Origin of the sequence: Serratia sp. CY47280, from assembly GCF_052168655.1 — a bacterium.
In the GTDB taxonomy this organism is placed as follows: domain Bacteria; phylum Pseudomonadota; class Gammaproteobacteria; order Enterobacterales; family Enterobacteriaceae; genus Serratia; species Serratia bockelmannii.
This window is the reverse complement of record NZ_JBJNMG010000004.1, coordinates 114,840-172,510: the sequence shown is the minus strand read 5'-3', so window position 1 is coordinate 172,510 and position 57,671 is coordinate 114,840. Positions and strand designations below refer to the sequence as shown.

Here is a 57,671-nt window from a genome sequence, read left to right as displayed (position 1 = left end):
GTCGTGCCGATGCCGAACGCCCCCACCGCCAGGGCTAATAAGGGAAAGTTAATTTTCATTCAACAACTCCGGTTAACCGCTGCCGAAGCGCGGGAAAGTTAAGATGCCAAAAGTATGACATTGATCACACCAAAGATAAGCAGGCAGGAGGCTAAAAGACTTTTGCGATTTTGTTAAAAATCGTGGGGAAAAACAGCCGCCGACTCTATCTCAGCAACGCACCGACAAGCAATAACCGCCGTCGCCCGAGCGCACATCGGGTTCATTCGCACCACCTGCGCAAGCCGCCATACCGGCCCATCGGCGGCTACCGCAACTATTGAGCACAGAGCAAAAGTGTTTTGTTATTGTGCGCGTTTTTAGAATTAAACGACGAAATATAATGGCCTCAGTAAAACATCAATGCCCTACGACCTAATTCACATAGAGGGAAGCGCCATGCTTTTTGACTCGTATTCTTTAAACGGTTTATCGCTGAACAATCGCATCGTCATGCCGCCAATGACCCGCTCTCGGGCCGGCGCCGGCGACGTCGCCACCGACATGATGGCTGAATATTATGCCCAGCGCGCCAGCGCCGGGCTGATCGTCAGCGAAGGCACGCAGATCAGCCAGCAGGGCCAGGGTTATGCCTGGACACCCGGCATTTACTCCCCGGAACACATCGCCGGTTGGAAAAAAGTGACCGACGCCGTACATCAGGCCGGCGGCAAGATCTTCGCGCAGCTTTGGCACGTCGGCCGCGTGTCGCATACCATTTTACAGCCTGGCCACGCCGCGCCGGTCTCCTCCTCCGCCATCCAGGCCGACGGGGTCAAGGTGTTCGTGGATGTCGAAGGTCGCGGGCCGGAACATGGCGTGGGTGAAATGGTGCAGCACTCCGCACCGCGCGCCTTAACGCGGGAAGAAATTCCGGCGATCGTTAACGACTACGCTCAGGCGGCACGCAACGCCATCGCCGCCGGTTTCGACGGCGTAGAGCTGCACGGTGCGAATGGTTATCTGATCAATCAGTTTATCGACTCGCGGGAAAACCAGCGCGACGACGAATACGGCGGTTCACTGCAAAATCGCCTGCGTTTCCTGCGGGAAGTCGCGCAGGCGGTAGCGGATGCCATCGGCAAAGAGAAACTGGGCGTGCGCCTGGCGCCGCTGACCACCCTGATGGGCTCGCAGGACGATACCCCGGAAGCCACCTATCTGGCAGCGGCCAGCGTGCTGAACGATATCGGCGCCGCTTACATTCACATCGCCGAAGCGGACTGGGATGATGCCCCGGTGATGCCGGCAGCGTTCAAAGAATCGCTGCGCCTGATTTTCCGCGGCACGCTGATTTACTCCGGCAAATACACGCGTGAACGCGCTGAAGAAGCGCTGGCCAAAGGCTGGGCGGATCTGATCGGCTTCGGTCGCCCGTTCATCGCCAACCCGGATCTGCCCCACCGCCTGCAACACGGGCTGGCGCTGAATGCGCCAATCAAAGAGAAATTCTTCGGCGGCAGCCGGGAAGGCTACACCGATTACCCGACGATCGGATAACGACTGCCGACAACGCCGGCTCAAGCCGGCGTTATTTTTTCTGTGCTTCGATCCAGTCGAGAAATCGCATCATTCTGTCGCTAAAATCCGCGTCATTCGCCTCTCCCACCGCGTGCGCTAACCAATAGTCCATTTCATCTCGCTGCTCTGCATAAAGCGCCAACAGCTGTTCGGCATAGTCGGTTAACGTTATCGGCCAGAACGGGCTTCCCTCGGCGCGCAGCATATTGGTGGCTCGGATCAGTTTTCTGGCCGCTTCGCGCTTTAAGCGCCTCTCATCCGATACCGTCCTGGCCTGCAGCAGTTGCTCCCGATAACGCGCCAATACGCGGGGCAAATCGGCATTGACCGCCAACGCGATGCGCCGATCGGGCTGAAACAGCGGAAAAGCGGCGGACAGGTCTTCGCCCCACAGGCAGCGGCAGTGATGCTTCAGCCAAATTCCCCAGGAATCGTGATGCTCCGGCGCCAACGCCTCATCAACGCTGCCGATATCAAAGTCGACCTTGCTCACGATCCGCTGCTCCAGCTGAAAGGCTTGCCGCCACGCCTCAAGGCGCTGTAACGCCTCACTATCGGCTGGCTTGTTGAGCAACAGCGTGATGTCCAGATCGGACACGCCGGGAAGGGCTTCGCCACGCGCGACGCTGCCGTAGAGGTAAATGCTGTGGATGAGTGCCGGGAATTGGCGTGGCAGCCCCGCCGTCAGCGCTTCCAGCAGCGGGATAAAAGCCCGCTGCAGCGGAAATGCCGCCACCGTGGGAATCAGCGCCACCTCATGCCCTCCCGTTGCGCACTTTGCCCGAGCGCATTTCGATGTTCCGCTGCAGTTCGCGCAGCCCGCCGGCCAGGAAGCAAGCTTCCGCCAGCACGAACAGCGGGCCGATGATCAGGCCCGTCACGTCGTCCATAAACGCCGGTTTTCGTCCCTCCCAGAAATGCCCGACAAACTGAAACAGCCAGCCGATGACGAAGCCGCCGATGCCGACGCTCAGCCACGCCGCCGTCGACAGCGACGCCACCCAGGCGCCGACCCCGAGGCACAGCAGCAGCAACGCCAACATCATGACGCCAAGGCGCAGGCTCAGCCGCAGGTAATAGAGAGCCGAAACGATAACCACCGCGCAGGCCGGCGAGAACGGCAGCCACCCCGCACCCCATGCCGGCCGGGAGAGCAGCGTCAGCAGGCTGACGACGATCAGGGGGATGCCGATAAAGTGCGTGACGATATTGCGCGCATCACGATGATAGGCGGCGTAAGCGGCAAGTTGATCTTCCAGACTTCGCATGTTGACCTCCGGTATGTACGGCCTTCGTCGCCGAACGCGCGCAGCCGCATGCGGCTGCCCTTACCCATAGCTTAGCGCGGGATCACCAATACCGGTTGGCCAATCTCATCCAGCAGGCCGCGCCTATCTGCCAGAATTATAGAAAGCAATAGAGGTAGATGGATAATATAAAATATAAAATAAAACATCCAAAAACACTAACAAGAAAAAATATCCTCCAAGATAAAACACACCGCCCGCCTTGTTTTATCTTAAAAAAAATATTATTTATAATAATAATAAAATTAAAATGAAAAACATATCAAACATACCGATTAATATAAAATAAAATATAAATAAAAAAACTTAAATTAGTATTTACAATAAAAAACAGGATTGTATTATAAGAAGTCACAGTCAAGGAAGGTGTCATGATGATCGTTTATTACCGGGAAAGAATGGCTATTTTAATACCAGAAAACAATCAGCAGATTATTTTAAGAAATAAAGAATTGAAGCTATGGCATTTTCTTATTGAACAAAGCCCTAATGTATCATCAAGAAAAGATCTCGGTATACATATATGGGAAGGGCGTTATGTGACAGATTTCGCCATCAACCAAACGATAAATTCATTGAGAAGAAAGATTGGTGATGCATCACGTGAAATTATCATTACCGTTCCTAAAAAAGGGTATACGATTAATGCAGAGAAGGTCATCATTAAAGTTGATGATGAAACCGAGTTAATACCCAATACGAGCACTGGCACAGCGGAACTGGGGAGCAATTCGGATAATGATTCAAAACATAAAGAAGAGATATCTCCTCACCGATTTAAGAAGACTCGTGAGGTTCACGAAACTGCATCAGAAAAAGCGACATCCAAACGTGATAAAGTGAAAAGAAGCATGCTGATGATAGCCGTATTGATATGCAGCTATATTATAGGCGTTTGGTTTTCCGTAAAAATAAATGAAGATAAAAATGAAGAAACCTTATACCTTGATGGATACAGGATTCACTCTACTGGCGATCGCATAGAATACGTTCACGGTGAAAAAAAAACCGTTTGTTATCGAATGAAGAGCAATATAAATGACAATAAAAAAAGAGACTACCTTACAGAAATCACGACTTGTAAAAATGAAGGTTAAGGGATTATTTTTAATTGCTTGCATATTACTTTTCATCTGTGGAACTCTAAGTTATAAACAATATATTTTAGAATCAATGAGCAATAGTTACCATGGGTTATTATTTCTGGACGGCGAAGAAAAAATAAAGCTAAACCTATACTTAAACAAAGATAGAGAAACCGCCTACATCAGATTGATTCAAAGTGATGGCAATCACTTACGTTATATCACTGCCGAAATGGAACTCAATGCATTGTTAACGCATTCAATAGCCACAGCAAAAGTGGATTTGCATGAGCGAAATATGACAGAGAGCGCATTCAGCTCCGACAGTCGCAATCGTCTGGTATCGGTTTTGTTGCACAAGAACAGCAAACAATATTTTTTGGTTATAAACAAGGATGACTTCTATATTCCAACAGGTAACAATGATATTAATGAACTGATTTTCCTCATTTTTCCTGATAAATGATGCAATTTTATATTTCATTATTAAATATGATATGACGTTTTTTTTATCACTGAGTAGGATACCCCCGGCCTAAACAACACGCTTCAATTAAAAGCGAGTTTTTAGCGTCATAACCATCCTACTAATATATTTAAAGGAATAAAAAATGTTGAAAAATGTAGCTCTGAAAGCGTATGTCTCTATGGCTTGCCGCAACGTCAAAAACGCAGAACAAAACGAGCGTGGCATCACCGCTATCGAATACGCCATCATCGGTGTAGCGATGGCCTCTGCCCTGTTCTTCATCTTTGACAAAGGCGGATTCATTGAATCCCTGAGCGCGGCATGGAACACCATGGCCACGAAGATCACTGCTTCAGGCAACATCCTGAAGTAATAGTAAACTTTCGTCATATAGCCTTCGACTCTTCGAGGGCTATATTTAAAACCTATATGTTCATAGCGATAATAATCATATCTTTATACATATCACTTAAAGATATCACAGAAAGAAGAATACCTAACGTAGCGCATTTTATGATACTTACGGTGGCATACTGCTATATTTTTTCCCACCCAGGCATTATTGGTGCGGGCCAGGTGCTGATATGGCCGTTTGCCATGCTCTTGGTTGGTATCATTCTTTCGTCTTGCAACATACTGGGGTTTGGCGATACCAAACTGCTGTTCATCACCATGCTGGTGGTGCCGCCGGAACAATACGTTAACGTTATTTACCTGACTGTTTTTATGGGTGGCGTATGGGCAATCTTATGGACATATGCCCTGTCAAAAATTTCGCTGATCAAGCGCTATGATAAAGTAAGGAGCGGCGTACCCTACGCCATCCCTATTTTAATCAGTTTATGTACCTATACGTTTATCGGTGCAGTTTGATAAGGAGCATCTGTGCGCTTTAAATTTATTGCAATAGTCGCACTGCTAACCATGTTAGCCGGCGTAGTAGGTATATACAGCGATAAAGGCAACGAGGACGAGGAAAAGACTAAGAACCTCATAGTGAATAAAAGCCTTATCTATTATACCGCAAAGCATAATATTGATGTGGGTGCCATCGTCACCACGGATGACTTCGCCGAGAAAGAGATAAAATATCCACCAGGCTCGCCCCCCGCCTGGCTAGACACGATTTTTGGCGAAAAGGACTTTCGCGGACTAATGGCGTCCGGCGGCGTGGCATATCAAAATATTGCCTCCGGCGAACGGGCCTCGAAAGATAACCTTGGCAACCTGTTGCAGAAAATCGATTCGAGCTATTCGATATTGCCTATTTCTGTCACCACCGCCAGCCTGAAGAACCCTAACATCGCGGACTTTGGTTTTATCGATCTGTTCCTGGTCTCCAATGATAACAAAGCCTACCGGGACGATCTTTATCAAAAATCGCGCAGCGATAACGGTACCACGGGGAAAGACTACAAGGACACGCGGGTCAAACAGTTCGCCAGCAAGGTGTGGTTCTTTATGGGCAACGGCAACCTCAATAAGCTGCAAAAGTTCGATCAGTCGGGGCTGGTTTCCAGCCTGATGAAAACAACCAGCGGGGAGAATTCGCTGGCGAATGAGGTGCACAGCAACCGGGCCGTCAGCGATGACAAGTCCTCAACGACCATCGTCTATGCCTACTTCAAGCCCGAGGACGTGGATAAAGTCATTCAGGCGCAAATTATGGGGATGTTCTTCATCACGCCCACCAAGGTTCACAATATCAATGAGGGCATCGCCAAAATAAATAACAGCACAAGAGAGATTACCCCGTCAGACATTGTCTCTGGGGCGCCCATTTCGGAAAGGCAAAGCCGCGTGGTTGAAATCAGGGGAGCGCAAAGTGAAATTCGTAAATATTAACAGGCTGGCGGTTTTTCTTATTGTGATGTTAACCGCCAGCTTTAACGCTGCGGCGCTCGACGTGGACATCAATAAAACGACCGATCTTGAGATTGACTTCAGCGTGAAGTCAATCGTCGTTGGCTCACCGGAAATTGCCGACTTCCGGGTGGTCGATGAGAACCACATCTATGTCTTCGGTAAAAAAAGCGGGCAAACCAATCTCTCCGTTAATGGTACCAACGGTGAGAGTCAAACGCTGCTGATCACCGTGAACGATCTGCAAAAGAAATCCGTCATGTTGAATACCTTGCTGATCAGCGAGGGGTTTAAAGACGTCAAGGTCATCGACATGAGCGACTCGCTGCTGGTCAGCGGCCCGGTATTTTCCACTGAAGATGGCGCACGGATCAAGTCGCTGATCGAAGAGTACGTGGATAGCGATCAGGTCAGGTACTCCTTAGTAACCCAAAAAAATCAGCAAATTAAGATCAGGGTTACGGTCGCGGAAGTCTCGAAGGACGTGACGGAAACCCTGGGCATTGACTGGGGGCGGGGCAAGATCAGCACCGGCGTGAGTAACGATCTGACTATCAACAACGGCATCTACAGCAGCCTAGTTAAGGGGTTTAACTTCGACTCTCTGGGCGTAGCCATCAACGCCCTGGCGAAAAACAGCCTGGCTAACGTGCTGACCACGCCAAGTATCACGGTCACCAACGGGAAGACCGCATCATTTCACGGCGGCGGGCAGATACCTATTTTTCAGCGCAGTGAAAATGGCTCAACGGTTGAATGGAAAAACTATGGCGTCATGCTGAACTTTGCACCGGTGATCAATTCGGACTCCTCGATTAGCATGGACGTGAGCGTCGAATCATCTCAGATCGGCGGGTACTATAAATATGAGAACACCGAGCTGCCGACGATTAACGTGCGTAACGTGAAGACCTCAGTACGAATGCGGGATGGAGAGAGCTTCGTCCTCGGCGGACTGATCGACAACAGCCAAACGCAATATGTTAATAAAGTTCCAGGATTTGCCGACATTCCAGTGCTGGGCGCCTTGTTCAAGTCAACCGGGTTCACATCTGGGCGCAGTGAATTAGTCATCTTCGCCACCGTTGAGTATGTCAAACCCGTAGAGAGAAACTACATCAAGCTCCCCTACGCCAAATTCTCCAGCCCGTGGGAGGTCTTTTTCGATCTCGGGCACAGTGATAACAGCATTACCGATGTCTTTGTCAAAGGAGCCGACTATGTCATTAACTAATTCGCTGCTCCTTATTTTTATCTGCCTGGGCTTAAACGGCTGCGCGTTCGAAAGGCAGCCCGACGAAAGAAAGGCGTATTACGTTAAGTTTGTCGGCAACCCCGACCGCACCAAGATGGCAAAGCTTGAAAACTTTGTTTTAAGCAAGAAAATCGGCTCCATCAGCAGCTTGGCGATTATTTATAGCGATAACCACTATGACCGTGCGATCAGGCTGCAAGAAGAAATACAGAAACAGTATGGCATTAATGCTGTATTACAAGAGAGCGTGAACCAGCTTGACGCAAACTATATTGCCATCGGTAACCGGCATAAAACCGAGCGAGGTTGCTATCGGTTCCGGCTCTCTGATTTTAACTGGTACAGCTCCGACGAGCAGGCTCTGGATAACTATTCGGAGCGAGAAGTTTGCTCGACCAATGGTAATGATTTCGCTGAGAGAGCACGTTAATGTTCATAGAAAAACTAAAGAGAAAAAACGAGGCCAAAAAGAAAAAGGCCAGCGTGATTGTTTTAACCAAAACTGAGACTGATTTTTTATCACTCTCAGAACCACTCTCATTGTACGACGTCGATACGATGATCAAGCACATCCCCGCTGGCGACCTGCTGGAGTTTATTAATAACGCCCTGACGGGGAAAAATTATTTTGTGCTGGATGCCCAGAGCTACAGCGAGACTGAAATCGCGGACATCGCCATGATGCTGCGTGGTCGCTATCCCTCCATGCTGATCGGCAACGAGGATTCGATCCAGGCAACGTGGCAGGCTCGCGAGCTGGGGTTCAGCAGCTATTTTACCCGCACCAGTGAGATCCGCCTGCTGCTGCTGGGGATTGTGGAACACTTCGGCTATGTGCGCTCCAGAACTTCTCTGGTGATTGGGTTGTGCAATACCTCGCCTGATATCGACATTAATTATCGCGTTTTTCACGATCTCTGTAACAGCGAAATGATGAAAGGCTATTCAATGCTGTTTGTTAACTGCGACATCGCAAACATTTTCTTTGATGCCGCATTGGGGGTAAAGGCCAATAAAAACACCGTTGAGCACGTGCTGGGCTATGAGAATGAACTGGATACCACCTCGTCCCTGAAACTGGTGATGAAAATAAAAGATCACTTCGACTACGTTTCCTTCAACATTGCCAACGACGAGGCGCACGTTGACAACGTTGACGCCTTCCTCAACGGCGTTGAGAAATTCATCGAATCGCTGGCAAACTCCTATGGATTTATTTTTATTAATATCCCCTACTATTTTCTCACGCTGCACGGCGGAATTAATTTGCTCAATGAGAGCGACATCCGTGTGCTGATGACCAATGGGCAGATCGAGTCTATCTATAACCTTAACTATCTCAAGAACCGAATTGGCTTTAAGCAGGATAAAGGGGAGAAAAGAAGGGACAAGCTGATCTCCATCCGAAAACAGGCCGGTAAGCTGGCAACTGAAATCACGGATAAAGAAATCCACACCAAGCTGGGCATCAAGGTGGACTTCAACAATAACGCCAACCTGCTGGGGGGGTTGTTAACCGCTTTCAACCGTAAGAAAGAAAGCAAAAACATTATAGACAGCATATTTAGGTGATGACATGGATATAAAAACCTATGAAAAAATCAGAAACGCGCTGTTAGAGCAAATAAAAATAGAAAACTATGACAGCTCTGCCACTCATGAAGCGCTGATGAAAATTGAAGAACTGCTCATACCGGCGCTCGATCTGGAAAATATTATATTAACCAGAAGAAAGTTTGATGAGCTGATCAAAAGCTATTATGACGACATCTTCGGGCTGGGGCCCATCGAAGATCTGCTGGCCGATCCCAGCGTTAACGACATCATGGTTAACGGGTGTAAATCCATCTACATCGAACGGGCGGGCAAACTCATCAAGCAAGATTCTCAGTTTAAATCTAATGAGCAGATCCTGCGTATCGCGCAGCGTATTGTTGCGCCGATTGGGCGTCGGGTAGATGAAAGCTCGCCGATGGTCGATGCCCGCCTGGCCGACGGTAGCCGCGTCAACATCATCATTCCGCCCGTGGCCCTAGATGGCTGCACCATCTCCATCCGAAAGTTTAAAGAGGATAAATTAGACCTGATCGACCTGATCAACTTTGGCTCGATGAGTGAGGCGATGGGGCACTACCTGAGCCTGATGGTCAGGGCCAAGGCGAACATCATCATCTCGGGGGGGACGGGTTCAGGGAAAACCACCCTGCTCAATGCAATTTCGAACGAAATCGATGATGGCGACCGCATCGTCACAATCGAAGATGCCGCCGAGCTGCAGCTGCAAAAAGATCACGTCGTGCGCCTGGAGTCGCGCCCTAAGGGTGTTGACGGCGGCGGTGAAGTCTCGATTCGTGACCTGGTGATCAACGCGTTGCGTATGCGCCCAGACCGGATCATCGTGGGCGAGTGTCGTGGCGATGAAACCTTTGAAATGCTTCAGGCCATGAACACCGGCCACGAAGGTTCGCTCTCAACCATTCACGCCAATACGCCAAAAGACGCGCTGGTGCGCCTGGAAAGCATGCTCTCCATGGCGAACTCCAATATCTCGGCCAAAACCATTCGCGGCCAAATATCGCAGGCCGTTGATATTATTATTCAATGCGCAAGGTTGCCCTGCGGCTCGAGGAAGATTACCAACATTACGGAAATCGGCACGCTGGAGGGTGAGGTCATTCAAAGCCAGGACGTATTCCTGCTCGAAAGGCGAAAAGAGTCGGATACGGTCACGAAGTATGCGCATAAGCAGAATATCGCCTACTCCATTCTGGAATCAAAGGCCGCGTTCGCCGGGCTGCTCCCAGAGCTCAAAGGCATCCTGCATGACTAACCTGACGGGCTTCCTCATCACCCTGCTGCTTCTGCTGCTGATGTTCTCATACGTCAGGCAAAAGGCCGCGAAGAAGAAAAAGTGGGAGAACTTTTTCGGTAAAGCGAAGCCGGCTGAGAAAGAGAAAACCAAGGAAATAAAAAAGCTCATCGGCAAGTCTTACCTACCCGACTTCGTGTTTATTTTTGGCACCAAAAGCCTGGTGATGTCTCTGGTGGTCAGCGGCGGCTACATCCTGTTTTGGTGGTTCTGCTGCCTGACCTTCAGCGCCTCGTCGTTTGCCTATGTATTTGGCACCGTGATCCTGGTAGCTATTTCGTTTGCCGCGTTGTACGGCATCTACCAGAGCCGTTTCAGCGACTATTTCGAAGCACAGTTCCCCTATGCGCTGCGGCTTATCAGCCGCAACCTGGCCGTGGGCCAGACGATATACGCGGCCATTGATGCAGCGGCGGAGAACCTGAGCGATATCATGAAGCGAGAATTTACCCGCATCTCATTCCAACTGAAAAACGGCGTGTCCTTTGATGACATACTCAGCCGGGGTGAGAAAATCTACCCCTATAAAGGCTACTTTGTTTTTAGTTCGTATATTCGTATCTCCATACAAAAAGGCAGCAGTCTGAAAGATACCCTGCTGTCCCTGGCCAATGACCTGGTCGCCGCTCAAGTCATTAAGAAAAAAACCAAGGCGTTAACCTCAGAGGCACGCGGGGCGGCAAAGATCCTGGCGCTTTTACCGCTGCTGATGCTGGTCGTACTCTATAAGTTCGCCTTTTGGAACTTCGTTTACCTCTTCGATGAGCTTTATGGCCGCTACGTGGTGATTTACGTGGTCATTAGCGTCAGCATCGGGTTTTTCATTATTTCACGCATGATTAAGGGAGTTGAACTGTGATTTTCTTTATCTCAACCTCGCTCTTTATCGTCGGCGTTATTGTGTTTATCTGGGGATTAAAGAGCCACAAGAAAGAAGAAGAGTATTATGATAAATTTTACTTTATCGTTTCCTCACACGAGAACCTCGATGACTACCTCAGCCTGAAAAACAGGATTAAAGACCTGTTCTCTTTATTAATGAGAAAGCTATCATTCTACGTTGAAAACAACCTGTCCCATACGGAATACCATGCTCTCATTAATAAGGCAGGATATTACTCGCTGCAAGAAAGCACCCTATTTTATATTTATATCTCTAGCATATTTCTCTTTTCAACTCTGTCCCTAACGCTGTTAGCCTACCTGGGTAATCTGTCATTCTATGTCATTCCTGTTTTCATGATCGTGTACTACATTGGCTCAAAGATTTATCTCGAGAGAAAACATAAGAACGAGATCAAAAAGTTCAGGATCAACTTCGTCTACTTTCTCGATCTGTGCGCCACCTGTATCAAAACTGGCATGACGCTGACGGCCGCTTTAGAAACCGTTTCCCCGGTGCTCTATCGCTTCTCCGGTCTGTTAGGCAACAGCATGCAGAACTTTTCACGCACGCTGAAATACAGCGATATAAACATCGCCTGCGAAAAGCTCTATGAAGAGGTTCCCCTAAGCGAGGTCAAGGAGTTTATCGCAACCGTGCGTAACTCCGCCCAGTTCGGCGCTGGCATGCAGTCCGGTCTGCAAGAGTTATCTAAAGAGATCCGCCAGTTTCACTTTATAGAAACCGAAGAAAAAATTGGCTCCGTCAACGCCAAGATGGGGATACCGCTCATTCTCTTTATCATGTTCCCGGTTATTGTTGAAATCATTGCTCCTGGCCTGCTACGCGCCATGGGCAGCCTGTCATTGGAGATGATCTCGTAATGAAAAAGTTAGTCCTCACTTCGATAGTCTTTCTTGCTGCCTGCGTCAACGGCACGCCCGATATGTTGAGAAACGATCGGGAAACGGCTCAGCTGGCGGTCCGCGTCGGCGCCTTTGAAAAGGCCAGGGAGATCGCGGTAGATAGTCTGCAAGCGCAACCGGACAATATCGAGACACGCTTCTACCTGGCCGATATCTATTCCAAGATGAATAAATATGATATGGAGGGCCAGGAACTGGAGATTATTCAGGGAAAAATTAGCCGCGCAGATGAGAATTACCCAAGGGTGATTATCGAACTAATGAAGAACAGTCTGATGCGACATCAATATCAGGAAACTATCTCTCTGTATAAACAGAATTTTGCCGAAGGGAAAATGGCGCTTGCCCAAAGCGCTACTATGCGCGGCAAATCGCTGATGTATGCCGCCATTGCCTACTGTAAGCAGAATAAGTATGAAACCTGCATCGCCGAACTGAAGCGCGCCAGAACCTACCTGCCGGGAGACCCGGCGCTGGCCGACAACCTGAAGATTGCACAATACATGGCCAAGGCCAGCACAGGGGATATAGACCCTTCTCTGCTGTATGCCGGCTATAGCAATACGGAATCTAAAGAGATGTATGCCAACCTGATCATGGCGCTGATTCGCGGTGACCAAGAGACCCGCGCCTTTGAGCTGCTCAGCATGCGCTATTCCCGCGAGGATTCCATGACGATCATCAACGATCTTAACGGTATGAAAATCGCAAAATGATAAGTCTATTCACTAGAGTAGGGAGTGAGGAGCGAGGTATCTCAACCATCGAGGCCAGCGTGCTGCTGCCGATCCTCTTTATCATATTGATGATGATTTATGAGGTGCTGAGGTTTCAGAACGATATCTCAATCATTTATTTCAACGAAGAGTTTGCGTCACAGCGCGTCGATCTCTCGTTTTTAGACAACGATGTCGAAAAGATAAATGAAAACTTCCTGGCCGATTTAAACAAGAGCGGCAGTGAGTTTTATTTCAGCGCGCTGCTCTATTCGGAGCCAAAGATAACCTGCTATGAGGATATCAATATCAAAGTCAGCAAAAAGTGCGGAAAGAAAACCAAGCTGATTAACATCGCCTATCAGATCCAACGTGATTACAGCAGCGATTGGATAAGCGACCTACTGTCTTTCCCACAACAATTTGATCGCGAGGTATTTATCGTCAATGATTACTTCCATTAACAGGCTTGTTGATAATGAGGATGGTAGCGTCGCCGTTGAAGGCACCTTTGTTACCCTATTCTTGTCCGTGCTGCTGATTTATACCATGCAGCAGGCTTTGGTCATGTCAGTACAGTTTAGTATTAATAAACTGGCCGATCAAATGGTGAATATTATTTCCCATCGTGACAGCCTGTTTGGCAATGCCAATTTAAGCCAAGGCGACGTCGTTAACGTCGCTAAAATGTTTAGCCAGTTCAAGAACGGCGGAGAAGCGCCGTTTTTCGACGTTTTCGTTGAGGAAATCGCCTACGCAACGGGGCAATACAGCATGTATAAGCTACCCGGGAGCAAAGAAGGCTGCCAGCTCACCAAGCGGCTGACTGACTATGGCATCGATATCAAAACCTCATTCGGCAAATCTAACTCGGTGTATCGGGTTTCCATCTGTAAAAAAACAGAACCGGGATTATTCTCTAAAAATAAAACGCTGCTGGCAGAAAGTGCCATCCAAATTGGCCATCATCATTAGAAGATAATAATCATGAAGAATAAATTCGAGCGTTTTTTAGGTGATGAACAGGGTGGATTAATGCCGCTGTGGGCGATTGGCGGCATGATGGTGGTGATCTCTATTTTTTGGGTCGAAAACTACTCCTCCACCATCATGGAAAAAACGCGAGAAATGCGGCTGACCTCCGTCGTGACCCGTACCTCGATGGTAGAAAGAGGAACGGTGACCGCCAATGCCGGGCGGCTAGCCGAAGCGACAGGCGCCAATATGAATCAGGCAACCCATGCCTTCTCGGCGGAGCTGCAAGAAACTACGCTGGAAAAGCTTCAGGAGCTAAAAGAAAATAAGCGGATCAGCGAACTGCTCGCGACCACTTCCAACGTCAGTCAAAACACTAACGTTCCCTTCGATGAAATAAACAAAACCATTGGCCTCGACCCAGAGGTCAGGATCTCCACGGCGGATAACGCCGTCAAAGTTTTCAGACCGTTACACGTGATTATCGCCGTCGAGGCCAGCAGTCTTAACCGTGCAAACGTGATGCAGGCGCGGGCGGCGCTAATGAGCTCACTATCCCGCCTGTATGCCGAAGCGCCGGCTACCCGAACGACGGTGATCCCATACTCTTTTCGCGTCAACTCCGGGGGCAAATGCTATACCGGGATCGCCCGGAGCGATGCCTTTTCATTTGTCTGGTGGGAAAGCTTCTTTGCGCAAGAAGATTACCTGGCTGAACTTGAAAATACATTAAGAATGGCCGAGGAATATCTCGGAAGATTAAACGCAGAGATTGATTACAGTAATCAGATGATAATATATTTGAATAATGAGCTTAGTCAACATGATCCCGGCACTCAGGAATATAAAGAGCTGACAGAACAAATAAGTTATTATCAACAAGAGATAAGACTTGCTGAGGCGATGCTGCCAATGGCTAATGAAAACATAAAGATTGCCAAAGAAAATGTCGATGCACAGAAAGAAGTTATAGACAACCTTAAGCAACAACAACAGTATATTGATTACTTTCCTCTGGCCAAGCATTACGCAAAAAGGTACGATAACTATTATCTTCTGGATGATTATACCGATAATTTTGCTAACTCTGGAATATTTTCAATTACGCAGAGTGATTTTGAACGCGCCGCAAAGACGACTTACCAAAGTGCGGAATATCTATCCTCCCTCGCGGTCAAACGCGGCGTTTATTTTGGCGATGCCGGCACCTGCCCCGCCAGCACCGTAAAGTATGGCCTGACCTCATCCCAAAATGTGAATAGCGCGCTTTCCGGCATCGACTTTAGCACCAATAAGATTAAAACGCTGGAAGGGCTACTGTGGGCGGGGCGCACCGCGTTTTCTGCCTCTCGCGGCATGGCACGCAACGTCATTATTCTGTTTGCGTCGGACACAAAAGAAGTTATCGATCCCGACGAGGTCACCGGCATCCGACAGAGCTGCGCAGCCATTAAGACCGGCTTTATCAATAATAAGTCGGCCAAGCTGATCGTCGTTACCCAGAATCAGGATGGCCGAGATAAGTTCGAAGAGCTGAGCTGCGCTACCCAGTGGTTCACCGATCCGGGCTATATCAACCTTGAAGATATAAACAACGAATCCACGCCAACGCTGGAAGAGCAATTCAACTTTATCTTCTCGCAAGAATCCACCACCAGGAACATTAACGCACATGAATAAAGTTATAACGATCGCGCTGATGCTGCTCTGCGCCTCTTTTTCCTATGCTAAAAGCAGCGACGAGCTCAATCAGTCCAGCTGCCAAACCGGCCCGATATATGAACGCTTCGGCGACGCAAAACGCCAGGCCGGTCTGCTCCGGTTCGACGGCCGCACCAACGCACGGCTGAGCCGTAGCCAGCTGGTGCAGTATCGATTCGTCACCGTGTTGCACGAATACTTGGGCACACTGTGCCACCAGGAAAACGCTTACGACGCCAACAGCCTCGGCGCCTTGCTACTGACCAAGGAAAACATCGTCATGAGCCATGTCGGTACGGTGCATTTCGCAAGCGGTAGCGCCCTGGTTGATGAGGCGACGCTGGCGCGTTGCTGCTCGCACATCAGCCAGACGTCTGACTACGACGGCATATTTATTGTCAGCCGCACGGACTCAATAGGCAACGCGAGCCACAACCGAGCACTGTCATATCAACGCGGCTACCGTATCGCCGAGCGCTTACCTCAGGCCAGCCCCATTCACCTGATTGCGCTCGGCGCCAGGCCAGCGCGCAGCGGCCAGAGGCCGATCGCCAACCCCAACGATCGGCGCGCCGACATTTATCTCTATCAGCGCCAGTGAGATCCCCCTCCGGCTTAGCGCGGGATCACCAATACCGGTTGGCCAATCTCATCCAGCAGGCCGCGCGTGACGGAGGCGTTCAGCCAGCGCCCCAACGAAGACAGGTGGCGGTGCGAGATGATCAGCAAATCGCAGTTGAACAGCGCCATCTGTTCCGGGATCACCTCGATGGGCGTCCCCGCTGCCAGCAAGCCCTGGGCGTTGAAACCCTGCTGCTTCAGCGCCCGCGTCACCTGACCGACCTGCTTTTCCGCCAGCGCCTCTTCCCGTTGAGCGGCGGGGTACTCCTCGCGCTCATCGCTGTCGAAACGCAGGCCGCTGCGGCTGAGCGTAAAGGCATTGTCTACCACCGTCAGCACGATCACGTCGCCGATGCTGCCTTGCAGGCGCACCATAAAATCCAGGGCATTGCCGCTGTGTTCAAAGCAGTCCACCGCCAATAATACTCTCTCAATCATAACCATCCTCACTCGCCTGAGTTAAATCGCGCCCTTGAAGTTGGCTTCGCCCTTTTTCCAATACCCCTTGGCAAACAGCGCAGCGCGGGAGATACCCATTTCGTTGATAAAGCGCGCCTTCAGGTACGCGGCAATCTGGTGTTCGCAGGCCAGCCATACCTGCCCTTCGCCGGACGGCAGTTCGCAATGGCTGACGGCCTGCACCAGCGGGCTGTTCATCACGCTGTCAAAATGTCGGGTGCGAATTTGCCAGCTGTTCACCTGCAAAAAGGAATAATCGACATCCTGAATCTCCTGCGCATCGCCCACTTCGGCGAACCACAGCACCGGCAACGGGTCGGACAGCGAGGCGAGAATGGTGCGCATGGCGGGCAACGCGGTCTCATCGCCCAGCAACAGCAGCCAGCGAGTTTGCGGCAACAACCGGAAGCCGCCGGAGCAAGGGCCGGCGAACCCCAGCTTGTCGCCCGGCATCGCGTCGCGCGCCCAGTTCGACGCCGGGCCTTCGCCGTGCAGTACCATATCGATATCGAAGGTGCGGGCGAGTTTGTCGATGCCGCTCAGGGTGTAAGCCCGCCCGGCCAGCGTGTCGCGCCACGGGAAGAACACTTTGACCCAACTGGCCGGCTCCTGCGCGCGCGGATCGGCGATAAACTTATCCACATCATCGCCGCTCAACGTGATGCGGCGGATCCGGGCGGTGACTTGCCGCACGGCGCTCACCCGGGCCTCCCGTTTGCGGCGGGTGTCTCTTTCCAGCATCTCGTCGACAATCTTATTCAGCGTGTTGTGCATCAGCCTTCTCCTGTGGCGCCGCCGACGGGTAGGTGTGTTCCCAGCCGCCGCCCAGCGCTCGATAGATATTCACCACGGCGATCGCCGTCTCCTCCTCTGAAACAATTTGCGCGGACTGCAGATCCAGCAGCGCACGCTGCGTGCTCAGAACGTGGATAAAATCGCTCGCACCGTTCAGATAGCTGTCGCGCGCCAGCGCAAACGCGTGTCGGTTGGCGGCCAGCGCCTCGGTCAGGTGCGTCTGGCGGCGCTGCTGGGCGCGATAGCCGGAAAGCGCGTCGTCGATCTCGTGCCAGGCGCGCAACACCGTTTGCTGGTAGGCGATGGCCATTTCCTGCTGCCGGTATTCGCTCAGGCGCACCCGTTGGGTGATTTTCCCCCCGTCGAACAGCGGCAAATACAGGGCGGGGCCGATGGCGAAGGTATGCGTGGACCAACTGCCCATATCCGCCAGTGCCAGTGCCTGATAGCCCGCATTGCCGGTCAGCGTGATGCGCGGATAGTAGTCGGCGGTGGCGATGCCGATCTCGGCGGTTGCCTGATGCAAACGCTCCGCCGCTTCGCGAATATCCGGCCTGCGCAGCGCCAGATCCGACGGCACGCCCATCGGCACCGCGCGCGCCAGCGTCGGCAGGGGCTTCGTCGGCGCCAACATCGCTTTCAGCGCGCCCGGCCGCTCGCCCAACAGCAGGCTGATGGCGTTGATCAAGCGTTCCTGCCTATCGAACAGCGCCGGCAGCAGGGCATCCACCTGCGCCAACTGCACCTGCGCCTGATCGACATCCAGTTCGTTGCCCGCGCCGCTCTGATAACGACTTTGCGTCAGCTGCAGCGTGCGCAGCGCCGTGGCGCGGTTTTCCTGCGCCACCGCCAGCTGTTGCTGCGTGGCGCGCAGGCGTAGATAGTCGCTCGCCACCTCCGCCGTCACCGACGTCAGCAGTGCGCGCCGGTTCTCCTGCGAAGCGGCAAAGCCGGCGCGCGCACTTTCCGACGCGCGACGCAGCTTGCCCCACATGTCCAGCTCCCAGGTGGCGCTGGATCCGCCGCGCCAGAGGTTATAATCCGCCTCTCCGCCGTTGCCGGACGGATCCATGCTGCCCACCGAGGTGGCGCGCTGGCGCTGATAGGCGCCGTCCAGGCTCAGATCCGGCATCAGCGCCGCCTCTGTCACGCCCAGCAAGGCGCGGCTTTGCTGCATGCGCGCCGTGGCGAGCTGCAGATCCAGGTTGCCGGCCGCCGCCGGCCTGCTCACCCCAGCTCTCGGGCAGCGCGTTCTGCGGCCGAGCGTAGTCCGGCCCCACCGCCCGGCAGCCGCTCAGCGCAATCAACAGCAGCGGGATCACGGCTCTGTTCATTGCAGGCCCCCGTCCAGCGTATTGATGCTGACGTCCGCAGACATGCCGACGCGCAGGGCGCTCAACAAAGCGGCGTGCTCTTTGTTGATATCAAATACAATTTTCACCGGGATGCGCTGAACGATCTTGGTGAAGTTGCCGGTGGCGTTCTCCGGCGCCACGGCCGCGAAACTGACGCCGGAAGCCGGCGCGATGCTGTCCACCTGCCCTTTCAGCGTTTGGCCGGGAAAGGTATCGATATGGATGTCTACCGACTGCCCGTGCGCAATGTTTTCCAGCTGGGTTTCCTGGTAGTTGGCGATGATGTACAGCTTGTCCTGCGGCACGATGGCCAGCAGCGCATCGCCCGGTTTGACGAACTCCCCGACCCGCAGGCTGTTCTTGCCGATCACGCCGCCGATCGGCGCGGTGATGCGGGTGTAAGACAGGTTCAGCTCGGCCATCGCTTTCTTCGCCTGCGCCAGCATCAGCTCGGCATCGCTGTCCGCCAGCTTGGCTTGCAGCACCTGCTCCATGTTTCGCGCCGCTTTAAGCGTCGCCTCCGCCTGCGCCACATTGGCGGAAAGCGTGTGCACTCGCGTTGTCGCCTGCTGCGCCGCCTGCTGTGAACCCGCGCCGCTGCTGGCCATTCTCTGGTAGCGGTTCTGCTCCTGGCGCGCAAACGCCAGCTCCGCCTGCGCCGCCTGCCGCTCCGCCTGCGCGGCGGCGATCAGCGCGCTCTGTCGGGTCAGGTTGGCCCTGGCGTCGTCCTGGCGGGCGCGGGCGGATTGCTCCTGCGCCGTCGCCTGCGCCAATGCGACGTTGAATTCACGTGGATCGATCACCGCCAGCAATTCCCCCTGTTTGACCCACTGGTTGTCCCTGACCAACACCTGCGCAATTTCACCGGCAATCTGCGGAGAAATACGCGAGATATCGGCGCGAATATAGGCGTCGTTGGTATTCTGCTGTGTCTCTTTAATAAAGAACTTATTGATTAATAACCCCAGCGTAATGACGGCAACCGCCAATACGGCGACGGCGACTTTCTTGTTAGCCATAAAAGTGACTCCAATTAATATTTATTTCTGATGATAAAATGTCAGGCAGCGACCGAACGCGGCGGATAAATACGGGTCGGCATAACTAAAATCAGCGCGGTCAGTAATAACGCCAGGCCGGCAACCAACAGATAAAGATCGGCGCTGGCCAGCACGTGGCCCTGCCGGGCGGCAAGCTGCGCCAGCTGCTCCGCCGACCCCGATGCGCGGCTGTAGGCCGAGCCGAAGCCGTCGGCGATCGTACCGGCGTGATAATCCCCGCGCTGCCGGCTGAGCAGCGCGATGGCGCCGCCGGCAGCGGTGGCGGCGAAACCTTTCACCGCGTTGAACCAGGCCGCCGCAAACGGCCCGTCGGTCGGCAACAGCCCGCCGGTCGCCTGCATCAGCAACGGGATGATCGCCATCGGTTGAGCGACCGCCTGCAACAGCGCGATGACGCGGAACGTGTCGCCGTTCCATTCCGGCGTCAGCTGAGCCGCCAGCACGCAGGCGGTGGCCATCAACAGCAGGCTGATCGCCAGCACCCAGCGGCAATCCACCCGCGGCGTATTGCAAATTATGGCGACGATCGGCAGCGTAATTAATTGCGGCAATGCGACCCACAGCATTAAGTCGGAGGTTTGTTCCTGACGATAACCCTGAATCGCGGCTAAATATCCCGACGTGATATTAACCAGCGACACCATAATTAACAGCACGCCACCCAGCGTAATTAAGGAGAAAGACAAATTCCTTTTGCTTAATAGCTGCAAATTAAAAAAAGGCAGCGGGTGATACCATTCGTTAATCAGAAATAACGCCAATAATCCGCCGCCGCCCAATAATAAAACGTAGATCAGCGGCGAGTTCAGCCAGTCGAGGCGCTCCCCCTGTGAAATGCCCACCGTCAACATGCCGAGCGCCATGCCGCCGAGCAGCAGGCCGCGCCAGTTGAACTGCCGCAGGCGCTCCAGCCGCAACGGATCCTGCGGCAGGCCGTAACCGATGCACACGGCGGCGATCGCCATCAGCGGCAGGTTCCAGTAGAAATACCCGCTCCAGCCCCAGTGAAAGGCAAAGGCGGCGGCGGTAGCGCCCAACGTAGCGCTCCAGGCCGAGACCCAGCCGTAGGCACCCAGCCCCAGCACCTTGATCAGCGGCGGCATAAAACGCAGCACCACCGTCATCAGCATCGGCGGCAACGCGCCGCCGGCGAAGCCCTGCAGGCTGCGCACCGCCAGCAGCACGCCATACTGATCTCCCAACCAGGGCGTCAACAGCCCACCGGCCAGGTAAATGCCGCACATCGTCAACGCCACCCGGCGCAGCGAAAAGGTCGGCCAAAAACAGGGCGTGAACCCGGAACCGATCACAAAGCCGGTGACGTAGCATGTGGTCAGCCAGCTGCCGGCATCGAAGCTCAGCAGCATGCCACCCTGTATATCCGCCAGCGCAAACTTGCTGGCGTTTTCCCCCACGCCGCTGGCCATCACCGCCAAAAACACGCCGAACAACCCCAGCCAGGTACGGCCGTTGATTTCACCGGCGCTGGCGAGCCATCGATTTTTGTGGTGCGGCGTAACAGACACCTCAACCATTCCCCACTCCTGCTGTTTCAGCCTCAATCTTTGTTGTCGTGGGCAGTATCCGGAGTTATTTCGATTGTTTAAAATGAAATGATGTAATTAACTAGTTGCACAAAACGCAACCCATTGAGCGCACCCCCCCCCGGAGAGGCCATGCCGCAAAAAATTGATTTCAACCTGATCTATGCGCTGAATCTGCTGCTGGAAGAAGGGAGCGTGAGCGGCGCCGCCGAGAAGATGAATCTGAGCGCGCCGGCAATGAGCCGCATTCTCGGGCGCATCCGCCGGCAGTTCGACGACCCGATCATGGTCAGAGCCGGTAAGCATCTGGTGCCGACGCCGCGTGCGCTGGAGTTGAAACGCCAGCTCGGCGACATCATCGAGCAGGCCACTGCGCTGATCGCACCGAGTGATGCGTTCGAACCCGGCAAGCTGACCAGAACCTTCACCATTCGCGCCAACGATATCTTTATCGGCGCGCTGGCGGGCGGATTGCTGGAGACGCTGCGGGAATCGGCGCCGCTGAGCGGCCTGAAATTCATCGCCGAAAGCGACGGCGAGGATGACGCGCTGCGCAGCGGCAAAGTGGATCTGGTGATCGGTTCCTCACGCGACTGGCACCCGGAAATCAAGACGCAGAGCCTGTTCACCAGCACCTTTCAGGCGCTGGTGCGCCCTGGGCACCCGATCATCGGCCGGGTAACGCCCGAAACCCTGACCCATTACCCGCATATCAGCGTTTCTCGCCGCGGACGCACGCAGGGGCCGATCGACGACGCGCTGCGCGATCTCGGCCTGCAGCGCAACGTCGCCCTGACCCTGCCGGGCTTTCATTCGGCGATGATGCTGACCATGAAATCGGACTTTATCCTGCCGCTGCCGCGCCACGTGCTGCAGGGGGTGAGCAACATCCACCTGCCGTTGGCGGAGCTCGAGCTGCCGCTCGAGCTGGAATCGGTGTTTATCGTCCAGGCCTGGCACCCGCGCCTGGATCGCGATCCGGCGCACCGCTGGCTGCGGCAGACCATCAAGCAGTTCTTTTTGCAGCGGGAGTGAGGGGGTTCGCCGCCCATAATGCCCCCTTCAGCGCATTATGACACTGCCGGCAGGGGCAAGTTTATCGTGATTAACAGCCCTTTGCCGGCCGGCAGACTGGCCTTTATCGTTCCATGATGGGCAGCGCAAATCGCTTTCGCAATGGAGAGCCCGAGCCCGCTGCCGCCGGAATCGCGCGCGCGGGAAGTCTCACCGCGAGTAAAACGCTCAAACATTTGCGGCAAATAATCCTGTGCAACGCCAGGCCCCGTATCTTGAAAAGCCAACACGATTTCCTGTGCGGTCTGTTCGAGACGAATGCACATTCGATCGCCCTGGCTACAATAACGAAGCATATTTTCGATAAGTATGCTGAATACCTGACCTAGTCTGAATTCATCCCCAATAAAATGAAGCGGCCCGCCCTCCTCGATAGAGATGGACATGCCCGCAGCCTCCAACTGAGGTTTGAGCCAGGCGACTCTCTCCTTTAACACGCTATTGATAGTAAAAACGTTTTTACTTAATTTCAGTTGGCCCGCACTGGCCAGAGAAAGGAAATACAGATCGTCAGTCAAATAACTCAGGTTTTTTAATTGCGTCATCACCATATTCAGCTGTGCCTGACTCGCAGGAAACACGTTGTCTATCATGCCCTGAAGGCGGCCCATAGCCCCGGTCAACGGTGAACGCAACTCATGGGCCAACGCCACATGCGACGCTTTTATTTCACGCTCGTATAAAGCGAGTTTATTGACCATCTCATTGAAATTTATTGAGAACCTTATTATTTCATCAGGACACGCCTGGACCAGCTCGGCTTGTTGCTTAAAATTTCCCTGAGCCACGGTTTCCGCAACGTCGGTGAGATTTCGGAATTGGGCGGTAAGAGGGCGTGCGATGCGCACGCACATTAACGTTATCAATGGAACGACAACGATCAGGAAAATAAGCAGCCATCCCCAATTTAAAGAAGTCAGCGAAGGTGTACTGTAATCCAGCCCCCAATACGTATCGACGATCTCATGAAACGCCTCTATGTCCAGGCTGGGGTTCTCGCGCAGCACCAAGAATCTTTCGTAAACCGATGCCGGCATTTCATGAATGACATAAAAATACTGGGCAGCAAAAATGCCCCACATCGCCAGAATAATGGTAAAAAGCGTCACGATGGCGACGATGACGATGCGAACAGACACCCAAAACAAAAGAGATTTATTTTTCCTTTTCATGATTTGCAAAACCTATAGCCGACGCCGCGCACATTAAAAATCACGTTATCAACGCCTGCCGCTTCAAGCTTTCGTCTTAGATTATAAACATGCGTATCCACCACTCTTTCGAGCGCATCGCTTTCAGGTAAACATTTTTCAAGTAATAGCTGACGACTCAGTGGCCGTGTCGACGCTTTCATTAACGTACTGAGAATGGAAAATTCGGTTAATGTTAAATCCAGAACATGGGCGCCGTCCTCGCTCGTGATGACTCTCGCTACCATATTAGCGATATCCAGTTCGAGCCTTTCCCAGCGCAATATTTCTTCGCCAGCCAGCTGACTTCCGCCGCTTCGTCTTAACACTGCCTGCACACGTGCCATAACTTCACCGGGGTTATAGGGTTTAACGATATAATCATCCGCACCATAACGAAGAGCGCCAATTTTATCATGAGGTTCCCCCATGGCCGTGATCATGATAACCGGCGTATTCACCTTGCGCCTGAGCGCCGCCAATATTTCCGTTCCATTCATATCAGGCAACATCACATCTAGTAATATGAGATCGGGTTTCCAGGTTAAAGCCGTATTCAAACCCATCAGCCCATTCCCCACCACCGCGACATTATAGCCTTCACGCTTAAGGTAAGCCTCCAGTACATTTGCCGCATCGACATCGTCTTCAATGACTAGAACCCGTTTATTTTGCATCTCATTCCCCTGAAGGATCTTGGCTATTTATTGATTATTCATTGACGGTTAATTGACAAATCATCGGCATACTCCGCCTTGCGTGAACAGTCTTATCATACCGATACACATAATACCGAGGCTCATAATGTTAGAAAAGAAAATCATTAAAAATACGTTGGCTCTGCTGATAATATCCAGCATTCCACCCAGCCATGCAAGTAATAACGATAACAGCGGAACGGCATTTACCGTGAGCCTTGGCGCGGCATCATCACCTAAATACAGTGGTTCGAATGAGCAAACCTGGGGAGCCGCACCGCAATTTCATTTCCAACAGGATAACTTTTTTGTCGATTCAATGAATGGTGCTGGTTTTCGTTTCCAAAGCGAGAACGGTTTATATTTCATTCCAACGATAGGCTATGATTCAGGGCGAACCGATGAAGATTCAGGTTGGCGTAAAGGCTCTGACGCGCTTAAAGGCATGGGGGATATTTCAGCAACCGTTAACACTGGCTTAGCCTTGGGATGGGCGGTAACGCCATGGTTGGTCTTAGAGGGAAAAGCCACCCTGCCGCTGAGTGATGGCCAGGGGATATCTTACGCGACCTCCGTCGATTTCATTCCTGTTCTGGATGAGGAGGATACCGTCGCGCTAAAAATCAGCGCATTATTTGCAGACTCTCGCTATATGAACACCTGGTACGGCGTTAATAGCACGCAAAGCGCTAATTCGGGTTACTCACGTTATAACAGCTCGGGCGGTTATTACGGTACCGACGTGAGCCTGACGTGGGCGCATCAGTTTACCGAAACCTGGGGTGGATGGGTTGGCATTAACCATACCTGGCTGGGGGATAACGCCGCCAATAGCCCTATCGTTAAACAAAAGGAGGGGACAACGGGAGTCGTGGCAATAAGCTACACGTTCTAAACCAGTGCAAAAACCTGAAACCACAAAGTGACGTTCAGAAGAGTAATGGGACTTTAAAGATCCTCCACTCAATAGCTTGCTGTAATTAAAGTTTCATTACCCTTCAACCGACGATTCAGGAAAATTTGACTGATGAAGTTAAAAACTGGGGTTTTAACGCGGTTTTCAAACGCTTTAGTAACGGTTTGAATATATAAAGCCTGGGGGCATTAACGCATTGCGGTACATCATGAGAAGAGCACGACTTGAAATCACAGGTTATTGCTCCTGCTCCGTTGCCGAGTATGGCAATACCGCTTTGAATGCCGGAACATGGGCTTTCATGACAATGAATCGCGGTGATGAATATTGATACCAGTAAAAAGATTAACGACATGGTTTTCACGATGGCTTTCCTCATTACAGTTTAACTGTCTGAATGGTTTATTCACCCAAAATGAAAGCATGCCAAAAAATCATCAACCCAGTGTCAATCCACTGCAAAGAAACGCTCAACATGGCGCCAAAGTGAAAACACCCCGGTCTTCCAGACCCGGATAGCCGGATAGCCGGATAGCCGGATAGCCGGATAGCCGGATTAAATATGCAGTTATTCATTTTCTACAAAATGAATCAGACGTTATCAAACCGAGAGTCGATACCGCAAAAACAGGATGAATTTATGTTTCTAAAGATTGCCTATTACCTTTTAACCCTATCATCAACGCTTGCGTTATCCGGCTGCGTTTCGCTTTTCTAATCGTCAGAGGCCTGAATGAAGTCACTCATTTACATTTCTATTCTGTCATCCATTTTTTTACTCAGCGGCTGTTTATCCATCGGCACGCACCTATTCAATAAGTAGCCGTAATAATCCCTCGCGCAGCCGGACAATCTCATTGTCTGGCTGCAAGATCTCATATCCATCTAGGTGGACGGTCATTTATGCTGCAGAGCTCGGCTAACACAGAAGAACAAGGGAGACGATGATTGGCGGAAGATCACAGGAGTCGCATTTGATAGCCAATTAATTTGAATTTACTCAGTTTTATCAATTTCGATTTTGAACCATGCCCCCTATTATGCCCCCAAATGATTTTGCTTGTAGGGTTTAAGGGGTCAGTTTGGATAACTTCCCATTTATGCTCCATAAAATCTCCTTTTTGATATCTGTCATTTTGCACACAAACACTGTGTTTATATAGTGTTTGATGCTAAACCATCCTCTCAAGCCCGCCAATCAAATGATAATTATTCTCGTCTATACCAAGCGTGACACAAAAAAGCAGCCGCCTGCGACAGCTGTCACACTGACAAATGTGGGTTAATCCCGGCTGCGCGTCCGTTCCCACTCCAGCTTCTGCAACCAGTCATACTCCCGGAGGATATTTTGAAGGGAGAGTAGGGAGCATTAATTTTCAAATTAAACAATTAATTATCTACTTGACGTACGTTTTCGTTCCATTGGCCCTCAAACCCCATTCACCCCAAACCTCCTCTCTGTTTTGTTTGATATACAGCACAACAACCAGCTGGGTTAATGACTTGTAAACTCCTTTAATTCTCGCTAAAAACTGGATATGCATACAGTATTTGTGTGCAATTTCAACAGGAGATGAGTTATGAGTGGTGGTGATGGTAAAGACAGCCGCGGTCCTGGCGGTGGGGTGAATGGTGGGCCGACGGGGCTGGGTGGGGGTGTGGATGCATCCGATCACTCTGGCTGGAGTTCAGAAAACAACCCATGGGGAGGCAAGGATAAGGACACTGGCGGGCATACTGGTGGTGGCAACAATGGTGGGGACAGGGATCCCGCCAACAGTGGCGGCAATGTTAACCTAAGCCTGTTTCCGGAAGCACAAGCGTCTGTCGCTGTGGGGGCACAGTTCAATCTTTCACTGTTCGATGGCGCATGGGGATTCAGCCTACTGAAATCCCAAAAGGTACAATCGTTTATCACAAAATCGATAACCAAAGTGAAAACGCTCGGTATTCCCACGGTAGGCACATTGTGGCGAACTAGTCTGTGGGGATTGGTCGTGGAAGGCATTACGCCAACCAAGATCGCTCCTGATGATATGTCTATGGTGCGACATATTGTGACGACACTCCCTGCGGATTTGGTCACTCAGACGCCGCCGGGCCAACTTCCCACTCAACCGGCAACCCTGGTCAGCGCTCGTATTGCTGACCTCGTTGATGAGGGGCAGCAAAAAGTAGCCGTTGTTCGTTCACCGTCGTTACCGATGAGCGTTCCGGTTGTGGAGGCCAAGCCCACCAAGCGACCGGACGTCTATACGGTAGGAATTGTACCGGGCATGCCTGATATTCATATTCGCGTCAATGCGCCGGCGCCGCCAACCACGGCGAAACCTGTGGACGGTGTTACCGAGATAAATAATGCTGAAGCCAAACCGTTGCCAGCGACGCAACCGGGTGGCAATACGCACGATGGTATCGTGGTGTTCCCTCCAGGCAGTAATCTGCCGCCGGCTTATGTGGCCGTGGTGGAGATCATTCCGCAAAATGAAGTCAATGCACGCGAAGCCGAACGCAAGGCATTTCTGACTTATCAGGATGCACGCCAACGTCGTGAGTCAGTTCAAACGGATGAGTACCGAAAGTCACACAGTTATCAATGGTTGCTGCCTGAACGGACTATCAACCAGCGACAGATTGAGGAAAAGCAGGCTCAAATCACCCTCAATCAGCGAATTGCTGAACGTCAATCTATCCAGGAAGCCAATGCGCGCGCTCGCCGTCAGGCGGGACGAGCCGAACAATTTCATCGTGACGTGGAAAGAACCAATGGCACCATTGCTGCATTAAACGAAGATCTTTCCCGGCTGCGTAAGGAAGAAAAGGATCTAGCGGCTCAGGTTGCTGAATTTGATCGCATTGCCAAAGACAATATGAGCAAAATTCGCGCACGGCAGCCGACCGATCCGGATATTGCTTCGTTGTCACCGCAAGCGCAAGCGGCGTTCTGGCGCAACCAGGCGAAGAAAGAATTCGTTCTTACGGTTGGCGATGGCGATTTGCCCAAATATCCGCCGGTCATGGGCAGCAAACCCAGTCCGCTGTTTCTGGAGCAGACTGCCTACTTCTGGCGTGAAAGCGGGTTTGCTATCAGCAACTATAATTCGGTGGCGACGACGGAGACACTGGAAGCCGGTATCCGTGGCGCGTTTGCCCGGGCCTCGGCGGCGTTGACGAGGACACCTGCGGAAAAACTGTATGCCAACGGGCAGGTCACCACGGCTGAGTTTGCTCAGCTCTCTTTTGTTTTTTCCGAGAGTTTGGACGTGCCGGCATTGACCGTCATGTCATCCCTGGGTGTTGGTCGGTTCGGATTGACGCGAGACGATGTGAGGAATTCGCTCGGCAACTATAATTCGGTGCGGTTACCTTATCGGCTGGTTTCTCGTGAGACGGGGGATGTCGGGGAAGAGAAAATCCACATCAACATCGTTCGCCCTGATGAGCGGAACGTAAAAGGTGCGGTGCCACTAAGGCCACTATCATGGGATGCGGTGAAAAGGGAGTTACGCTTTACCACTGATGACGGTGCTATCTCTCTGACCTGGACACCGGCGAATGACAAGAGCGTATCCGGTTATATTATTACCGTCACGCCGGTTGGTGCGCCTGCAGGCAAGCTTTCGACGGGGGGCAGTGTCGATGTGTCAGGGAAAGGAACGCTGACTGCATTGCCCAATGGTGATGTTCAGCAGATCCATGACTATATTTTGGTTCCACCGGTTGAAAGTGGTCTTGATCCGATTTATGTCATGTTCAACAAACCACGAAAAAAACCGGCCAAGGAGGATAAGCCTGAGCTTGTCAAACCCCGCAAAGGGCTAACAGAATTTGGGCATGATTATCATCGGCCTCCAAAAACAGAGGATATACACGGGCTGGGTGAACTCAAAAAAGGTGAGTCGAAGAATCCAGTTCAGGGGGGAGGAGGCCTTCGAGCACGCTGGTATGGCGACAAGGGCCGTAAATTCTATGAATGGGATTCACGGCACGGCGAGCTGGAGGGATATCGAGCCAGCGACGGTACGCACCTAGGTGCATTTGATCCCACCACCGGCGTACGTACTAAAGAGCCGAGACCTGAACGCAACATTAAAAAGAAATATCTGTAAGGAGAGTTATCATGGGACTAAAATTAAATCTTGTTTGGTTTGAAATTGATTCACGTCAATTTGTAGGGGAAGAATACTCTAAGGACTTTGGGGATGATGGCTCAGTTATCGAAGGCTTAGGGTTGCCATTGGAAGATAATATTAATAATGGTGGGTTCAATGTTGAACGTGGTTGGATTCCATTGCTTCAACCGTATTTCAAGACAAAAATTTCCCCTGAAAAATTTGCCTACCAGATCTCGTTCGATTATCAGGATGGCAATTGGTAATCTGACATTTTACCCATAACAAATAACGCCCAACAATTGCAATATTGTTGGGTTTTTTTGTTATTAAGATCAATCCCCTAAGAATACCGTATAGTGCAGGAGTGACCCTATTGCGATAACGGATTATGTTTAAAAAACATCCTTACCGTACAATAATTTCCGATCTCCAAACTCCCCCCTTTAAGGTAACACCGTTCACTTAAGATGTTTTGAGTGAACGGGGTACTGGGTTTTTGAGATACGAACGGTCCTCTTTTTGGGCCGTTTTCTCTTTTCTGGCAGGATGAACTGCTTCACATTCTCCCGCATTTTCTTCAGCTTCGTCGGGATTGTCCCCGGTTTTCCCAGTGAGCACCAGATGAGTTCATCCTGGATCAGTCTCATCGCCATCACGAAGCTTATTCGTAACGGAGACACCCTGGCTTCCCGTGCTATCTGGCTCATCTCCATTCTGATCAGATTATAGGCCGTCAACAGACCCCATATTTCCTGATATATTCCGCTCATTTTCTGACTGCGCAACAGCGTGGCTGTACTCAACTGGAACTGTTTCAGCTCGCCGTAGCCGTTTTCTATGCTCCAACGCGCTTGGTACACATAACGCAACGCGTCTGCCGGATACAGCTCCGGAGCGGTCAGAGAGCTGATAAAACCTTTGTAATCAACTGATTCATCTTCATATTCTATTAGTCGGACCTGCCAGTATTCAGGGAGCGAGCTGTCCTGTTTTCGGGCCTGTGGTGAGACCTGCATCTCCACAAGATGATCTCCTTTACCGAACGTTTCCACTACCCGGTATTTCGTGTTCCCTTTCAGGGGAACCAGCCAGTGCGCATCATTCTGTCTACGTTGCCAGTTAATCAGTAACTCTGCTGATAAATAGCAGCGGTCAAACAATGTCAGGCTCTTCGCCTGCGGCGATAACTGCTTCGCGTAGTTGACTTCGCCAGTGTTTGCCGGCCCGAATTTCACGTCATGGATCAACCGGCTGCGCAGCGACATCATGGCGCACAACCTGACCATCGGGTATTCAGTGTGTCTGTCTGGACGATGTTTTATGTACTCAAAATGGTCTGCAAGTTCGGGCGTATCGGGTGTGCGAAAAAGCGTGCCATCAACAGCGAACAGCCGTAGCCCGTGCCAGAGGTCATCCTTATCTTCCTGTTGAGTCCAGTGTCCGGCCGTCAGCGTAAAGAGTTCGCGAAGCGGTTCATCGCTAAGCCGCTGGCGGGCCTGGGCAATAGAGCTGGCAGCCAGAGTCTCACTTTCCTGCGAACCCAGGACGAGGTCGAGTTTTGTCACAACGTCCGTGATGGAGCGGTCGCGGTACAGGCCCATGCCGACAATGAGCCACACCACGAGTTCTGCGGGGAACTTACGCTTACGAATACTGGCTTTATTGGTAGAATCAAGCACCTGAGAAATCCACTCAAGGGGAATGGCACGCTGAAAACAGGAAAGTGAAGCGGGTTCAGCCCATGTCTGTGTATCGTCAAGCCAGGTCGAAAGCATAAAAAAGCCCCATCAGAGAATTGATGAGGCTCTTGTCGTCTACCTACCGGATCGTTCAACCGATCATTTTGCTTAACCGATCGGTGTTACCCTTTAAGGGGCTTTATGGACGCTTTTTGGTGTCTGTTTTCCACTGCAGTAAACCGGCAATATCCTGTTCCCCCGCCGCTTCTTTTAAGCGGCGCTGCTGCTCGGCATACAGGACGTATTCAGCCTGCGCTTTTTCATCTGCAGCTTTCTTACTGACTGTGCCAGCCCCTTGTAGAACGTCACGGTCGTTAAATTGCAGAAACTGATCCAGCTTATCCTGCCAATCACGCAGGAACACCTGTTGACGACGCCGCGCCTGATCTTCAGCGAAATCTAACCACATGTTGACCACGCGATTGAGTTCGCTGACTTCGTCTTGATTGAGGTAATTTTTCGCCACCGTCACGTCGCTTTTGCGCACCTCTTCACCCTTATAGCTGCTCAAGCCCATATGGGGCTGGCTGGCGTCAGCCCGCTGATGGATAAGTTCGGCAGCGGTGTGGCCGGTGCAGGCAAAATGCAGCTTGTTTTGGATTGTTTGGAAAAACAACGTTGTCTCTTTAAGTGACGGCTGATAGTCGGCAGCTAATGCGAAGATCTCCCTAACCCGCAAATAAACCCGACGCTCACTGGCACGGATATCACGGATGCGCTCTAGCATCTCATCAAAGTAATCAGGCACAGCGGATGAACCTACGGGCGGATTTTTAAGCCGCTCGTCATCCATCACGAAGCCTTTGATTAGGTATTCCTGGAGCGTTTGGGTCGCCCACTGGCGAAATTGGGTGCCGCGAGCGGAACGAACACGATAACCGACGGCAAGAATAACGGGCAGACTATAGTGCAGGATATTGCGACTTACCTGACGGCCCCCTTCCTGCTGAACCTGTAAGTAAGACTTACAGGTTGCGTTTTGTTCAAGTTCCGCTTCTTCGTAGATCGCTTTGATGTGCTGCGTAATCGCCTGGGGAGTCACTTGATAAAGATTCGCGATGGTCGCCTGGGGCAGCCACAGCGTTTCTTGCTCAAAACGACATTCAACGCGCACTTCGCCGTCATCGCTGGCAAACATGACAAACTCACCTGCCGGTGATTGGGTTAAGTGCTTGTCTGTCATGTCGCCTCCGCTTTAATCTGACTTACAACGCTGTAATTCGCTTAGTATGCCAGAGAAGCCCATCGAAGCTCATTACTCGATCAACGGTTATTTTCCCAAAAAATGTCTGCGAGGTGAATCGCTCGGATAGGATTTTGTTGAATTCAAGAAAGTGTGGAAAACAGTAATTTGGCGGAAGATCACAGGAGTGAAAAAACAATCACAACACATTGTTTATTAACAAATTACATATATAGACCATGTAATCATATACACTCACCTATACACAGAAATCACCAATCTACTCTAGGGTATAGATTTAAATAGACGCTCAACCCGCTGCAGAAATGATTTATAGGAAAACTGTACACTCTGTTCACTTTTTTGCTTTTATTATTTAATTTCATATAGTTACGTCATTCGCAGTCATCTCATCAGTGTGCACTACTGCTCATTTACAGATGAACAGCCTGAACTATACGCGCAAAAACAGGCTTGAACGATTGGGTAACACGCTAGTTTCGTGATAACAGCTACCCCACAACCGAAATGGTTTCATGAGGTACTATATTTATTCTAATAATATTTCCAATGAGCTAGATGGAGCAATAATGGCGTCTTAATCGACATTATCGGGCAAGTAATTATCTCGCGGTGAAACACTTCGACTGTTCGCCCTCTTCTGACTTCCCTTAGTACTGATTGCAGAAGTTACATACTCGTATCTGTGGTGATCCAAATATCATCAGGCTCATGAGGCTCTGATAGCCAGATAATGAAAAATAATCATAAAAATCAAATAATTATCAGGTCGATGTTTTTATGAGTCTGACTGCCCTAGACAGATGTTTGTTCCCCTAAGCGTGCTATCAAGATATGTTTTTCCGTCGACTATTTAGCGCCAAATTAGACGTGGCTAATTTTGTTTGTAAGTCTTTCTATTTGTTGAAAAAATATTCTAATAAAATCAGTAAATTAATGCTTTTCCATTATCACACCAATAAATCTCAATTGATATTTTTGCTTTAATATCAATCAAATGGGAGAAAAATAACTTTCATTCCATAGCAAACGCAGCTGCATCTATAGATTAGTAACGCTTTATACTTTATGGTATCAATAGGCTAAGACTATTCTTATGGCGTTATTCTTGACGGTGGATTTTACATATAGTTGCTTTTCATTTTGCATTAATATCCAGCTATTGGATTTTGCGCTATGCGGTTTTGATTTTTGTCGTAGCAACTGCCCCCCTTATGCCTGTTTAAAAGAATAACACCTTTAACAAATTGAATATTAACAGTTTTCCAGCAGAAGAGGCGCTATTATGAGCATCACGGCGCAGGTAAGTATCGCGCAAAAATTGGGCTTCACCTCCCACCAGAATGCTGTTCCGATGTTACGTGAGCTTGTCTTGCATAACGAATCCGATCAAACCTACCAAGATCTAACGTTGCACCTGCAAACAGCGCCGTCGGTGCTGGAAGCAAAGCAATGGAATATTGACTGCCTGCTGCCTGGTTCATCGATTGATATTCGTGAACGAGATGTAAGGCTCAATGCGGAATGGCTGGCTGAACTTACTGAAAGTGTGATTTGCGAAGTCACGTTAACTTTGCGGCAAAGTGACAAAGAGCTCTTCACGCTTCATTATCCTCTCGAGGCTTTAGCGAAGAATGAATGGGGTGGCAATGCAATGTCCGAACTGCTGCCCTCTTTCATTATGCCGAATGATCCTGCTGTAGATCGCCTTATCAAAGCTACATCTGATGTCTTGCGCAATGCTGGGAAAAAAGATGCGTTGGATGGCTATGAAAGTAAATCCCGAACGCGCGTGTGGGAAATGGCTTCTGCACTATGGACAGCTGTTTGTAACCTGAATATCAGCTATGCACTCCCCCCCGCCAGTTTTGAGCGGAACGGTCAGAAAATTCGCACACCTGGTGCAATTCTAGAAGGTAAAGTCGCTACCTGCCTAGATACAACGCTATTATTTGCCTCCACCCTGGAGCAAATGGGGCTCAATGCTCTGGTAATCCTTAGCGAAGGGCATGCTTTCGCTGGTTTCTGGCTTCAACCGCAAGAGTTTGCACAACTAGTTACTGACGACGTATCTTCTGTCCGTAAGCGTGTTGATTTAAAAGAAATGGTAGTGTTTGAAACTACGTTGGTTACTAAAGCACAGCCTCCTTCCTTTACTCAAGCTTTCGAGGAAGCTTTAAAGCATCTTACTGAAGAGGAGTTTCACGCAGCCATTGATACCCGTCGCGCACGTATGCAAAAGATTCGCCCTCTGGCTCTGGGGAGCACTCGCTTAGAAAGTCGGTTAGATTCAGAGCCGAATGTTCGACATGGCTTTGAAGATGCACCTGTACTTCCTTCTTTTGAACTTGACATAGAGATGGAAGGTACGAAAGATGCCGCTGGCCGTCTCGTACAGTGGCAACGTAAACTACTCGATTTGACGACCCGTAACCGCTTATTGCATTTACCTGACAGTGCTAAAAGTATTCGACTGATATGCGCTAATCCCGGTTACCTAGAAGACAAACTGGCAGAGGGAAAACGAATCCGTATTGTCTCATTACCTGACCTCGAGTTGGGGGGGCGTGATGCGGAATTATATCGCCAGCAAACAAATGCAGACCTCCGGGAGGAGTATGCCCAACAGGCTTTGGAGCGTGGTGAAGTTGTATCACCTCTCGAAAAAGAACGCCTGGAATCATCACTTATTGATCTGTATCGAAAGTCAAAAAGCGACTTGGAAGAAGGGGGAGCCAATACCCTGTTTCTTGCAATTGGTTTCTTGAAATGGAAAAAATCAGCTGAAGATACACGAAATTACTTAGCCCCCCTTATTCTATTACCGATTCAGCTAGACCGAAAAAGTGTAGTTTCTGGTGTGACTATGCGTTTGCTGGAAGAAGAGCCGCGCTTTAACCTTACCTTACTCGAGTTATTGCACAATGACTTTGCACTGACTATCAACGGCCTTGATGGCGAGTTACCTACAGATGAAAGTGGCATCGATGTAGATGGTATCTGGAATGTGGTACGTCGCGCTGTACGTGATATGCCAGGTTTTGAGGTTACTCGTGACGTCGTGATTGGTACTTTCTCCTTTGCAAAATATTTGATGTGGAAAGACCTCATCGATAGAGCACCGCAACTGATGCAAAGTTCTCTAGTAAAATACCTTATCGAGCGGGGTCAAGAAAATGTTGCCCTTGAGACGAACGGGGAGATAATTGAGGTCAATAGACTTGATGATGCTATAAGCACTCAAGAGCTTTTCCTGCCATTACCCGCAGACTCCTCGCAAATTGCCGCTGTGGTAGCTTCTGCAAAAGGTCGCGATTTTGTTTTGGATGGACCTCCGGGCACCGGTAAGTCTCAGACAATTGCCAACATGATTGCACATAATCTGGCTCTAGGAAGACGTGTATTGTTCGTTGCCGAGAAAAAAGCGGCCCTTGATGTGGTCTATCGCAGACTTGAAGCTCAAGGATTGGGCGAATTTTGTCTGGAATTACATTCCAGTAAAACGTCAAAGATGGATTTTCTCAAACAGCTGGAACGAGCATGGGATGCCCGCGATATGCTCACGACCAGTGAATGGGAAGAAGAAGCTAGCAAAGTTCAACGACTACGTGACAAGTTAAATGAGGTTGTCCGTCTATTGCATCAGCGATGGCCAAATGGGCTGACACTTCATCAAGCAATGGGACGGGTCATCAGAGATGCCAGTATAGTCACACCTCAATTCACATGGGTTACAGGCACATTGCATACCTCTGAACAAATGACAGAATTCAGAGAAATCGCCAAACGTCTTGAACTCAATCGAGATGCCTTTAAGCAACATCACCTGCATTTTGGAAGCATAAACCAGACTGACTGGACTAATGGATGGCAATCGTTGCTTATTGCTGAAGCTCTGACCATTCCGGATAACATTAAGCACCTAGAAAATGCTGCAGGAGACCTAATTAAAGCAACAGGAATCATTTTAGAATCAAATGAACCTGATAAACTTGTTCAACTGGCCTCTCTTTGCGATTCATTGTCAAAAGCAGCAGGTACTGATCTGAGCTTTATGTTCGCTCCAGATGTTGTTAGTAGAATTGAAGCTACGAAAATGGCAATCAGCCTTCTCAAAGAGATCGAATTAGCCAAATCAAAATTGTCTGTTGCTTATCCAGGAAATAACTGGCAAAGTTTAAATGTTCTGCAGGTCAGAAACTCTCTTGCAGAGGCTGATAAGAAATTTTGGTTTTTTGCAACTCATGCCCGTAAGAAAGTTATTTTCGAGGTGGTCCGGCAACATTTACTTAATGCTATTCCCGATCTATCCGTTGACCTTCCTATTATTGAAAAGCTTCAAATTCTATCTCAGAGATTGTCAGAGAGCATACCTTTGACTTCGACTATGCCGGGATGGCGTGGTCTTGATACTGACTATTCCGTCTTACAGAACACCCTCGACTTGGCCGACACCATTCGCAGTGCATTAAGTAAATTTGCTTCATCACCTCAGCAACTTGCAGAGCTTCGCTCCACAGTTAAAACGTTATTGATTGATGCTAATGACTTACTGGGTTCTCAGGGCATTATTGCAACGCTTACCCAGAATCTGCTCGCCTCTGTGTCAGCTTTCAATGAAGCCAAAGCAAGATTCTGTAATCTGATTAAAACGTTAGAACATGACTTGGAGATCGCAACCCTTCGCGATTGCGCATTGGGCATCGTGAACCATCAATCATCTCTGAAAGCCTGGAGTGACTGGAGCCGAGTTCGCGAAGAAGCCGTTGGGGAAGGCTTATTACCACTGGTCAATGCGATTATCCAACTTGACACAAGTGATATCAGTGCGGTGGAGTTATTTGAGACAGCTTATTGCCGCTGGTTTGCTTCGTGGGTGATTGACTCAGAACCTCTGCTGCATAATTTTGTACCCGCAGAACATATGAGTGATATTGATGCGTACCGCATTCACACTGACCGCCTTGCCAGGCTCTCGGTTCGCTATATTCGTGCACGATTGTGCGGTGTGATACCAGCAAAAAATGAAGTCAGTAAGCAAGGGGGCTTTGCTCTGCTCAAACATGAATTGCAGAAATCGCGGCGTCATAAGCCAGTTCGCCAAATGGCTGCTGAAATGGGCGATGCTATGTCGAAGCTAGCTCCTTGCATGCTAATGAGCCCGCTCTCCGTTGCTCAGTTCTTGCCCTCAGAGCAGGCGTTGTTTGATCTAGTGATTTTTGATGAGGCATCACAGATAGCTCCTTGGGATGCGATTGGTACAATGGCCCGAGGTAAACAAGTTGTTATTGCAGGTGATCCTCGACAAATGCCACCAACCAGTTTCTTCAACCGTGCGGCTAATGATACCGATGAAACTGAAGAAGATATGGAAAGCATTCTTGATGAATGTCTGGCTGCAGGCCTGTATAATCACAGTCTGAGTTGGCATTATCGTAGCCGCCATGAAAGTTTGATTGCATTCTCCAATCATCAGTATTACGACGGTAATCTGATCACCTTCCCCTCATCTAAAACCAAACAAAGTTCCGTTCAGTGGTGCAAAGTAATAGGGACCTATTCCAAAGGTAAGGGACGTCATAACCAGGCCGAAGCAGAGGCAATTGTCTCTGAAACAGTGAAACGTCTGAAGGATAAAAAATTTATCGCATCTGGTAAATCTATTGGCATAATCACTCTCAATACGGAACAGCAGAAACTGATTAATGATCTATTGGACCGCGCCAGACAAATACATCCTGAAATTGAGCCATTCTTCCAACCTGAACTGGAAGAGCCTGTCGTAGTTAAAAATCTTGAAACAGTCCAAGGGGATGAACGAGATCTGATTATGCTTGGTATTGGATATGGCCCTACAGAGCCGGGCGCTAATACCATGTCGATGAATTTCGGACCACTGAACCGAAATGGGGGCTGGCGCCGTCTTAATGTTGCTGTTACACGCGCACGTCAGGAAATGATGGTGTTTAGCTCTTTTGAGCCTTCCTTTATAGACCTCAATCGTACAAGCGCTCGAGCCGTTGCTGACCTGAAGCATTTTATTGAATTTGCTCAGCGCGGCCCGATAGCTCTGGCACAAGCAGTTCGCGGCTCGGTAGGAAGTTATGACTCTCCGTTTGAGGAGGCCGTAGCAAATGGCCTAAGAAGAAAAGGATGGCAAGTTGTTCCACAGATTGGCGTATCACGGTTTCGTATTGATTTGGGTATCGTGCATCCGGATAAACCGGGAGACTATTTAGTGGGGATTGAATGTGATGGTGCTACCTATCATAGTGCAGCCACTGCTCGTGACCGTGATAAAGTTCGTAGTACGATTTTGCAGGGGCTAGGCTGGAAACTGCTTCGACTATGGTCAACAGAATGGTGGGTTGATAAAGAAGGCGCACTAGAAAGGCTAGATATGGCGATTAATGGTCTGTTGGAGGAATCCAGAACTGCGGAAGAAAAAATCGCAGATGCAGATAAAGATGAGCTGGATCAGCCAATCACTATAGAAAATAGTAGTACAGACGTAACTGATGAGCAGGGATATATTCCGGTTGCTAATGATGAAGAAAGATCTGTTTCTGGTAAGCATATTAAACCCATTATCCATCCAGTATCAGCGGAAGATGATGCGGAGGATCCATTGCCAGAACTGAAATATGCTTATTCTGCGACATTAGAAACCGCTCAAGCTGGAAAAACATATAAGTATGTTATAAATGAATTGAAGGAGTGGCAGGGAAAAATTGATCCAGAGAGATTCTATATCGCAGAGTACGATGAAACGCTAAAAATACTCATCGCAGAGGTGATTAATCTTGAGTCCCCTCTTCTAGATAAAACGCTAGTACAGCGCATAGCGCGTGTACATGGCTTTAGCCGGGCAGGTAGATTGATTCGAGAACGTGTTATGGAGATTGTTGACCAAAACTATCATGTAGCGACAGATCATTTTGGCGAAGATTTTATCTGGCTATCAGAAGCTCAAAGAGCGGACTGGAATTCCTTCCGTTTACCTTCAACCGATGCTGATGTTCGGCAGGTTGATGCGATACCATGTGAAGAATTGCGCGCATTGGCTTTGAGTATTGAATGTGAAAATAAGGTCTCGGAAATGGCAAAGTCACTAGGTATTAAGCGTCTGACAAGTCAGGCAAGACAAAGATTAGAATCTATTATTTAAAATAAAATGGCCATCTTTGGTACCCAAAACTTAGATGGCCATTTTATATCATTGAATTACACCCTTGCCCATAGAATAGCTTCACAATCAGTTAGTTGTATTATCTAGACACATAAAACCACGCCAGACAATCATATAATCTCAACGAAAACGCTCTTTACGAAAAAGACTTTACCATGATATGAATTAGAGTTATCGAGATATATAACTCAATCTCACTACAATCAGAAACGCCAAAAAGTCCGCGAGAAAAGGATAAGCATTGGATAGATCTCAAGACGCCCAAGCAACATCGCGGCACACATTAGCCACTTGGCCGCATCGCTCATCGTTCCAAATCCGGCAGCAGTTTCACCGTATCCCAACCCCATGTTGTTGATGCAGGCAGCAACAGTGGCGAATGAAGTGATCATGTCATACCCCATCAGGTTAAGCAGCCAGATAAAGAAACAACTGAATAAGATATAGAGAAAGAAAAAACTCCATACTGAACGCAAAACCCGATCTTGGATCGGTACATTGCCTACCTTAATGGTGAAAATTGCATTAGGATGTACTAGTTGATTGATTTCATGCCTACTTTGCTTATACATAATCAAAAAACGCAGTGCTTTGATCCCTCCACATGTTGAACCGACGCAGCCGCCAAAAAAGCTGGCTGCCAGCAATAACATGATGGTATGTGAAGGCATCTTAGCGTAGTCAGCAGTGGCTAGGCCATTGTCTGTCATCATTGAACTAGTAAGAAAAAAACCGTGCACAAAGGAATCTTTCACATCGTACATACCGGAACGATAAAGCTCAATACACACAATCACAGCAATAATAGATAGTACCAGTAAGAAGAAACGCAGTTCCGTATTACGATACAGGGGCTTCAAGCTTCGACGACCAACGACAACGAAATATAGGGTAAAGTTGACAGCAGCCAAGATAGAAAAAATGCCACCGACCATTTCTACCGCTGAGCTATCGAAATAGCCTAAGCTTTCGTTACGAGTGGAAAAGCCTCCCAACGAAACAGTAGAAAGGCCATGACAGAGTGCGTCAAACCATGGCATACCAGCCATTCGGTATGCAAAGGTACAAGCTAACCCCAACCCGAGATAGATCAACCATAGATTTTTCGACGTATCAGCCAAACGAGGCGTCAATCGCTCTTCTTTGAATGGACCTGGCATTTCTGATTGATAAAGTTTGGCACCACCGATCCCCAGCAACGGCAATACAGCCACAGCCAGAACAATAACGCCAAGACCGCCAATAAAATTGAGTTGGGAACGGTAATAGAGAAAGGACTTCGGTACGTCCGATACATCGTTAAGCACCGAAGCCCCCGTAGTCGTGATACCGGATACCCCTTCAAACATCGCATCGGCCAGACTAATGTTCAGAGTGTTATCGAGCCACAATGGTAACGCACTGATAAGAGAGAACAGTAACCAGAACATTACGATAATCAGAAAACCATCTTGAGTGCGTAGCTGCACTTTCGCTTGCCGAGTACTGAACCACCCCAAGCCACCGGAAATACCAGCGATCGCCAGCGTATAGAAAAAGGAAAACACGCTCTTTTCTTTATACAATAGCGCTACTGCCAGTGGTGGGATCATTGAAAGGCTATAAAGAAGAACCAAAAAGCTACAAAGATGAATGACGACTAAAATCTGTTTGGTTTTAACCATGCTGTGTCCAAATTACCTGCCACAATGAACCCGCTTATGTTAAGTGCATAAGGATATGACAGATACAAAAATTTATCTCTCAGTACCGACATGATTGTTACCAATTGTTGGTATAGCTGTCTGATGTAGTGGCACAGTAAATGTAGTGGCACAGTAAATATGGCCACCTGATTAAAGGTGATATTCTCACCTCAACATGAAACAGATGACTTAATGAACAAGAAAACTAAGCGTACTTTCACCCCTGAGTTCAGTCTGGAATGTGCACAGCTGATTGTTGATAAGGGATACTCGTATCGGCAAGCCAGTGAGGCGATGAATGTCGGCTCCACCACGCTTGAGAGCTGGGTACGCCAGCTCAGGCGAGAGTGTCAGGGGTTCACGCCCTCTGCGCCCCCCATTACTGCAGAGCAGCAACATATCTGCGAGCTGGAAAGCAGTTTCGCCGCCTGGAGGAACAGAATACGATATTAAAAAAGCTACCGAGCTCTTGATGTCCTACTCACTGAACGGTTCACGATAGTTGCCAGACTGAGTGACCGCCACACGGTTCTTACCCTTTGCTCCGCTCTGGGAATACACCGTAGCAGTTACCGATACTGGCGAAAACGACGCGATACTGTCAATTCAGCGCGAGTCAGGTTGTACAGCGAAATACGCCAAGCATGGAACCAGAGTCGGGGCTCTGCTGGCGCACGCACTCTGGCTGAAATGCTGACCTAGAACGGCGTCCCAATGAGTCGTTACCGTGCCGGGCGTCTCATGAAATACCTGAATCTGGGCAGTTGTCAGCCCGGAAAACATCAGTATAAAAATGCCCGTCAGGAACATACATGCCTGCCGAATTTACTCGAGCGTCAGTTCGCTGTGCTGGAGCCAGACCAGGTATGGTGCGGAGATATTACGTACATCTGGGCAGGACATCGCTGGTGCTATCAGGCGGTTGTCATGGAGCTTCTTACCCGCAGAATTATCGGCTGGAGGCTATCAGCGAATGCCGATACAACATTGGTAAGTAATGCCCTACGGATGGCCTATGAGATGCGTGGCCAACCCCGGGAGGTCACGTTCCATAGTGATCAAGGAAGCCAATATACCGGCCTTAAATATCAACAAGTTCTCTGGCGTTACAGTTAAAGCAAAGCGTCAGTCGGCGAGGGAACTGCTGGGATAACAGCCCAATGGAACGCTTCTTCCGTAGTCTGAAAACAGAATGGGCTCCGACAGATGGTTACGCAGGGAATGATGAGGCTCGGCGTCAAATCGGCGGTTATATCCTGAATCACTATAAAAGCGTCAGACCTCATCATTAAACAGGGGCCTGACGCCAGAAGAATCAGAGAACAGATACCGTTCTTACTGTAAAACCGTGGCCAGTATTACTTGACCACGACAATGATATTGACAACACCAGAGCACATAAGATGCTTTCTGGAATCTACCCATGGGAAAATCCGAATCCGTTATCCACATAGATGATAAGTATTTTCCCATGGGTAGCATTACTGGCAGAGCCAACATGTTGCTGACCACCTCCTATGGAGGTGGTATTTATCCCTGCATAAACACCGGCCTAAGCCGGTTGACTGAAAGCATAATCAGATGATGTAAGTCCCTCATGATGCACTATCTTCCGGGAAAACCTGCATTTTCATCAATGTTGCCTGTTGCTTCACGAATCCGATTTACCTCAGCGCGGTTATTAACCCAATAGTCAGCCCGTTCAATACCGAGCGTCTCAGGGTGGAATACAGGGTCAACACCTTCGGCAAGTTGTTTTTCATAGTCCTTTAGGCAGGTAAACGCCGTCTTACGCAGTAGCAAAATGGCGATGATGTTCAGCCACGCCATCAGCCCCACACCAATATCCCCCAATCCCCATGCCAAATCCGCTGTCTTGACCGTGCCGTAAACGGCCGAGGCCATCAGCCCGATTTTCAGCACAAAGGTAAGCCAGGGGCGATGTATCTTACGATTGAGGTAGGCAACATTGGTTTCTGCAATATAGTAGTAAGCCACGATGGTCGTAAACGCGAAGAAGAAAAGCGCAATAGCAACGAAATAGCTACCAAAACCAGGCATCATACTTTCCATCGCAGTCTGAACATATCCTGGGCCGGCGGCAACACCGGCAATTCCCGTATAGAGTGCTGCCCCCTCTGGCCCCTGAACGTTGTACAGGCCAGTAATCAGCAACATGAAGCCAGTAGCGGAACAGACAAACAAGGTATCGATATAGACAGAGAACGCCTGCACCAACCCCTGCTTAGCCGGGTGACTGACGGCAGCAGCGGAAGACGCATGCGGGCCGGTCCCCTGCGCGGCTTCGTTGGAATAAACACCCCGCTTCACACCCCACATGATCGCAAGCCCCAGTATCGCGCCAAATCCGGCGTCAAGACCGAACGCACTTTTCCAGACCAGCAGAATCACACCCGGTAGTTGGTCAATATTGAGCGCTACTATCACGCAGGCCACAATGATGTAACCCAGTGCCATAAATGGCACCACGGTACCGGCAAAACTCGCAATGCGCTTCACCCCACCGAAAATGATGAACCCCAACAACAGAGCGATAAGTGCTGCAGTCACATTTGGGCTGATACCGAATGCAATATCCAGACTGGCCCCGATGGAGTTGGCCTGTACGCCCGGTAGCAACACGCCGCAAGAGAAAATGGTGGCGAGGGCAAAAATCCAAGCGTACCACTTCATGCCCAGCCCTTTCTCAATATAGAAGGCAGGGCCGCCACGATACTCACCATCCAACTTCTCTTTATAAACCTGACCCAATGTCGACTCTACAAAAGCTGAACTGGCCCCCAGAAACGCAACCATCCACATCCAGAACAATGCCCCCGGACCACCGAAGGTAATAGCGGTCGCAACCCCCGCAATGTTACCGGTTCCCACTCGCCCTGCCAGAGTCATGGATAACGCCTGGAATGAAGATACCCCGGCGGCATTCGCTTTGCCTTGGAATATCAAACGTACCATCCCTTTCAGATGACGCAGTTGCAAAAAACGGGTACGCAAAGAAAAATAAAGGCCGGTTCCCAAACACAGATAAATGAGCGCCTGGCTCCAGATCACGCCGTTGACGGCATTGACAAATTCATTCATGCAATCCAACCCCTTCGTTGATGCCCGGTAAAGTTAGTTGTTCAACTGCTTAACACCGGGGTGCGCCGTCTAGCGTGAGATTTTTTATGTTAAGTTTTATAGTTACAACACGTAACTAATTAACACATATGTAACCTGTCGTAAAAAATCGACATTTGCAAGCATAACTATGAGGAATGGTTCGCATATTTGAACTTTTTTGCTGAATGTCGAATACTGCAGCCACTATAAAAACGCTCATCATCAAAGGAATCTTTTGATTATTAAATACATACTTTAGAAATCTTTTAGTCCCTCTTGATCAAGAGTATGTTTCCGATTTCTTGTAAAAGGCCAACCAACACACACCATGCATATGATTGATTTTAAAAATAAAATAAATATTTTTATCTCACTTAGTGTAACCCCCGTGCTACGCTTTGATGGTAACCTAGAGATGTAGACACAAAAAAACCGGCCTGAGCCGGTTTGGGGAGCGCTTGTCATTATTAGGTCGGCCGTAGTACGGCCGAGGTAATGCCCTGGTGTTGCTGCATATCTTTCAATGTCACTATAGGCGGTGCAACGATTGAGCGTCCAATGGGTTCGGCAGATCAATAAAGGTCTATTGATCGGCCCGGCCGATCATCACACCGTTTCGCACTTCGGCAGCCAGTCCGCTTCGCACTCTTCGCTCAATACCACATTGGTTTGCATCCCCAGTCTGGTTTTACGCTTGAGCAGGGTTTTCTCATACTCTCTCAGCGTCTGCGGTACCGCCAGGCCAAACGCCGTCAGGTTCATCACATGCTGATAGCCCCGTGCGGCCATAAACGACAGGTAGGCGTGGTACAGGTAACGGCGCGGGTTCGGCGGGGTAATGTTGGCATTGCCTATCATCATCCCTTCCGGGGTGCCGAGCACCGTCAGGTAACCGCAAAAATCGACCAGCGGATCAGCCTGGCGTTTGATGGTCAGCGCCTCGTCCGAGCTTTGCTGCGCCTGGAGTAAGGTACGGGCCTCGTTCGGGTTGGCAAAGCGCTGCATCAGGTGACGCACAATCACCGCCAGCTCCTGGTTGATTTTGTCCAGCAGCTGCGGGTCGCGCTCGGCCAGCGGTATCGCGTCTGGAAAAGTGATAATCACCCGCCGCCGGGAGACGCCGCCGCTGCGGTCGCTGAATTGCATCGGATTGTTGTTGACCGCCAGTATCACCGCCGGGATGTAGGCGGCATAGGCGTCGCGGTATTTGGGGTCGATGGCGACCGCATCGCCGCCGGTGATGGCCTTGATGCCCGCCCCGTCACCGCTCCACTTCTCCTGGTCGGGCAGGATAATCAGCGAGTAGCCGACCACGCTGGCACGCTCGCGCGCCGACTCCAGGTTGTCGATAGTGGCGGAGGTGGTGTTGTCACTACCTGCCAACAGCCGGGCGATAGCCGCCATCACGCTCTTGCCGCTGCCGCCCGGGCCGGTCACTTCAAGGAACAGCTGCCAGTCGTAGCGGTTGGCCAGCACCATAAAGAGTGCCGCGAGGATACGCTCCTGTTTGTCGTGATTGCCTCCGGCGGCCCGCGTCAGCCACTGCCAGAAGTGCGGCGCATGGTCGGCCAGGTTCTCCCCGGCGCGCGGCGGCGTGTAATCCACGCTGTTGACGGTGCGCAACCAGTGTTCCTGGCGGTGGGCGCTAAACTGCCCGCTGACGGTATCAAACACCCCGTTACGAAAACCAATCAACCGGCGGGCCGGTTCGCCCATCTGCGGCACCATCAGTTTGAGGGTGTCCAAAATGCTGTTGATACCCGCAGCGGAGAACGGCGCGCGCACTTTCTGGAACAGCGCGGCAATCTCCCGGCTCAGCTGCCGGTGTGGCAGTACCTGCCAGGCGCCGCGCGTGTAGCGGCACAGCTCTTCCCCCACCGGTGGCACCGCCAGGGTGTTGCCGTAGTGCTCGGCCAGCAGTTCGGCCTTCTCGCTGGCGCTCATGGCTTTGAGGTCGGCATCGCTCAGCGTGTCGAACGGGCTCGGTTGTGGCGGCTGGCTGAATGCCTGGAGCTGGGCACGCGTGGCGTCTGCCCCCTCCCGGCCATAAATGTCGTTCCAGTCGCCTTCCGTGGGCGGCAGTGCCGGAGTGCCGCCGGTGAGTGTGGCCGCCTCGGTGGCGCGGGTCTGTCCGGTGCCGCTGCGGTCATTATCGGCTGCCAGCAGCAGCCGCGCATCCGGGTAGTGGCTGCGCAGTTGCTCCGCCACCGCCGTCAGGTTGTTGGCGCTGAGTGCCACGCATACCGTTTCACCGGTCAGGCGGTGCACGGTGAGGCCGGTGGCATAGCCTTCGGTGAGCCAGATAACCGCGTTGTTCGGGCCGCAGAGGGTGTGGCAGGCGGCTTTCATCTGCCCGCCTGCCAACATGCGCTTGTCACCGGCGGCGTTAATCAGCTGCACGTTAACCACTTCTCCCCCGGCATTATGCAGCGGCAACAGCAGGTCGCCGGGCCGGAAGGTGATACCGCCAACGCGCAGCGGCTGGCCGTGCAGGGTCAGGGTTGCTGCCTCCGGCCAGCCTTTGGCGCTCAGGTAGGCATTGCCGCTTTTGCACTGAGCGGCAGCCACCAGAACCTGTGCCTGTCGCGCGGCCTTGCGCTGAGCCTCGGCCTTGTCTTGTGGCGCATGACCGGCCTTAGCGGTCGGAGGCAAGGCGTTGGCGTTCTCTCCCATCACGGCAGCCACCTGTTCGGCAGCGGCCCGGGCAGACAGTGACAGGGCCTTTTCCACCAGGTTGAGGCCGTCACCGGCCCCGCACTGATTGCAGAACCAGGTGCCGCGCCCGTCCTGGTTGTCGAAGCGGAAGCGGTCTTTGCCGCCACAGGTCGGACACGGCTGCGGCTTGCCATTCGGCTGCAAGGCGATACCGAGAGCCGGGAGTATCACCGGCCAGTGGCCGGTGGCGGTGCGTACGGTCTGGGAAACGAACTGGGCGCTCATGCTCTTCTCCTCAGTGTACGGTGGCATGCTGTGCCGCCGACAGGCGCTCGCAGCACAGCTCGTCCATCATCTTTTGCCCCAGCGCGGTCAGGCGCGGCGCGGCCACCAGAACGTCCGGCTGCACCATGTCGCTCAGCATGGTGCACGCCATGTCCATGCCGTCCTCTGCGCCGTACTGACGCACAAAGTGCCCTTCCAGGCGCAAGGCAATCGTCATCTGAAGCTCGTCCAGCGTGTACCCGAGGCTCACCCGGTAAAAGGCACAGGTATCCAGGTAGGCCTGCGCCACGGCGCGGCGGAAAACGGCGGTACGGACTTCAATCGGTAGACAGGATTGGGTGTTCATGCGGCGGTGGCCTCCATGCGGGCAAGAATTTGGGTTTCACAGGTGTTGACGACGTGGCCGAGCTGGTCGGTCAGCAAGGCAATAACCGAGGCAAACGACGCCTGTTGCATGGCATCGGGGCGCTGCCCGCCGAGGTCGAGGGTGTCCAGCAAGTCGAGGAACAGCACGCCGGTGGCGTGCGCATGCTGAAGACGCAGAAAATCGGCGTGCGGAATAGGGTAATGGGTGTCGCGGTAGTAGCGGTCGGCCAGGGTATTCATGCTACCGCCTTAACCGGCAGACGACCGGCAAAGGACAACACATAATCACGGGCCAGCAGACGGCGGGCGTTGTGCTCAGAATCCGCCACGGTGCGCACCATACGCGGTGAAGCCGTCAGCGCAGAACGACGCACGGCCGCAAACAGGAAGCAGAATGTCGGGTGAGTCGGGATGAGGGTCGTAGCCATGGTGGCAGCCTCCTTAGAGTAAAGGTTATTGCTACCACCGAAGTTCCTACACTTATGGGTGGTAGCCCAGACGGGGGTAGGAATACCGGCCTCTAAGAATACCGGCCAGCCCGAAGGCTGCCCCGCCTGAGCCACCATTGATTGACTGCTGCGATAGCATAACATCCACCGCACAAAAAATGAGCAAGCAAAGGCTGCGACATAAAAAAACACGCCTGGCGCGTGTTGTGTCGCCTTAGAGATACACGGGTTCCTACGCCCGGCTGCCGATTTTGCGGCAGCGGGAGGACTATAGCGCAGGGCCGGACGTGGGGGCAAGCCGTAAGACGCCCTCGGACGTTCAATCGATCGCATTGTGATCAACCACTTCGTCAGCACAGATACGATGCAACTCTGCCTGCCGGTTCGTCAGGCAAATCACACCGTGTTTTTCACTGCGATGTTCAGGCAAGACGATATCCGGGTGCTTGCGCTGCAACAAGATGGCTTCGGCCACAAACAAGGCGTCGTTGCCGCTCAGGGTAAAACAGTGTCGACCGAGGGTTAACTGCATCACTCAGCGCTCCCCTGGTGACGGTTGGCGATACGTTCGTCCATCCACTGCTCGACCTCGGAGGCCAGCCAGGCGACATTTTTACCGCCGAGGGAAACTTGTACCGGAAACTGCTTGCGGCTCATCATCTCGTACACGGTGGAACGGGACAGACCGGTGGTGTAGAGCACTTCCGGCAGGCGGATAAAGCGCTCACGCGGGGTGTAGCCATTCTGAAGCACCGGCGACGGGGTAGATGGGGTGGGGTTGGAAACGATCAACATAAAACGCTACCTCTTTGTGTCCGGTCAACGCTGGCCGGGACTGTGTGAACTTCGGTAGCGCCCTATTATGTGAATATTTACCGGGGTGGCAACAAGGCGTTGTTGTGTGGTGGGAGAGCTTTTTAGTTTGTTTTTCAATCAAATGGACATACTGACCTATATTGACCGTTATTGGCCACCGCGACAGGTATAACGACGATGAATGGCTCGTTAATTAATAGGGAGAAACGTTCGAGACCTAAAGCAAGCTCACAAACCACCTATAATAATATCGACCAAGAATGAATACCTCGTGAGGTCTATCTATGTTTTAAAATGACGTCTTCACTCAGCGCTTCAATGGAATAACTAAAACATCAGTATCAAGTACATTAATAGCATTTCTCGCGGAAGAGAACAGATTACTCCATATGTCTTGGTGATGACCAAAAACAAACAAATCGATACCTTTCTCTTCCGCAGCAGCTTTTAACTCAAAAGTTAGCTCACCACGCCTTATAATAATCTCTGATATAGGGTAATTTGCAGACTTAATAATAGGCATCATCTCACGTCTTATCTTCTCCTCGAAGCGAGACTCAGAGAAGTTCTGCACAGGGCGACCTAGCTCAGAATAGTAATATGAATGATTCTCGTCGACATAAATCAAAGAGAGTTTTGCACTTAGGGTCGATGCGAGCTCAACACCTTTATCGATAAGAATATGCTCCTCATCAAGCAGTGATGTTGCTACGGCGACGTGTTGATAGTTCATAAAGCCTCCTATTCGCTTTGCAATGGAATGACTAAAATATCAACATCCAGATTATTAATCGCTTTACGCGTCGTAGATAAGATATTACTCCAAACATCATGATGGTGGCCAAAAATGAGTAAGTCTATTCCTCGCTCACGAATTTCTCTCTTCAACTCAGGAAGCAACTCGCCGCTAACTACAATGACGTCCGGTATAGGATAAGATGAGCAGAGTGCAAGATCCGCTAACTGCTTTTTAATTTGAACCTCAGCAGGCATTTCACCGCTGTAGTGATTCGTCTGAAGACCCAACGCCGAATAATAAGGCGCATGATGAATATCGACATGAATTAATGACAGCTTCGCATTGTACGCATTGGCTAACACTGCGCCTTTTTCCAATAAACTCTGGTTATCTCCATTGAGATCAACCGCAATCACAATATGTTGGTAACTCATGGTGCCCTCCCGAGTGCCTTACCCAGTTCAGAGTGCTGCCCCACGAAACCGTCCGTTGTAAATGGGATTTACTGATTAGTTTAGTACAGAAATCATTTTGCATCTGCTATTTGAAAGCTAGGCCAAAAGACAAATCAGTCTATATTGATGCATCCTTCTTCATTTCTTGCTGGTCGCAGCCATTGCTTTCGTTGCGAGTCAATGAGTCAAAACAGCCGAAAAAAACATTGAAAAACTAGCAAAGTCATCACATTAGCGGCCAACACCGCTAGTATATGGCTCTCACTTTGCCAATTTCATAGCTTATATTTTCTTAAGCATCTCTCTTTATCCTTGTTCACCTTCTCTATGTAGGGTACTGTCGCCAATCGACGACAAACAGCCTCTTATCGTCAAAATCAGGAAATTCATGTAGCTAGCATCATCACCTTTCCCGCCTCAGTGCGGGATTTTTTTATGAGGTTTATCCCAAACTTCCTAGTCAAGCCTCATTCTAACTTGCCCAGCAATAGGAATACTCCTAACCTAAAAGGGTCATTCGGGGTTGTCCCCCCTTGTAATACTTGATTTGTGGGAATGGCTTCTCTTAGCCCGCTCTAGCGGGCTTTCCATTAAACAACAACTGGTTGGAGATCCTTTAACCTATGACAAGTGCTTGCCCACACTCAAGTACTTGCCCAGGCTAATGAAGCGAGGTCGCTCGCTTTGGAGGTATTATGAGTATCCATTATCTTACCGACAACGATGCACAGCAGTTGGATGAAATGGAGAAAGTGCTCGGTCGATGCGTGATTGATCTCATCGTTCGAAAACGGACTATCAACACAGCAAACATCCTGTCACAGCTAGTTAAAGAGATGGAAAAAACGCCAGATAACCATCAGTTTCTGCTATATCGAACCGCTTTAGAGTTCGTTGGCACGTTGACCAAATAACATCGGGGATATCCATTATGAAAAGTGATTTAGCGACTGCAATAACCATTGGAAGCTTACTGCTATTTATACTATTAATCGGTTCACCACTCACCCTTACATCACTGATGCCATAGAAAAATATAACGTAAAGACAATAAGAAAACCCAATATTCAGTGGGTTTTCTTATTATTTGCCACCTCAGCCATATAATCCACCAATCTACTTATAACTGTTTTTGTATTACAAAACACTCGACTGTGGCACACACGCCATAGATACGTCACCTGCAAAGACAAGAGAAATCTTGCTACAATAGTGTCGATTACACCTCTCATCTGGGGCCGTGTTTACACAAAATGGAATGAACAAAACATATGAGTGAGACCGATACTATCCCAAAGACTTCAAAGAGCCAGATTAACAAAGCGGTATTTATCACGTCTGCTTTGTTAATTTTTCTTCTAGTCGCGTTTGCAGCAATCTTCCCTGATATTGCTGACAGGAACTTTAAAATCCTGCAACAGCAAATCTTCACAAATGCCAGTTGGTTTTACATTTTGGCTGTCGCACTAATACTTCTTAGCGTAACATTTCTTGGGCTATCACGTTATGGTGACATAAAACTCGGGCCAGATCATGCTCAGCCTGATTTTAGTTATCATTCCTGGTTCGCGATGCTTTTTTCTGCCGGGATGGGTATAGGGCTAATGTTCTTTGGAGTGGCGGAGCCTGTCATGCACTATCTTTCCCCTCCGGTCGGATCGCCCGAAACCATTGAAGCAGCCAAGCAAGCGATGCGCCTGACGTTTTTCCATTGGGGGCTTCATGCCTGGGCTATCTATGCAATTGTAGCGTTGATTCTGGCCTTTTTCAGCTATCGTCATGGCCTACCGCTCACGCTTCGTTCCGCTCTCTATCCTATAATTGGTGACCGCATACATGGCCCCATCGGCCATGCTGTCGATATTTTTGCCGTTATTGGCACCGTCTTCGGGGTGGCCACCTCTTTAGGATATGGTGTATTGCAGGTAAATGCTGGACTTAACCATCTCTTTGGCGTTCCGATTAATGAAACCGTTCAGGTTATATTGATCATTATCATTACCGGGCTTGCCACAATATCTGTGGTTTCCGGTCTGGATAAAGGTATACGCATACTCTCTGAACTTAATCTTGGTTTGGCCTTATTGCTGCTGACACTGGTCTTGCTATTAGGGCCAACAGTTTTGTTGTTAAAGTCTTTCGTCGAAAATACAGGTGGCTATCTTTCTGAGCTGGTCAGTAAAACATTCAATCTGTATGCCTATGAGCCTAAATCCAGCAACTGGCTGGGCGGTTGGACATTATTGTATTGGGGATGGTGGTTATCTTGGTCTCCTTTTGTGGGGATGTTTATCGCTCGAGTTTCTCGTGGCAGAACAATACGAGAATTTGTTACTGGTGTCCTGTTCGTTCCTGCGGGGTTCACACTTATGTGGATGACCGTATTTGGCAACAGCGCCATATATCTCATCATGACTCAGGGTGCAACTGACCTCGCAACGACCGTGCAACAGGATGTGGCTCTGGCCCTGTTTAACTTTCTTGAGCACTTTCCATTCTCTACCGTACTTTCGTTTATTGCCATGGCAATGGTGATTGTTTTCTTTGTGACCTCGGCCGATTCCGGCGCCATGGTGGTCGATACCCTGGCTTCTGGTGGCTCAAGCAATACTCCGGTCTGGCAGCGAATTTTTTGGGCATCGCTGATGGGCATTGTCGCTATCGCACTTCTGGTCGCAGGTGGGCTGAGTGCGCTGCAAACGGTCACGATTGCCAGCGCACTGCCGTTTTCGGTGATCCTGCTGATTTCAATATATGGATTGCTCAAGGCATTGCGCCGCGACCTTACTAAAAAAGAGAGCCAAAGCATGGCTACCATTGCGCCGACTGCAGCGCGTAATCCGATACCATGGCAGCGTAGATTGCGTAATATTGCCTACCTGCCTAAACGCTCACTCGTCAAACGTTTCATGGATGACGTTATTCAACCAGCAATGGGACTTGTCCAGGAAGAGTTGAATAAGCAAGGTACACTCAGTCACATCAACGACACTCATGATGATCGCATTCATCTTGAAGTTGATTTGGGAAATGAGCTCAACTTCATCTATGAGGTCAGACTGCGTGGCTATAATTCACCCACGTTTGCGCTTGCCGCACTGGATAATGATGAACAGCAGGCCGAACAACACAAATATTATCGTGCCGAAGTCTATCTGAAGGAAGGTGGGCAGAACTATGATGTTATGGGCTGGAATCAGGAACAATTAATCAACGATATTCTTGACCAGTATGAAAAACATCTTCATTTTCTGCATCTGGTTCGCTAATTCGATAAAGATTGCCCCTTGGGGCAATCTTTTCTGACAAAGGACGAAAAGGAGCGTGCAATGATTTCTCGCTGGCAATGGGTAGTGGGACAAACCTTTAAAAAGCTCTGGTTTAGAGCGACGTTGTTCGCCATAGCCGCCGTTGTCACTGCACTGATCTCGATCCTTTTTAAGTCGATGATACCACCATCATTTTCAGTAAAAGTCGGGGCCGAAGCCGTCGACAATATCTTGAACATTCTTGCGTCCAGTATGCTGGCAGTTACTACGTTCTCTTTGAGTATTATGGTGACAGCATATGGCTCTGCCACAACAAATGTGACTCCTCGAGCAACCAGGCTGGTTGTCGAAGATGTGACGACCCAAAACGTGCTGGCGACGTTCATTGGTTCTTTTCTTTTCAGCCTTGTCGGCATTATTGCACTCAACATGGGGGCTTACGGTGAAAGAGGCAGAGTGATTTTATTTGCAGTAACTCTGGTGGTTATCGCCCTTATCTTAATAACTCTTCTCCGCTGGATACAGCATTTAACGTCTCTTGGCCGAGTAGGAGAAACAACGGCCCGAGTAGAGCGGGCCGCTATAGAAGCTTTCATTTCTCGGGCTCAGGATCCTTGTTTAGGCGGGTATCCCTGGCTTGAAAGTGACACTCAACCTGCGGGGACGATTGCAGTTTATCCGAAAGATATCGGTTACATTGAACATATCGATATCGGTAAGCTAGCCTCCGCACTCTCCGACAGTCCCGTTCATGTCTATCTGGTTGGCCAACCTGGCAGTTTTGTGCATCCTTCGCACCCCGTGATGTATGTCACCAACAACGCTAACAGCAAACTTATTCCTGATGTATTGTCAACGCTCAGCATTTCAGATGTGCGTTCATTTAATCAGGATCCCAGATTCTGCCTATGCGTACTGGCAGAGATTGCCTGCCGAGCACTCTCTCCGGCTGTAAATGATCCGGGCACAGCTATTGATGTCATTGGACGAGGAGTCAGAGTGCTGTCGGAATATGGGCGACATATAGACCAGAAAAATACCGTTCGCTATCCGGCTATTCATATCTCTCCTCTTTCCACCTTCAACCTGCTTGACGACTTTTTTTCACCGATTGCCCGCGATGGCGCCGCTATGCGAGAAGTTCAGCTAAGGTTGCTGAAGGGGATAGCGATGCTCAGCCAGGCATGGCCGGACCTTTATGCCTCAGCAGCCGGTGTTCATGCCAGGGAAGTGCTGCAGTATATTGAAAAAGCGAGCTATATCAGTTCGGATAAAGCGCGAATTATGGAAACCTATCAAAAGCTGTTTAACTCTATCGGATGAAACCGTTTAACTGCGTGCAGTTCACAGTACATTCCCCCTGTCATCCTTATAGGCCGGGGGAAATCCGTCGCTCCCCCTCCCCGCATACCGATAAGTATCGTAGCAAAGCTACCAGCTCAAACTCCCTGATAGAACGCCATTCGCAGTCGCGTCTTTTACAGCGAACCTCAGAACTGCATTACCCACAATCCATGATTCTGATACGAGATTGTATAGAAAAACGTTGAGGGAAAAACATGCAATACAGGGCTAGCCAGAGAAGAGAACTTTTCTTCATCGGTGAAGAGTAGTGAACACTCGTGAATAGCTAAAAAGCAACTAATCACCACTTTATCTATTGATTTATATTATCTTTATAAGAAAGTGAACAGTAGTGAATAGTTTTACAGGAACTAAAATCTTTCATTGTGAATTGCTCATAGAGAGGTATTTGAAAAACAGCCTTATCTACTTCCATAACTGGATGAAACGTCATCACTGCTGCAGTGATACCTTTTACTCAGCACATCCATTTTCGAGATACCTGATGAAAATACTGCCGCAGATACTATGAAAAGAAGCTCTTTTCCTGGCTAGCCTTCGCCAAAGAGCACATGCATGTATAAGGTGCATGAATCTGCATGCAAAAAATTGCATTTTTTACCCCCTGTGGCTCCAGCAATGGCGCAGCCTGCGGCCTCTCATGCACCTGCATGAAAAGCGACATATAAAGCGGGCAGGCGAGGCGGGGGTAGCATTGCGCGCCAGGGGGTTTTAACGATTTATTGGCGGTAAGAGTGCTAGGCCAGGCCCGCGATAAAGTCGGCGTACCACTGCAACATGTCACGACGCTTCTCAAGGTACTGGGCATGGTTGTAAGTGCCACGAATGCCGTTCTTGTCTACGTGGGCGAGCTGCACCTCTATCCAGGCAGAGTCAAACCCTTGCTCATGCAATATAGTAGACATCGTATGCCTGAAACCGTGGCCGGTGGCTCGCCCCTTATATCCAAGCAGCTCTATTACCTGATTCACGCTTTCTTTACTTATGGGTTTCCTACGATTATTTCGTCCAATGAAGATGTAAGGGTAATGACCGGTTATCGGGTGTAACTGTTTAAGTAATTCAACCGCCTGGGTAGAAAGCGGCACAATGTGCGGGCGGCGCATCTTCATACGTTCGGCGGGAATCTCCCAAATAGCACGCTCAAAATCGATCTCTTCCCACGTGGCAAAACGCATTTCTTGCGTGCGGACTCCAGTCAACATGACAATCTTCGCTGCATTCTTAGTGATGATGCTACCGGTATATCCTTCCAAATCCTTAACAAAGTAAGGTAGTTCCTCGGCCAAGAGGAACGGATGGTGCTTTTGCTTAGGTACGGCCAGCGCACTGGCGAGATCTGGGGCTGGGTTATATTCTGCCCTACCGGTAATAATAGCGTAGCGGAAGACTTCTCCGCAGCGCTGGCGAACCTTACGGGTTTTCTCCAATGCTCCGCGCTTCTCAATGCGCCGCAGCACTTCCAGTAGCTCTAAGGGCTTAATTTCTGCAATCGGACGTTGACCAATGTACGGAAACACATCCTGCTCAAAGGTGCGCATGATTTCTTCTCTGTAAGCCAGAGTCCACCGGTCAGCCTTATTCGTGTGCCATTCACGGCTAATCGCTTCAAAGGAGTTCTCGACAGAAAGCTTCTGAGCGAGCTTTTGCGCCTTTTTCTCGGCTACTGGATCAATGCCATTCGCAACCTGCTTACGGGCCTCCCCACGCTTTTCTCGCGCGTCTGCCAGCGTTACCAAGGGATAGGTGCCAAAGGACATCAGCTTGGCTTTTCCGGCATAGCGATAGCGAAAACGCCAACCTTTACTCCCATCAGTATTGATAAGAAGGGACAGGCCTTGGCCGTCGTTGAGGGTGTAGGGTTTTTCCTGCGGTTTGGAACGTCGAATTTGTATGTCAGTTAGAAGCATGTGTATAAGTGGATTCTGCGTATAAAAATGTTATACGCACCATTATACACATTTATCTCGGATTCAGGCGGTTATACACGGACTCCAGCGGACAAGGAAACCATATAATCAATTGATTTTATACATTTTAATGGACTTTTCAGGAAGTACTCGGACAAGTTTTGGCGGAAGATCACAGGAGTCGAACCTGCCCAGGACCGCTGGCGGCCCCAACCGGATTTGAAGTCCGGCCGCCCCACCGGGGACGAGGATCTTCCTTGGAGAAGAGAAGAAGCAAGGCGCTGATTATAGCGTAGTTTGTTCGTTGCGCTAAGCGGGAAATGGCGGCCGCCGGCGATTCGGCGGCCGGGGAGCGCTACTTCAGGAAATCCTTCACGTCCAGCAGGATGAACTCGTTGTCATCCGCCATATTGGGCTGGCGGCTGGAGGAGAACGGGAAGTTATTGTCGTTACCGACGATGATGTGGTTGGCGTCCACCACGTCCACGTTCTCGATGGTGAAGAACGGGAAGGTCAGCACGCCGTCGTTCAGCGGCTTGCGCGCCAGCTTGTTCGGATCCTGAATGTTCATCAGGTCGATATAGCCCAGTTTTTCGACCGGTTTGCCGACGTTGGCGTCCGAGAAGGCGATTTTATACACCCGCTTGAACTTGGCCACCTGGCTGAAGCAGTTGTCGGTCGGCGCGCCGGCGGCGCAGGCTTTATCCGGCGTGCCTTCGCCGTTGTCGCGCTCGATCACCAGCCCGTGGGTGGCGTCGATCATGTTGAAGTCGCCGATGGCGTTCTGGTTGTCTTCCAGCACGTACTGCCAGCTGCGGCCGGTCCAGGCCTGCTGTTTGACGTCGAACTCCAGTACCCGCAGGTAGCGTTTACCGCCGACGTTCTCGAACTGCTCGCCGTCCCACAGCGCCCCTTCCAGCAGCGGGTACAGCTTGCTGCCGTCCGGCGAGGCGGCCATGCCTTCAAAGCCTTTGGAGCGCGCCAC

49 protein-coding genes, 1 tRNA gene and 1 pseudogene (2 of these 51 cut by a window edge) are annotated in these 57,671 nt (G+C 50.4%); 26 read left to right on the top strand and 25 right to left on the bottom strand.

Annotated elements, in window-relative coordinates:
- Positions 1 to 59, bottom strand: partial view of an MFS transporter gene (locus ACJ8J4_RS17745; RefSeq protein WP_025304822.1) — the 5' portion only. The gene continues 1,108 nt to the left of window position 1, outside the view; the window shows 59 of its 1,167 coding nt (coding positions 1-59); it begins with the start codon at positions 57 to 59; its stop codon lies beyond the left edge, outside the window.
- A gap of 379 nt (positions 60 to 438) precedes the next feature.
- On the opposite strand from ACJ8J4_RS17745, the gene ACJ8J4_RS17740 reads away from it, so the two are divergent.
- Positions 439 to 1,539: an alkene reductase gene (locus ACJ8J4_RS17740; protein WP_043142322.1), complete on the top strand. Its 1,101-nt coding sequence runs from the start codon at positions 439 to 441 to the stop codon at positions 1,537 to 1,539.
- Positions 1,540 to 1,570: 31 nt separating this feature from the next.
- On the opposite strand, the gene ACJ8J4_RS17735 is transcribed toward ACJ8J4_RS17740, so the two are convergent.
- Entirely contained in the window at positions 1,571 to 2,314 is a 744-nt protein-coding gene (locus tag ACJ8J4_RS17735) for a nucleotidyltransferase domain-containing protein (RefSeq protein ID WP_442516094.1), read from the bottom strand.
- Between the two features lies 1 nt (position 2,315).
- Complete coding sequence (locus ACJ8J4_RS17730) at positions 2,316 to 2,828, bottom strand: Mpo1 family 2-hydroxy fatty acid dioxygenase (RefSeq protein ID WP_049205736.1); 513 nt, start codon at positions 2,826 to 2,828, stop codon at positions 2,316 to 2,318.
- Positions 2,829 to 3,238: 410 nt separating this feature from the next.
- On the opposite strand from ACJ8J4_RS17730, the gene ACJ8J4_RS17725 reads away from it, so the two are divergent.
- The 16 genes from ACJ8J4_RS17725 (at position 3,239) to ACJ8J4_RS17650 (ending at position 16,210) form a co-directional block, all read left to right on the top strand.
- Complete coding sequence (locus ACJ8J4_RS17725) at positions 3,239 to 3,964, top strand: winged helix-turn-helix domain-containing protein (protein WP_049205755.1); 726 nt, start codon at positions 3,239 to 3,241, stop codon at positions 3,962 to 3,964.
- On the top strand, positions 3,954 to 4,418 hold the full coding sequence (locus tag ACJ8J4_RS17720) for a hypothetical protein (RefSeq protein WP_152561328.1): 465 nt from the start codon (positions 3,954 to 3,956) through the stop codon (positions 4,416 to 4,418). The genes ACJ8J4_RS17725 and ACJ8J4_RS17720 overlap by 11 nt, the downstream gene beginning before the upstream one ends.
- 145 nt (positions 4,419 to 4,563) lie before the next feature.
- Positions 4,564 to 4,794 carry a Flp family type IVb pilin gene (locus ACJ8J4_RS17715; protein ID WP_049205753.1) on the top strand — a complete coding sequence of 77 codons (231 nt, stop codon included), beginning with the start codon at positions 4,564 to 4,566 and terminating at the stop codon, positions 4,792 to 4,794.
- A complete protein-coding gene (locus ACJ8J4_RS17710; protein WP_080352627.1) occupies positions 4,743 to 5,294 on the top strand; it encodes an A24 family peptidase in 552 nt (183 codons plus the stop codon). The genes ACJ8J4_RS17715 and ACJ8J4_RS17710 overlap by 52 nt, the downstream gene beginning before the upstream one ends.
- Positions 5,295 to 5,306: 12 nt before the next feature.
- Positions 5,307 to 6,266, top strand: a complete 960-nt coding sequence (locus ACJ8J4_RS17705) for a hypothetical protein (protein ID WP_049205749.1) — start codon at positions 5,307 to 5,309, stop codon at positions 6,264 to 6,266.
- Positions 6,247 to 7,518 (top strand): type II and III secretion system protein family protein, encoded by a 1,272-nt coding sequence (locus ACJ8J4_RS17700; protein WP_142105465.1) that lies wholly within the window; start codon positions 6,247 to 6,249, stop codon positions 7,516 to 7,518. Before ACJ8J4_RS17705 ends, ACJ8J4_RS17700 begins: the two co-directional genes overlap by 20 nt.
- Positions 7,505 to 7,969, top strand: coding sequence for a hypothetical protein (locus ACJ8J4_RS17695; RefSeq protein WP_043140909.1), 465 nt, complete (start codon positions 7,505 to 7,507; stop codon positions 7,967 to 7,969). Before ACJ8J4_RS17700 ends, ACJ8J4_RS17695 begins: the two co-directional genes overlap by 14 nt.
- Entirely contained in the window at positions 7,969 to 9,111 is a 1,143-nt protein-coding gene (locus ACJ8J4_RS17690) for a hypothetical protein (RefSeq protein ID WP_142105463.1), read from the top strand. The genes ACJ8J4_RS17695 and ACJ8J4_RS17690 overlap by 1 nt, the downstream gene beginning before the upstream one ends.
- A gap of 4 nt (positions 9,112 to 9,115) precedes the next feature.
- Positions 9,116 to 10,369: a CpaF family protein gene (locus ACJ8J4_RS17685; protein ID WP_043140903.1), complete on the top strand. Its 1,254-nt coding sequence runs from the start codon at positions 9,116 to 9,118 to the stop codon at positions 10,367 to 10,369.
- Positions 10,362 to 11,267, top strand: coding sequence for a type II secretion system F family protein (locus ACJ8J4_RS17680; protein ID WP_049205748.1), 906 nt, complete (start codon positions 10,362 to 10,364; stop codon positions 11,265 to 11,267). Before ACJ8J4_RS17685 ends, ACJ8J4_RS17680 begins: the two co-directional genes overlap by 8 nt.
- Entirely contained in the window at positions 11,264 to 12,175 is a 912-nt protein-coding gene (locus tag ACJ8J4_RS17675) for a type II secretion system F family protein (protein WP_197832506.1), read from the top strand. Before ACJ8J4_RS17680 ends, ACJ8J4_RS17675 begins: the two co-directional genes overlap by 4 nt.
- Complete coding sequence (locus ACJ8J4_RS17670; RefSeq protein ID WP_043140893.1) at positions 12,175 to 12,933, top strand: tetratricopeptide repeat protein; 759 nt, start codon at positions 12,175 to 12,177, stop codon at positions 12,931 to 12,933. The genes ACJ8J4_RS17675 and ACJ8J4_RS17670 overlap by 1 nt, the downstream gene beginning before the upstream one ends.
- A gap of 59 nt (positions 12,934 to 12,992) precedes the next feature.
- On the top strand, positions 12,993 to 13,397 hold the full coding sequence (locus tag ACJ8J4_RS17665; protein WP_442516093.1) for a hypothetical protein: 405 nt from the start codon (positions 12,993 to 12,995) through the stop codon (positions 13,395 to 13,397).
- Positions 13,381 to 13,908 carry a tight adherence pilus pseudopilin TadF gene (gene tadF / locus ACJ8J4_RS17660; protein WP_072008262.1) on the top strand — a complete coding sequence of 176 codons (528 nt, stop codon included), beginning with the start codon at positions 13,381 to 13,383 and terminating at the stop codon, positions 13,906 to 13,908. Before ACJ8J4_RS17665 ends, tadF begins: the two co-directional genes overlap by 17 nt.
- Before the next feature lie 12 nt (positions 13,909 to 13,920).
- Entirely contained in the window at positions 13,921 to 15,588 is a 1,668-nt protein-coding gene (locus ACJ8J4_RS17655; RefSeq protein ID WP_197836293.1) for a hypothetical protein, read from the top strand.
- Positions 15,581 to 16,210: a hypothetical protein gene (locus tag ACJ8J4_RS17650; protein WP_197836294.1), complete on the top strand. Its 630-nt coding sequence runs from the start codon at positions 15,581 to 15,583 to the stop codon at positions 16,208 to 16,210. Before ACJ8J4_RS17655 ends, ACJ8J4_RS17650 begins: the two co-directional genes overlap by 8 nt.
- Before the next feature lie 14 nt (positions 16,211 to 16,224).
- Here ACJ8J4_RS17650 and ACJ8J4_RS17645 read toward each other — a convergent pair whose 3' ends face one another.
- The 5 genes from ACJ8J4_RS17645 to ACJ8J4_RS17625 form a co-directional block, all read right to left on the bottom strand.
- Entirely contained in the window at positions 16,225 to 16,668 is a 444-nt protein-coding gene (locus ACJ8J4_RS17645) for a universal stress protein (protein ID WP_060434948.1), read from the bottom strand.
- Between the two features lie 21 nt (positions 16,669 to 16,689).
- Positions 16,690 to 17,463, bottom strand: a complete 774-nt coding sequence (locus ACJ8J4_RS17640) for a siderophore-interacting protein (RefSeq protein WP_025304817.1) — start codon at positions 17,461 to 17,463, stop codon at positions 16,690 to 16,692.
- Positions 17,444 to 18,715, bottom strand: coding sequence for an efflux transporter outer membrane subunit (locus ACJ8J4_RS17635; RefSeq protein ID WP_442516092.1), 1,272 nt, complete (start codon positions 18,713 to 18,715; stop codon positions 17,444 to 17,446). The genes ACJ8J4_RS17640 and ACJ8J4_RS17635 overlap by 20 nt, the downstream gene beginning before the upstream one ends.
- A gap of 99 nt (positions 18,716 to 18,814) precedes the next feature.
- Positions 18,815 to 19,858, bottom strand: coding sequence for an HlyD family secretion protein (locus tag ACJ8J4_RS17630; RefSeq protein ID WP_060434858.1), 1,044 nt, complete (start codon positions 19,856 to 19,858; stop codon positions 18,815 to 18,817).
- Positions 19,859 to 19,899: 41 nt separating this feature from the next.
- Positions 19,900 to 21,435 carry an MFS transporter gene (locus ACJ8J4_RS17625; protein WP_016929546.1) on the bottom strand — a complete coding sequence of 512 codons (1,536 nt, stop codon included), beginning with the start codon at positions 21,433 to 21,435 and terminating at the stop codon, positions 19,900 to 19,902.
- 141 nt (positions 21,436 to 21,576) lie between these two features.
- Between ACJ8J4_RS17625 and ACJ8J4_RS17620 the strand changes: the two genes are divergently transcribed.
- The gene (locus ACJ8J4_RS17620) at positions 21,577 to 22,479 is read left to right on the top strand and encodes a LysR family transcriptional regulator (RefSeq protein ID WP_025304814.1); all 903 of its coding nucleotides are present in this window, start codon (positions 21,577 to 21,579) and stop codon (positions 22,477 to 22,479) included.
- A 35-nt stretch (positions 22,480 to 22,514) separates the two neighbouring features.
- On the opposite strand, the gene ACJ8J4_RS17615 is transcribed toward ACJ8J4_RS17620, so the two are convergent.
- Positions 22,515 to 23,690: a sensor histidine kinase gene (locus ACJ8J4_RS17615; RefSeq protein ID WP_025304813.1), complete on the bottom strand. Its 1,176-nt coding sequence runs from the start codon at positions 23,688 to 23,690 to the stop codon at positions 22,515 to 22,517.
- Positions 23,687 to 24,385 (bottom strand): response regulator, encoded by a 699-nt coding sequence (locus ACJ8J4_RS17610; RefSeq protein WP_151428690.1) that lies wholly within the window; start codon positions 24,383 to 24,385, stop codon positions 23,687 to 23,689. Before ACJ8J4_RS17610 ends, ACJ8J4_RS17615 begins: the two co-directional genes overlap by 4 nt.
- Before the next feature lie 127 nt (positions 24,386 to 24,512).
- Here ACJ8J4_RS17610 and ACJ8J4_RS17605 point away from each other — a divergent pair, with 127 nt between their 5' ends.
- The 3 genes from ACJ8J4_RS17605 (at position 24,513) to ACJ8J4_RS17595 (ending at position 29,700) form a co-directional block, all read left to right on the top strand.
- Positions 24,513 to 25,301, top strand: coding sequence for a MipA/OmpV family protein (locus tag ACJ8J4_RS17605; protein WP_025304811.1), 789 nt, complete (start codon positions 24,513 to 24,515; stop codon positions 25,299 to 25,301).
- A 1,601-nt stretch (positions 25,302 to 26,902) separates the two neighbouring features.
- Positions 26,903 to 29,431 (top strand): colicin-like bacteriocin tRNase domain-containing protein, encoded by a 2,529-nt coding sequence (locus ACJ8J4_RS17600; RefSeq protein ID WP_197832502.1) that lies wholly within the window; start codon positions 26,903 to 26,905, stop codon positions 29,429 to 29,431.
- A gap of 11 nt (positions 29,432 to 29,442) precedes the next feature.
- Entirely contained in the window at positions 29,443 to 29,700 is a 258-nt protein-coding gene (locus ACJ8J4_RS17595) for a colicin E3-like toxin immunity protein (protein ID WP_025304809.1), read from the top strand.
- Between the two features lie 195 nt (positions 29,701 to 29,895).
- On the opposite strand, the gene ACJ8J4_RS17590 is transcribed toward ACJ8J4_RS17595, so the two are convergent.
- A complete protein-coding gene (locus ACJ8J4_RS17590) occupies positions 29,896 to 31,212 on the bottom strand; it encodes an IS4 family transposase (protein WP_025304808.1) in 1,317 nt (438 codons plus the stop codon).
- Positions 31,213 to 31,315: 103 nt separating this feature from the next.
- A complete protein-coding gene (locus ACJ8J4_RS17585; RefSeq protein WP_025304807.1) occupies positions 31,316 to 32,359 on the bottom strand; it encodes a virulence RhuM family protein in 1,044 nt (347 codons plus the stop codon).
- A gap of 1,306 nt (positions 32,360 to 33,665) precedes the next feature.
- On the opposite strand from ACJ8J4_RS17585, the gene ACJ8J4_RS17580 reads away from it, so the two are divergent.
- Positions 33,666 to 39,548, top strand: coding sequence for a DUF3320 domain-containing protein (locus ACJ8J4_RS17580; protein ID WP_021504122.1), 5,883 nt, complete (start codon positions 33,666 to 33,668; stop codon positions 39,546 to 39,548).
- 224 nt (positions 39,549 to 39,772) lie between these two features.
- Here the strand turns inward: ACJ8J4_RS17580 and ACJ8J4_RS17575 are convergent, their stop codons facing one another.
- Positions 39,773 to 41,233 (bottom strand): TrkH family potassium uptake protein, encoded by a 1,461-nt coding sequence (locus tag ACJ8J4_RS17575; protein ID WP_021504123.1) that lies wholly within the window; start codon positions 41,231 to 41,233, stop codon positions 39,773 to 39,775.
- 177 nt (positions 41,234 to 41,410) lie between these two features.
- Here ACJ8J4_RS17575 and ACJ8J4_RS17570 point away from each other — a divergent pair.
- Positions 41,411 to 42,620, top strand: a pseudogene (locus ACJ8J4_RS17570) (IS3 family transposase).
- Positions 42,621 to 42,859: 239 nt separating this feature from the next.
- On the opposite strand, the gene ACJ8J4_RS17565 reads toward ACJ8J4_RS17570, so the two are convergent.
- The 9 genes from ACJ8J4_RS17565 to ACJ8J4_RS17525 all read right to left on the bottom strand — a co-directional run bounded on the left by ACJ8J4_RS17565 (position 42,860) and on the right by ACJ8J4_RS17525 (position 50,121).
- A complete protein-coding gene (locus tag ACJ8J4_RS17565; RefSeq protein WP_021504124.1) occupies positions 42,860 to 44,356 on the bottom strand; it encodes an alanine/glycine:cation symporter family protein in 1,497 nt (498 codons plus the stop codon).
- Between the two features lie 627 nt (positions 44,357 to 44,983).
- Positions 44,984 to 47,317 (bottom strand): primase-helicase zinc-binding domain-containing protein, encoded by a 2,334-nt coding sequence (locus ACJ8J4_RS17560; RefSeq protein ID WP_021504125.1) that lies wholly within the window; start codon positions 47,315 to 47,317, stop codon positions 44,984 to 44,986.
- Between the two features lie 10 nt (positions 47,318 to 47,327).
- Positions 47,328 to 47,663: a DUF5375 family protein gene (locus ACJ8J4_RS17555; RefSeq protein ID WP_086556834.1), complete on the bottom strand. Its 336-nt coding sequence runs from the start codon at positions 47,661 to 47,663 to the stop codon at positions 47,328 to 47,330.
- Complete coding sequence (locus tag ACJ8J4_RS17550; RefSeq protein ID WP_021504127.1) at positions 47,660 to 47,923, bottom strand: hypothetical protein; 264 nt, start codon at positions 47,921 to 47,923, stop codon at positions 47,660 to 47,662. The genes ACJ8J4_RS17555 and ACJ8J4_RS17550 overlap by 4 nt, the downstream gene beginning before the upstream one ends.
- A complete protein-coding gene (locus ACJ8J4_RS17545) occupies positions 47,920 to 48,465 on the bottom strand; it encodes a host cell division inhibitor Icd-like protein (protein ID WP_071796749.1) in 546 nt (181 codons plus the stop codon). Before ACJ8J4_RS17545 ends, ACJ8J4_RS17550 begins: the two co-directional genes overlap by 4 nt.
- On the bottom strand, positions 48,452 to 48,664 hold the full coding sequence (locus ACJ8J4_RS17540; RefSeq protein WP_021504129.1) for a hypothetical protein: 213 nt from the start codon (positions 48,662 to 48,664) through the stop codon (positions 48,452 to 48,454). The genes ACJ8J4_RS17545 and ACJ8J4_RS17540 overlap by 14 nt, the downstream gene beginning before the upstream one ends.
- Positions 48,664 to 48,927 (bottom strand): helix-turn-helix transcriptional regulator, encoded by a 264-nt coding sequence (locus ACJ8J4_RS17535; protein WP_021504130.1) that lies wholly within the window; start codon positions 48,925 to 48,927, stop codon positions 48,664 to 48,666. Before ACJ8J4_RS17535 ends, ACJ8J4_RS17540 begins: the two co-directional genes overlap by 1 nt.
- Positions 48,928 to 49,255: 328 nt before the next feature.
- Positions 49,256 to 49,681, bottom strand: a complete 426-nt coding sequence (locus tag ACJ8J4_RS17530; protein WP_021504131.1) for a universal stress protein — start codon at positions 49,679 to 49,681, stop codon at positions 49,256 to 49,258.
- Between the two features lie 8 nt (positions 49,682 to 49,689).
- Positions 49,690 to 50,121 (bottom strand): universal stress protein, encoded by a 432-nt coding sequence (locus ACJ8J4_RS17525; protein WP_021504132.1) that lies wholly within the window; start codon positions 50,119 to 50,121, stop codon positions 49,690 to 49,692.
- 716 nt (positions 50,122 to 50,837) lie between these two features.
- On the opposite strand from ACJ8J4_RS17525, the gene ACJ8J4_RS17520 reads away from it, so the two are divergent.
- The 3 genes from ACJ8J4_RS17520 to ACJ8J4_RS17510 all read left to right on the top strand — a co-directional run bounded on the left by ACJ8J4_RS17520 (position 50,838) and on the right by ACJ8J4_RS17510 (position 54,734).
- Positions 50,838 to 51,056: a biofilm development regulator YmgB/AriR family protein gene (locus ACJ8J4_RS17520; RefSeq protein WP_021504133.1), complete on the top strand. Its 219-nt coding sequence runs from the start codon at positions 50,838 to 50,840 to the stop codon at positions 51,054 to 51,056.
- A gap of 357 nt (positions 51,057 to 51,413) precedes the next feature.
- Entirely contained in the window at positions 51,414 to 53,411 is a 1,998-nt protein-coding gene (locus tag ACJ8J4_RS17515) for a BCCT family transporter (protein ID WP_021504134.1), read from the top strand.
- Positions 53,412 to 53,471: 60 nt separating this feature from the next.
- On the top strand, positions 53,472 to 54,734 hold the full coding sequence (locus tag ACJ8J4_RS17510) for a DUF2254 domain-containing protein (RefSeq protein WP_021504135.1): 1,263 nt from the start codon (positions 53,472 to 53,474) through the stop codon (positions 54,732 to 54,734).
- A gap of 779 nt (positions 54,735 to 55,513) precedes the next feature.
- Here the strand turns inward: ACJ8J4_RS17510 and ACJ8J4_RS17505 are convergent.
- The 3 genes from ACJ8J4_RS17505 to ACJ8J4_RS17495 form a co-directional block, all read right to left on the bottom strand.
- A complete protein-coding gene (locus ACJ8J4_RS17505) occupies positions 55,514 to 56,686 on the bottom strand; it encodes a tyrosine-type recombinase/integrase (protein WP_021504136.1) in 1,173 nt (390 codons plus the stop codon).
- A 162-nt stretch (positions 56,687 to 56,848) separates the two neighbouring features.
- Positions 56,849 to 56,943, bottom strand: a tRNA-Sec gene (locus ACJ8J4_RS17500).
- A 98-nt stretch (positions 56,944 to 57,041) separates the two neighbouring features.
- On the bottom strand, positions 57,042 to 57,671 hold the end of the coding sequence (locus ACJ8J4_RS17495; RefSeq protein ID WP_148123025.1) for an esterase-like activity of phytase family protein. 714 nt of this gene lie beyond the right edge of the window; the window shows 630 of its 1,344 coding nt (coding positions 715-1,344); the start codon falls outside the window, past its right edge; the stop codon is at positions 57,042 to 57,044.

Coding starts and splice junctions, on each gene's coding strand:
- ACJ8J4_RS17510 (WP_021504135.1), top strand. CDS start 53,472: ATGATTTCTCGCTGGCAATGGGTAGTGGGACAAACCTTTAAAAAGCTC.
- ACJ8J4_RS17505 (WP_021504136.1), bottom strand. CDS start 56,686: ATGCTTCTAACTGACATACAAATTCGACGTTCCAAACCGCAGGAAAAA.
- ACJ8J4_RS17565 (WP_021504124.1), bottom strand. CDS start 44,356: ATGAATGAATTTGTCAATGCCGTCAACGGCGTGATCTGGAGCCAGGCG.
- ACJ8J4_RS17610 (WP_151428690.1), bottom strand. CDS start 24,385: ATGCAAAATAAACGGGTTCTAGTCATTGAAGACGATGTCGATGCGGCA.
- ACJ8J4_RS17685 (WP_043140903.1), top strand. CDS start 9,116: ATGGATATAAAAACCTATGAAAAAATCAGAAACGCGCTGTTAGAGCAA.
- ACJ8J4_RS17715 (WP_049205753.1), top strand. CDS start 4,564: ATGTTGAAAAATGTAGCTCTGAAAGCGTATGTCTCTATGGCTTGCCGC.
- ACJ8J4_RS17595 (WP_025304809.1), top strand. CDS start 29,443: ATGGGACTAAAATTAAATCTTGTTTGGTTTGAAATTGATTCACGTCAA.
- ACJ8J4_RS17605 (WP_025304811.1), top strand. CDS start 24,513: ATGTTAGAAAAGAAAATCATTAAAAATACGTTGGCTCTGCTGATAATA.
- ACJ8J4_RS17560 (WP_021504125.1), bottom strand. CDS start 47,317: ATGAGCGCCCAGTTCGTTTCCCAGACCGTACGCACCGCCACCGGCCAC.
- ACJ8J4_RS17550 (WP_021504127.1), bottom strand. CDS start 47,923: ATGAATACCCTGGCCGACCGCTACTACCGCGACACCCATTACCCTATT.
- ACJ8J4_RS17580 (WP_021504122.1), top strand. CDS start 33,666: ATGAGCATCACGGCGCAGGTAAGTATCGCGCAAAAATTGGGCTTCACC.
- ACJ8J4_RS17695 (WP_043140909.1), top strand. CDS start 7,505: ATGTCATTAACTAATTCGCTGCTCCTTATTTTTATCTGCCTGGGCTTA.
- ACJ8J4_RS17525 (WP_021504132.1), bottom strand. CDS start 50,121: ATGAGTTACCAACATATTGTGATTGCGGTTGATCTCAATGGAGATAAC.
- ACJ8J4_RS17630 (WP_060434858.1), bottom strand. CDS start 19,858: ATGGCTAACAAGAAAGTCGCCGTCGCCGTATTGGCGGTTGCCGTCATT.
- ACJ8J4_RS17575 (WP_021504123.1), bottom strand. CDS start 41,233: ATGGTTAAAACCAAACAGATTTTAGTCGTCATTCATCTTTGTAGCTTT.
- ACJ8J4_RS17650 (WP_197836294.1), top strand. CDS start 15,581: ATGAATAAAGTTATAACGATCGCGCTGATGCTGCTCTGCGCCTCTTTT.
- tadF (WP_072008262.1), top strand. CDS start 13,381: ATGATTACTTCCATTAACAGGCTTGTTGATAATGAGGATGGTAGCGTC.
- ACJ8J4_RS17530 (WP_021504131.1), bottom strand. CDS start 49,681: ATGAACTATCAACACGTCGCCGTAGCAACATCACTGCTTGATGAGGAG.
- ACJ8J4_RS17710 (WP_080352627.1), top strand. CDS start 4,743: ATGGAACACCATGGCCACGAAGATCACTGCTTCAGGCAACATCCTGAA.
- ACJ8J4_RS17625 (WP_016929546.1), bottom strand. CDS start 21,435: ATGGTTGAGGTGTCTGTTACGCCGCACCACAAAAATCGATGGCTCGCC.
- ACJ8J4_RS17600 (WP_197832502.1), top strand. CDS start 26,903: ATGAGTGGTGGTGATGGTAAAGACAGCCGCGGTCCTGGCGGTGGGGTG.
- ACJ8J4_RS17720 (WP_152561328.1), top strand. CDS start 3,954: ATGAAGGTTAAGGGATTATTTTTAATTGCTTGCATATTACTTTTCATC.
- ACJ8J4_RS17640 (WP_025304817.1), bottom strand. CDS start 17,463: ATGCACAACACGCTGAATAAGATTGTCGACGAGATGCTGGAAAGAGAC.
- ACJ8J4_RS17545 (WP_071796749.1), bottom strand. CDS start 48,465: ATGCGATCGATTGAACGTCCGAGGGCGTCTTACGGCTTGCCCCCACGT.
- ACJ8J4_RS17655 (WP_197836293.1), top strand. CDS start 13,921: ATGAAGAATAAATTCGAGCGTTTTTTAGGTGATGAACAGGGTGGATTA.
- ACJ8J4_RS17680 (WP_049205748.1), top strand. CDS start 10,362: ATGACTAACCTGACGGGCTTCCTCATCACCCTGCTGCTTCTGCTGCTG.
- ACJ8J4_RS17670 (WP_043140893.1), top strand. CDS start 12,175: ATGAAAAAGTTAGTCCTCACTTCGATAGTCTTTCTTGCTGCCTGCGTC.
- ACJ8J4_RS17620 (WP_025304814.1), top strand. CDS start 21,577: ATGCCGCAAAAAATTGATTTCAACCTGATCTATGCGCTGAATCTGCTG.
- ACJ8J4_RS17645 (WP_060434948.1), bottom strand. CDS start 16,668: ATGATTGAGAGAGTATTATTGGCGGTGGACTGCTTTGAACACAGCGGC.
- ACJ8J4_RS17555 (WP_086556834.1), bottom strand. CDS start 47,663: ATGAACACCCAATCCTGTCTACCGATTGAAGTCCGTACCGCCGTTTTC.
- ACJ8J4_RS17540 (WP_021504129.1), bottom strand. CDS start 48,664: ATGCAGTTAACCCTCGGTCGACACTGTTTTACCCTGAGCGGCAACGAC.
- ACJ8J4_RS17585 (WP_025304807.1), bottom strand. CDS start 32,359: ATGACAGACAAGCACTTAACCCAATCACCGGCAGGTGAGTTTGTCATG.
- ACJ8J4_RS17730 (WP_049205736.1), bottom strand. CDS start 2,828: ATGCGAAGTCTGGAAGATCAACTTGCCGCTTACGCCGCCTATCATCGT.
- ACJ8J4_RS17535 (WP_021504130.1), bottom strand. CDS start 48,927: ATGTTGATCGTTTCCAACCCCACCCCATCTACCCCGTCGCCGGTGCTT.
- ACJ8J4_RS17690 (WP_142105463.1), top strand. CDS start 7,969: ATGTTCATAGAAAAACTAAAGAGAAAAAACGAGGCCAAAAAGAAAAAG.
- ACJ8J4_RS17590 (WP_025304808.1), bottom strand. CDS start 31,212: ATGCTTTCGACCTGGCTTGACGATACACAGACATGGGCTGAACCCGCT.
- ACJ8J4_RS17520 (WP_021504133.1), top strand. CDS start 50,838: ATGAGTATCCATTATCTTACCGACAACGATGCACAGCAGTTGGATGAA.
- ACJ8J4_RS17515 (WP_021504134.1), top strand. CDS start 51,414: ATGAGTGAGACCGATACTATCCCAAAGACTTCAAAGAGCCAGATTAAC.
- ACJ8J4_RS17615 (WP_025304813.1), bottom strand. CDS start 23,690: ATGAAAAGGAAAAATAAATCTCTTTTGTTTTGGGTGTCTGTTCGCATC.
- ACJ8J4_RS17740 (WP_043142322.1), top strand. CDS start 439: ATGCTTTTTGACTCGTATTCTTTAAACGGTTTATCGCTGAACAATCGC.
- ACJ8J4_RS17725 (WP_049205755.1), top strand. CDS start 3,239: ATGATGATCGTTTATTACCGGGAAAGAATGGCTATTTTAATACCAGAA.